This is a genomic window from Pseudomonas sp. D1HM (assembly GCF_019266105.1).
Classification (GTDB): Bacteria; Pseudomonadota; Gammaproteobacteria; order Pseudomonadales; family Pseudomonadaceae; genus Aquipseudomonas; species Aquipseudomonas taetrolens.
The window spans coordinates 286,806-344,476 of sequence record NZ_LRMN01000003.1; the positions used below are offsets into that span (position 1 = coordinate 286,806).

General features: G+C 55.9%; 54 protein-coding genes and 1 tRNA gene (2 of these 55 cut by a window edge). 37 read left to right on the forward strand and 18 right to left on the reverse strand.

Going from position 1 to position 57,671, the window contains the following annotated elements:
- Both AWM69_RS04460 and AWM69_RS04465 read right to left on the reverse strand, forming a co-directional pair.
- Positions 1-324, reverse strand: partial view of a carbohydrate ABC transporter permease gene (locus AWM69_RS04460; RefSeq protein ID WP_048379015.1) — the beginning only. Its footprint begins 585 nt before the window's first position; 324 of the gene's 909 nt are visible here — the first part of the coding sequence; its start codon is at positions 322-324; its stop codon lies beyond the left edge, outside the window.
- Positions 325-438: 114 nt separating this feature from the next.
- Positions 439-1,719: an ABC transporter substrate-binding protein gene (locus AWM69_RS04465; RefSeq protein ID WP_218725857.1), complete on the reverse strand. Its 1,281-nt coding sequence runs from the start codon at positions 1,717-1,719 to the stop codon at positions 439-441.
- 351 nt (positions 1,720-2,070) lie between these two features.
- Here AWM69_RS04465 and AWM69_RS04470 point away from each other — a divergent pair, with 351 nt between their 5' ends.
- On the forward strand, positions 2,071-2,718 hold the full coding sequence (locus AWM69_RS04470) for an AP2 domain-containing protein (protein ID WP_218725858.1): 648 nt from the start codon (positions 2,071-2,073) through the stop codon (positions 2,716-2,718).
- Here AWM69_RS04470 and AWM69_RS04475 read toward each other — a convergent pair.
- The 4 genes from AWM69_RS04475 to edd form a co-directional block, all read right to left on the reverse strand.
- Positions 2,687-4,147, reverse strand: coding sequence for an ATP-binding protein (locus tag AWM69_RS04475; protein ID WP_256930172.1), 1,461 nt, complete (start codon positions 4,145-4,147; stop codon positions 2,687-2,689). The genes AWM69_RS04470 and AWM69_RS04475 overlap by 32 nt on opposite strands.
- Positions 4,137-4,868 (reverse strand): response regulator transcription factor, encoded by a 732-nt coding sequence (locus AWM69_RS04480; protein WP_131652704.1) that lies wholly within the window; start codon positions 4,866-4,868, stop codon positions 4,137-4,139. The genes AWM69_RS04475 and AWM69_RS04480 overlap by 11 nt, the downstream gene beginning before the upstream one ends.
- 100 nt (positions 4,869-4,968) lie before the next feature.
- On the reverse strand, positions 4,969-5,925 hold the full coding sequence (locus AWM69_RS04485) for a glucokinase (RefSeq protein WP_218725859.1): 957 nt from the start codon (positions 5,923-5,925) through the stop codon (positions 4,969-4,971).
- The gene (edd, locus tag AWM69_RS04490; RefSeq protein WP_048379003.1) at positions 5,922-7,748 is read right to left on the reverse strand and encodes a phosphogluconate dehydratase; all 1,827 of its coding nucleotides are present in this window, start codon (positions 7,746-7,748) and stop codon (positions 5,922-5,924) included. The genes AWM69_RS04485 and edd overlap by 4 nt, the downstream gene beginning before the upstream one ends.
- A gap of 209 nt (positions 7,749-7,957) precedes the next feature.
- Here edd and gap point away from each other — a divergent pair, with 209 nt between their 5' ends.
- The 7 genes from gap to AWM69_RS04525 all read left to right on the forward strand — a co-directional run bounded on the left by gap (position 7,958) and on the right by AWM69_RS04525 (position 15,137).
- Entirely contained in the window at positions 7,958-8,959 is a 1,002-nt protein-coding gene (gene gap / locus AWM69_RS04495; protein ID WP_048379001.1) for a type I glyceraldehyde-3-phosphate dehydrogenase, read from the forward strand.
- Positions 8,960-8,963: 4 nt separating this feature from the next.
- Entirely contained in the window at positions 8,964-9,428 is a 465-nt protein-coding gene (locus tag AWM69_RS04500) for a methylglyoxal synthase (protein ID WP_131652702.1), read from the forward strand.
- A gap of 221 nt (positions 9,429-9,649) precedes the next feature.
- Positions 9,650-10,168: a sigma-70 family RNA polymerase sigma factor gene (locus tag AWM69_RS04505; protein ID WP_218725860.1), complete on the forward strand. Its 519-nt coding sequence runs from the start codon at positions 9,650-9,652 to the stop codon at positions 10,166-10,168.
- 156 nt (positions 10,169-10,324) lie between these two features.
- On the forward strand, positions 10,325-11,230 hold the full coding sequence (locus AWM69_RS04510) for a FecR domain-containing protein (RefSeq protein ID WP_218726009.1): 906 nt from the start codon (positions 10,325-10,327) through the stop codon (positions 11,228-11,230).
- 118 nt (positions 11,231-11,348) lie between these two features.
- Complete coding sequence (locus AWM69_RS04515; protein ID WP_218725861.1) at positions 11,349-13,946, forward strand: TonB-dependent receptor; 2,598 nt, start codon at positions 11,349-11,351, stop codon at positions 13,944-13,946.
- A gap of 113 nt (positions 13,947-14,059) precedes the next feature.
- A complete protein-coding gene (locus AWM69_RS04520; RefSeq protein ID WP_131652699.1) occupies positions 14,060-14,668 on the forward strand; it encodes a biliverdin-producing heme oxygenase in 609 nt (202 codons plus the stop codon).
- A 58-nt stretch (positions 14,669-14,726) separates the two neighbouring features.
- Positions 14,727-15,137, forward strand: a complete 411-nt coding sequence (locus AWM69_RS04525) for a YbaN family protein (RefSeq protein WP_218725862.1) — start codon at positions 14,727-14,729, stop codon at positions 15,135-15,137.
- 13 nt (positions 15,138-15,150) lie between these two features.
- Here the strand turns inward: AWM69_RS04525 and arcD (AWM69_RS04530) are convergent, their stop codons facing one another.
- A complete protein-coding gene (arcD, locus tag AWM69_RS04530; protein WP_218725863.1) occupies positions 15,151-16,578 on the reverse strand; it encodes an arginine-ornithine antiporter in 1,428 nt (475 codons plus the stop codon).
- A gap of 447 nt (positions 16,579-17,025) precedes the next feature.
- Here arcD (AWM69_RS04530) and arcD (AWM69_RS04535) point away from each other — a divergent pair, with 447 nt between their 5' ends.
- From arcD (AWM69_RS04535) to AWM69_RS04590, 12 genes are all read left to right on the forward strand, one after another.
- Positions 17,026-18,453, forward strand: a complete 1,428-nt coding sequence (arcD, locus tag AWM69_RS04535) for an arginine-ornithine antiporter (protein WP_131652696.1) — start codon at positions 17,026-17,028, stop codon at positions 18,451-18,453.
- 33 nt (positions 18,454-18,486) lie between these two features.
- Positions 18,487-19,743: an arginine deiminase gene (arcA, locus tag AWM69_RS04540; RefSeq protein ID WP_048378978.1), complete on the forward strand. Its 1,257-nt coding sequence runs from the start codon at positions 18,487-18,489 to the stop codon at positions 19,741-19,743.
- A gap of 77 nt (positions 19,744-19,820) precedes the next feature.
- Entirely contained in the window at positions 19,821-20,831 is a 1,011-nt protein-coding gene (locus AWM69_RS04545) for an ornithine carbamoyltransferase (RefSeq protein WP_218725864.1), read from the forward strand.
- A 134-nt stretch (positions 20,832-20,965) separates the two neighbouring features.
- Positions 20,966-21,895, forward strand: coding sequence for a carbamate kinase (gene arcC, locus AWM69_RS04550; protein ID WP_218725865.1), 930 nt, complete (start codon positions 20,966-20,968; stop codon positions 21,893-21,895).
- Positions 21,896-21,950: 55 nt separating this feature from the next.
- A complete protein-coding gene (locus AWM69_RS04555; protein WP_131652693.1) occupies positions 21,951-22,310 on the forward strand; it encodes a DUF5064 family protein in 360 nt (119 codons plus the stop codon).
- A gap of 230 nt (positions 22,311-22,540) precedes the next feature.
- Positions 22,541-24,049, forward strand: coding sequence for a sigma-54-dependent transcriptional regulator (locus AWM69_RS04560; RefSeq protein WP_131652692.1), 1,509 nt, complete (start codon positions 22,541-22,543; stop codon positions 24,047-24,049).
- A 290-nt stretch (positions 24,050-24,339) separates the two neighbouring features.
- Positions 24,340-24,723 carry a glycine cleavage system protein GcvH gene (gene gcvH, locus AWM69_RS04565; protein ID WP_218725866.1) on the forward strand — a complete coding sequence of 128 codons (384 nt, stop codon included), beginning with the start codon at positions 24,340-24,342 and terminating at the stop codon, positions 24,721-24,723.
- A 10-nt stretch (positions 24,724-24,733) separates the two neighbouring features.
- A complete protein-coding gene (gene gcvP, locus AWM69_RS04570) occupies positions 24,734-27,592 on the forward strand; it encodes an aminomethyl-transferring glycine dehydrogenase (RefSeq protein WP_131652690.1) in 2,859 nt (952 codons plus the stop codon).
- A gap of 157 nt (positions 27,593-27,749) precedes the next feature.
- Complete coding sequence (locus AWM69_RS04575; RefSeq protein WP_218725867.1) at positions 27,750-29,126, forward strand: L-serine ammonia-lyase; 1,377 nt, start codon at positions 27,750-27,752, stop codon at positions 29,124-29,126.
- Positions 29,127-29,143: 17 nt separating this feature from the next.
- On the forward strand, positions 29,144-30,268 hold the full coding sequence (gene gcvT / locus AWM69_RS04580; protein ID WP_218725868.1) for a glycine cleavage system aminomethyltransferase GcvT: 1,125 nt from the start codon (positions 29,144-29,146) through the stop codon (positions 30,266-30,268).
- A gap of 378 nt (positions 30,269-30,646) precedes the next feature.
- Complete coding sequence (locus AWM69_RS04585) at positions 30,647-30,859, forward strand: cold-shock protein (RefSeq protein WP_048378963.1); 213 nt, start codon at positions 30,647-30,649, stop codon at positions 30,857-30,859.
- Positions 30,860-30,956: 97 nt separating this feature from the next.
- A complete protein-coding gene (locus tag AWM69_RS04590) occupies positions 30,957-31,445 on the forward strand; it encodes an RDD family protein (RefSeq protein ID WP_218725869.1) in 489 nt (162 codons plus the stop codon).
- 73 nt (positions 31,446-31,518) lie between these two features.
- Here AWM69_RS04590 and AWM69_RS04595 read toward each other — a convergent pair whose 3' ends face one another.
- From AWM69_RS04595 to rpoE, 4 genes are all read right to left on the reverse strand, one after another.
- The gene (locus AWM69_RS04595; protein WP_218726010.1) at positions 31,519-32,937 is read right to left on the reverse strand and encodes a DegQ family serine endoprotease; all 1,419 of its coding nucleotides are present in this window, start codon (positions 32,935-32,937) and stop codon (positions 31,519-31,521) included.
- Positions 32,938-33,113: 176 nt separating this feature from the next.
- Complete coding sequence (locus AWM69_RS04600; RefSeq protein ID WP_131652686.1) at positions 33,114-34,079, reverse strand: MucB/RseB C-terminal domain-containing protein; 966 nt, start codon at positions 34,077-34,079, stop codon at positions 33,114-33,116.
- 8 nt (positions 34,080-34,087) lie between these two features.
- Positions 34,088-34,678, reverse strand: coding sequence for a sigma-E factor negative regulatory protein (locus tag AWM69_RS04605; protein ID WP_218725870.1), 591 nt, complete (start codon positions 34,676-34,678; stop codon positions 34,088-34,090).
- Positions 34,679-34,709: 31 nt separating this feature from the next.
- Positions 34,710-35,291 (reverse strand): RNA polymerase sigma factor RpoE, encoded by a 582-nt coding sequence (rpoE, locus tag AWM69_RS04610; protein WP_019411405.1) that lies wholly within the window; start codon positions 35,289-35,291, stop codon positions 34,710-34,712.
- A gap of 512 nt (positions 35,292-35,803) precedes the next feature.
- On the opposite strand from rpoE, the gene nadB reads away from it, so the two are divergent.
- Positions 35,804-37,420, forward strand: coding sequence for an L-aspartate oxidase (gene nadB / locus AWM69_RS04615; RefSeq protein WP_131652684.1), 1,617 nt, complete (start codon positions 35,804-35,806; stop codon positions 37,418-37,420).
- Here the strand turns inward: nadB and AWM69_RS04620 are convergent.
- A complete protein-coding gene (locus tag AWM69_RS04620) occupies positions 37,389-37,841 on the reverse strand; it encodes a protein YgfX (RefSeq protein WP_218725871.1) in 453 nt (150 codons plus the stop codon). The genes nadB and AWM69_RS04620 overlap by 32 nt on opposite strands.
- Positions 37,825-38,079 carry a succinate dehydrogenase assembly factor 2 gene (locus AWM69_RS04625; protein WP_048363403.1) on the reverse strand — a complete coding sequence of 85 codons (255 nt, stop codon included), beginning with the start codon at positions 38,077-38,079 and terminating at the stop codon, positions 37,825-37,827. The genes AWM69_RS04620 and AWM69_RS04625 overlap by 17 nt, the downstream gene beginning before the upstream one ends.
- 148 nt (positions 38,080-38,227) lie before the next feature.
- On the opposite strand from AWM69_RS04625, the gene AWM69_RS04630 reads away from it, so the two are divergent.
- Entirely contained in the window at positions 38,228-39,172 is a 945-nt protein-coding gene (locus AWM69_RS04630; protein WP_131652682.1) for a folate-binding protein YgfZ, read from the forward strand.
- A 99-nt stretch (positions 39,173-39,271) separates the two neighbouring features.
- A complete protein-coding gene (locus AWM69_RS04635; RefSeq protein ID WP_131652681.1) occupies positions 39,272-40,093 on the forward strand; it encodes an HDOD domain-containing protein in 822 nt (273 codons plus the stop codon).
- Positions 40,094-40,104: 11 nt separating this feature from the next.
- Here the strand turns inward: AWM69_RS04635 and AWM69_RS04640 are convergent, their stop codons facing one another.
- Positions 40,105-41,511, reverse strand: a complete 1,407-nt coding sequence (locus tag AWM69_RS04640; protein ID WP_218725872.1) for a sensor histidine kinase — start codon at positions 41,509-41,511, stop codon at positions 40,105-40,107.
- Entirely contained in the window at positions 41,504-42,175 is a 672-nt protein-coding gene (locus tag AWM69_RS04645) for a response regulator (protein ID WP_131652679.1), read from the reverse strand. The genes AWM69_RS04640 and AWM69_RS04645 overlap by 8 nt, the downstream gene beginning before the upstream one ends.
- Positions 42,176-42,504: 329 nt before the next feature.
- Between AWM69_RS04645 and AWM69_RS04650 the strand changes: the two genes are divergently transcribed.
- The 4 genes from AWM69_RS04650 to AWM69_RS04665 all read left to right on the forward strand — a co-directional run bounded on the left by AWM69_RS04650 (position 42,505) and on the right by AWM69_RS04665 (position 45,433).
- Positions 42,505-43,485, forward strand: a complete 981-nt coding sequence (locus tag AWM69_RS04650; RefSeq protein ID WP_218725873.1) for a tripartite tricarboxylate transporter substrate binding protein — start codon at positions 42,505-42,507, stop codon at positions 43,483-43,485.
- A 90-nt stretch (positions 43,486-43,575) separates the two neighbouring features.
- The gene (locus AWM69_RS04655) at positions 43,576-44,610 is read left to right on the forward strand and encodes an AbrB family transcriptional regulator (protein ID WP_218725874.1); all 1,035 of its coding nucleotides are present in this window, start codon (positions 43,576-43,578) and stop codon (positions 44,608-44,610) included.
- A gap of 154 nt (positions 44,611-44,764) precedes the next feature.
- Positions 44,765-45,016, forward strand: coding sequence for a response regulator transcription factor (locus AWM69_RS04660; RefSeq protein WP_131652676.1), 252 nt, complete (start codon positions 44,765-44,767; stop codon positions 45,014-45,016).
- 24 nt (positions 45,017-45,040) lie between these two features.
- Complete coding sequence (locus AWM69_RS04665; protein WP_256930174.1) at positions 45,041-45,433, forward strand: putative holin; 393 nt, start codon at positions 45,041-45,043, stop codon at positions 45,431-45,433.
- Position 45,434: 1 nt separating this feature from the next.
- Here the strand turns inward: AWM69_RS04665 and AWM69_RS04670 are convergent, their stop codons facing one another.
- Entirely contained in the window at positions 45,435-45,854 is a 420-nt protein-coding gene (locus AWM69_RS04670; RefSeq protein WP_131652675.1) for a helix-turn-helix domain-containing protein, read from the reverse strand.
- A 340-nt stretch (positions 45,855-46,194) separates the two neighbouring features.
- Between AWM69_RS04670 and AWM69_RS04675 the strand changes: the two genes are divergently transcribed.
- Positions 46,195-46,470, forward strand: coding sequence for an ogr/Delta-like zinc finger family protein (locus AWM69_RS04675; protein WP_131652674.1), 276 nt, complete (start codon positions 46,195-46,197; stop codon positions 46,468-46,470).
- A 311-nt stretch (positions 46,471-46,781) separates the two neighbouring features.
- Here the strand turns inward: AWM69_RS04675 and ung are convergent, their stop codons facing one another.
- Positions 46,782-47,474: a uracil-DNA glycosylase gene (ung, locus tag AWM69_RS04680; RefSeq protein ID WP_131652673.1), complete on the reverse strand. Its 693-nt coding sequence runs from the start codon at positions 47,472-47,474 to the stop codon at positions 46,782-46,784.
- Positions 47,475-48,106: 632 nt separating this feature from the next.
- Between ung and AWM69_RS04685 the strand changes: the two genes are divergently transcribed.
- From AWM69_RS04685 to AWM69_RS04715, 7 genes are all read left to right on the forward strand, one after another.
- On the forward strand, positions 48,107-48,328 hold the full coding sequence (locus tag AWM69_RS04685) for a cysteine-rich CWC family protein (protein WP_218725875.1): 222 nt from the start codon (positions 48,107-48,109) through the stop codon (positions 48,326-48,328).
- A 33-nt stretch (positions 48,329-48,361) separates the two neighbouring features.
- The gene (locus AWM69_RS04690) at positions 48,362-49,054 is read left to right on the forward strand and encodes a pseudouridine synthase (RefSeq protein WP_218725876.1); all 693 of its coding nucleotides are present in this window, start codon (positions 48,362-48,364) and stop codon (positions 49,052-49,054) included.
- A 104-nt stretch (positions 49,055-49,158) separates the two neighbouring features.
- Positions 49,159-50,079 (forward strand): alpha/beta fold hydrolase, encoded by a 921-nt coding sequence (locus AWM69_RS04695; RefSeq protein ID WP_256930176.1) that lies wholly within the window; start codon positions 49,159-49,161, stop codon positions 50,077-50,079.
- A gap of 47 nt (positions 50,080-50,126) precedes the next feature.
- A tRNA-Gly gene (locus AWM69_RS04700) sits at positions 50,127-50,200 on the forward strand.
- A 268-nt stretch (positions 50,201-50,468) separates the two neighbouring features.
- Positions 50,469-52,232 carry a site-specific integrase gene (locus tag AWM69_RS04705; RefSeq protein ID WP_218725877.1) on the forward strand — a complete coding sequence of 588 codons (1,764 nt, stop codon included), beginning with the start codon at positions 50,469-50,471 and terminating at the stop codon, positions 52,230-52,232.
- Positions 52,233-52,390: 158 nt separating this feature from the next.
- Positions 52,391-55,279 (forward strand): DEAD/DEAH box helicase, encoded by a 2,889-nt coding sequence (locus AWM69_RS04710; RefSeq protein ID WP_218725878.1) that lies wholly within the window; start codon positions 52,391-52,393, stop codon positions 55,277-55,279.
- 232 nt (positions 55,280-55,511) lie between these two features.
- Entirely contained in the window at positions 55,512-56,087 is a 576-nt protein-coding gene (locus tag AWM69_RS04715; protein WP_218725879.1) for a recombinase family protein, read from the forward strand.
- Here the strand turns inward: AWM69_RS04715 and AWM69_RS04720 are convergent.
- Positions 56,062-56,694: a hypothetical protein gene (locus AWM69_RS04720; protein WP_218725880.1), complete on the reverse strand. Its 633-nt coding sequence runs from the start codon at positions 56,692-56,694 to the stop codon at positions 56,062-56,064. The two genes, AWM69_RS04715 and AWM69_RS04720, sit on opposite strands and share 26 nt — an antisense overlap.
- Before the next feature lie 88 nt (positions 56,695-56,782).
- Here AWM69_RS04720 and AWM69_RS04725 point away from each other — a divergent pair, with 88 nt between their 5' ends.
- Positions 56,783-57,247: a helix-turn-helix domain-containing protein gene (locus AWM69_RS04725; protein ID WP_218725881.1), complete on the forward strand. Its 465-nt coding sequence runs from the start codon at positions 56,783-56,785 to the stop codon at positions 57,245-57,247.
- Between the two features lie 130 nt (positions 57,248-57,377).
- A protein-coding gene (locus tag AWM69_RS04730) for a DUF2513 domain-containing protein (RefSeq protein ID WP_218725882.1) crosses the window boundary here: on the forward strand, positions 57,378-57,671 show its 5' portion. 75 nt of this gene lie beyond the right edge of the window; only the first 294 of its 369 coding nucleotides appear in the window; its start codon is at positions 57,378-57,380; the stop codon falls past the right edge of the window.

Below are 57,671 nucleotides of genomic sequence, written 5' to 3' on the forward strand. Positions count from 1 at the left end.
GCGAATCCGCTGGTCGAGCAATACCGCCAGAAACACGCCAATCACCAGGCTGATGGCAATAAACATACCGCCAAATACGGCCAGGTTTTTGCTTGCCACCCACCAGCGATCGTTCTCCATCAGGCGCACGTATTGCTGCAGGCCAACCCATTTGTAACTGGGCATAAAACTGGAGTTGGTGAACGAAAGGATAAACGTCCAAAAAATGTAGCCATAAAAACCGACCAATACGATCAGCATGCTGGGTGCCAGGACCAACTTGGGCAGCCAGCGCTGGAGCGCATCAAACGGCGAGGCTTTGCTGAACACAGCGACTGTACTCATCGGAATAATCCAGGTTTGAAGACGTGAAGCCGCAGCAGATGCTGTTCATTCAAGGCCCACTGCAGGAGCGGGCTTGCTCCTGCAGTGAGAACAGCATTGCAGCTATGCCGGGGCTTACTGCGCAGACTTGATCGCGGAGTACAGTTTTTTGCCGGCGCTGGCCGGATCGGCACTCTTGTCGCTCATGAAGTTGCTCACCGTGTCAAAGATGGCACCTTGTACGGCCAGGGAAGTCGCCATGTTGTGCGCCATGCTTGGCAGCTGGCCACCGGTTTTACCGGCCGCATCGAAGTCTTTGGCGGAGGCCTGACCACAGCTGTCGAACTTGCTCATATCCAGGTCATTGCGCACCGGGATCGAACCTTTGTTCTGGTTGAACACGTACTGGAATTCGGGTTCAAGGGCGACTTTGGCCACGTCATTTTGCGCCGCGATATTACCCGGGGTGTCGTTCTTTTTGGCCAGTTTGAACATGGCCAACGAGTCGATGTTGTAGGTAAAGCTGCCTTTGGTGCCCGGGAACGGTACGCACTCATAATCGGTACCGGCCTTCTTGCCTGCAGCGGACCATTCGCTTTTGGCCCAATCCCCCATGATCTGCATGCCGGCCTTGCCGTTGATCACTTTGGCGGCTTCCAGATTCCAGTCCTGGCCCGTGCCATCCGGGTCCATATAGCCCTGGAGTTTTTTCAGCTGGGTGAACACATCAGCCATTTGCGGCCCCGTCAGGGTGCCTTCATCCAGCTCGATCAACGCTTTTTTATAGCCCTGCGGCCCCATGACGCTCAGCACCAGGTTTTCAAAAACCGTGCTGTCCTGCCAAGGTTGTCCGCCATGGGCCAGAGGAATAAAACCCGCGGCCTTGAGCTTGTCGCCAGCGGCATACAGTTCGTCGAGGGTGGTCGGGGCTTTATCGATGCCGGCTTTCTTGAACACTTCGGGGTTGATCCACAACCAGTTCACACGGTGGATATTCACCGGAACCGCCACGTAGTGACCGTCGTATTTCATGGTGTCGGACACGGTTTTGGACAATAAGGTGTCCCACTTGTTTTCCGTGGAAACCTTGTCCAGGTTGCTCAACAACCCCAGCGCGCCCCACTCCTGCAAGTCCGGGCCTTTGATTTGTGCAGCGGATGGCGGGTTGCCCGAGACGGCACGGGTCTTGAGCACGGTCATGGCCGCCGCTCCGCCACCGCCCGCGACTGCGCTGTCCTGCCAGGTGTAACCGTCTTTTTCGATCAGCTTTTTAAGCACATCAACCGCTTTGGCCTCACCCCCTGACGTCCACCAGTGCACAACTTCGACTGTGCCTTTTGAGTCGGCAGCGAAAGCATTCAGAGGGAATATCGAGGCGAGGGAAATAATAGCGGCGAGGCGATTGAATGAGTTCATGGAGAGACCTTTCTTGTTGTTATAGCTGTGCAAGTCTTTTGCTTGCGCTTGCTGTGAGTGTATCCATCACGGCCCGACCTCACGTAACGAAGAGATGCCCAAGTGTCACCAGCTTGTGACATTCCAACCAAAGTGCCGTCCGCGATGCAGATTGTTCAACCAGGACAAACTCAAGGTTCCTGTTAGCTATCCATATTCAGCGACCTATAACATCAAGGTTTTTCCGCTTTACCTGTAGGACACATCCCGAAGTCGTTTTCCCACGTTGTACAAGCCAAAAACTTCAGCGAGTCTGCTAGCCATCGTCGCGATTGAAGAACGGATGCCGACACCTATCAGGAGATGTGTACCATGCCGAAAGCTCGCTCAACGCCCCGCAATCATTGCTTCATCTATGCCTTGAAGCACCAGGACGGCAAGCCCTATGCCTGGAAAATCGATATTCAGCGTGCAGGCAAAGTGCATATGCACATTTTCGATTTTTCCGAGTACGGCGGTGAGGGGCCGGCATTACACGCAGCCGAAATCATGCGTAATCAACTGGTGCTCAGAATGCCCCTGGCCTTTACCTACGAGCATCGTCAACGCCTGATGCCTCACAACACCAGTGGCCACCCGGGGGTCTACCGCGTTCAATCCAATCATGTCGATTACTGGCGTGCGACCACCCGCATCCACGGCTACAACCTGAGCAAAAGCTTCCGCATTGATCGTTATGGCGATGCAGAAGCCAAGCAGTTGGCCCTGCAGGAGCGCGAGCGACAACTGAAGCTGTGCGATGAGCCTTATGAAGTGGCCATGGAAAAGCTGCAGCAGCACTTCAGCCAGACCAGCAGACGTGTCAGGGAAAACCGGATCAAGGCCGCGATGAACAGTACCCGACAGCTCAAACCCGCCGTCGAAGACATCGCCAATACCCATCTTGAACCGGTACTGCCCATCAGTGCCGAGCAGGCAAGCCAGTCAATCAATCGGCATTTCGCGGCAAATACAAAGTAACCCGCAGACCTCCGGCCCGCAGGTTTTGCAAACTGACTTCCCCGCCATGGCTATGGGCAATGCTGCGTGCAATGCCCAGCCCCAGCCCATAGCCCTGCTGCTGTCCCGCCAGACGAAAGTGCGGCTCAAACACTTGTTCCAGCCGCTGCTCAGGAACGCCCGGCCCCTCATCATCAACGGTCAAGACAAAGGCCTGTTCATGATCCTCGATACGCAGGTGAGCGTTTTTCCCGTACTTGAGCGCATTATCGATCAGGTTTCCCATACAGCGACGCAATGCCAGAGGCTTGCCCGGGTATGGCTTGCAGGCTCGTCCCTGCAGCGTCACTCGACCATTACCCAGCGGGTGTAAATAGGGCTCGATCAAACAGTCGAGCAGGTGGTTCAAATCCACCGGGTCGATGTTTTCGTGGATGTCCGTGTCTTTCACGCATTGCAGCGCGCCTTTGACCAACATTTCCAGCTCATCCAGGTCCCGCCCGAACTTGAGCTGCAACTGTTCGTCTTCCAGCAGTTCAACCCGCAGCCGCAAACGGGTAATCGGCGTACGCAAGTCATGGGAAATCGCACTGAACAACTGGCTGCGCTCGGTCAGATAACGGCTGATGCGCGCACGCATGGCGTTGAATGCCCGCCCCACTTCAACCACTTCGCTGCCGCCACCGATTTCGACCGGCTTGACCTCCTCCTCCCCCAGCGACATATCACGGGCTGCCCGCGCCAAACGCTTGAGCGGGCGACTTTGCCAGTGCACCAGCAAGCCGATGGAAAGCAACAGGAAGCCGCTGCTGAGGGCAATAAACCATAGCTGCAGTGCCGGCAAACCCTCTTCTTCCAGGCTGGTGTAAGGCTCCGGCAACAGCGAGGCGATGTACAACCACTCGCCCGGCGCCATCTGGATTTGGGTCACCAGTACCGGCGGGTTGACGGGTTCAAGGGTCAATGCAAAGTGCGCCCATGAACGCGGCAGCTCGTCGAGTTTCAAGCCGGCATTAAAAATACGCAGGTCCTGTGGGCTAACGAATTTCACCGACATATCGACATCAGGGCCCAATGACTGGCGCAACACCTGATCCACGGCTTCCAGGGCCGCCTGCTTGCGCTGAGTAGGCGCCAATACCGGCATGTCCAGCGGCCGGTCATTGAGGCTCACAACAAAACGGGTGCCGCCCATGCTGCGCAGTTGATCAAGCACCAGCGGACGATATGCCAAGGGCAATGAGCGCATGTAGGTGACCGTCGCATTCATTGAATACGCCAGGCTGCGAGCACTGGTTACCAGCCCTTCAAGTTGCGTGGTGCGCAGCTGCGACAACCAGATCGCGCTCGACAATGCCTGTGCCAGCAAAATGGCGAGCAGCGTCAGTAACAACATCCGTCCGAGCAATGAACGGGGCACATGCCATTTGCGCAGAATATTAAAGGCCATGACCGACCGTGACCTGAGCCGCCAATTGATAGCCGCTGCCCCGGACGGTACGAATTAGACGCGGGGGTTTATCCGTGTCACGCAGGCGTTGTCGCAAGCGGCTGACCGCCATATCGACAATTCGATCCAGCGGCATCAACTCTCGACCCCGGGTGGCATTGCCGATGGTGTCGCGATCAAGGATCTGTTGCGGGTTGTCCAGAAACAACTTGAGCAAGGCAAAATCGGCCCCCGACAGGATCACTTCCTCACCGTCGGTATGAAACAGCCGGTGGGTCACGGTATTCAGCCGCCAGTCCTCGAATGCCATGATTTCGTTGCCCGCACTCCCGCTGGCAAAGTGCACCCGGCGCAACAAAGCCTTGATCCGTGCCTGCAGCTCTCGCGGGCTAAAAGGTTTGCCCAGATAATCGTCTGCGCCCAGCTCCAGTCCAATCACACGGTCAGTCTCGTCGGAACTGGCCGTAAGCATGATGATCGGGGTCTGGGCAAAGCGCGGATGTTGTCGCACCCAACGACACAGGCTGAAGCCATCTTCGTCAGGCAGCATCACATCAAGAATCAATAAATCGGCGCATGTGTTTTCGAGGGCCTGACGAAAACCGGCACCATCCCCCACCGTCCTGACCTGAAAACCGGCACGGGTAAGGTATTGATCAAGCAGTTCGCGGATTTCCAGGTCATCGTCGACCAGCAATATGGATTTGCTGAGTGCGCTCACAGTCGTGTTCCTTATTGTTGTTATGAAGCACACCGGCTCCTCATCCCCCGAGGAGCAAGCTTGCCTGTGACAGCATCGATACGTGCCTGCAAGGCTCTATTCAGCCAAAGGCTTGCTGCAGGGCGACTCCCGCCCCCATCAAGCCCGGGTACGGCGCCGTTACCAGCCATACCGGAATACCCTTGAAGTAGTCACTCATGCAGCCTTTATCGGCGAAGCTGCGGGAGAATCCGCTGGCCATGAAGATATCGGCAAAGCGCGGTATCACCCCGCCCACGATATACACCCCGCCCCGACCGCCGAGGGTCAGCACGTTGTTGCCTGCTACGCGCCCCAGCCAGCAACTGAACTGCTCAAGCACTTGCAGTGCCAGAGGATCGCCCGCCAAGGCTGCCGCGGTAATTGCACGGTCGCTGTCCAGCACCGGCATGTGCCCATCCACTGCGCAAATGGCTCTGTACACACGCGGCAAGCCGCTCCCGCTCAAGACGGTTTCGGCACTGACATGCCCGATTTCGTTATAGATATGCTGCCACAGCTGGACTTCACGCGGATTGCTCATGGGCAGGTCGACATGCCCACCCTCCCCCGGCAACGCCATCCATTGCGCGTCTGCGAGATTGAGCAACGTACCGACACCAAGCCCGGTGCCTGGCCCGATCACCACCGCCGGCCGCGCCGGATCGGCAGTGCCCGGGCAGACCTGACGCACATCTTCAGGTTGCAAGCGGGTCATGCCCAGTGCCATGGCGCTGAAGTCATTGATCAGCAGCAGATTGTCGAGCTGCAGCGCATGACAAAAGCCCGACCGGCTCAAACGCCAATGGTTGTTGGTGAAACGAAATTCATCGCCACTCACCGGCCCGGCCACCGACAAACACACCGAGCCTACCGCTCCCAAGGCCAGATCCAGATCGTTGAGGTACAGCCGGATGGCCTCCTGGGGGCAAGCGAAGTCCGCCGTGGCCAGCACGCGGACCGAGTGCAACTGGTCGTTTTCCCACAACGCAAAGCGTGCATTGGTGCCGCCTATATCACCGACCAGAGCGAGCTTCATTTAAGGTTTTCCAGAGATGAGGTAAAGGTGCTCGCGCCCTGCTCGGCCGAACTGAAGGCCTGACGCATGAACGCAAACAACTCACGCCCGGTACCGACGGCATTGTCCAGAGTGCCGACGGCCGGGGTGCGCGCTGCGAATTCTGCCTCATCCACCAACAGTTGCAAGGTGCCTTTAACCCCGTCCACCCGGATCATGTCGCCGTCCTGGACACGCGCCAGTGCGCCTCCGACCGAAGCTTCCGGGCTGACATGAATAGCCGCCGGGATTTTGCCCGACGCCCCGGACATCCGGCCGTCAGTAATCAGCGCCACCTTAAAACCCCGGTCCTGCAGCACACCCAGGAACGGCGTCATTTTGTGCAGCTCAGGCATGCCATTGGAACGCGGCCCCTGAAAACGCATCACGGCGACAAAATCGTGCTCCAGCTCACCGGCCTTGAACGCATCCGCCAGCTCCTGCTGATCCTGGAACACGCGGGCCGGGGCTTCGACAATTTGATGCTCGGGTGCGACCGCCGAGACTTTCATCACGCCACGCCCCAGATTGCCTTCCATCACCCGCAGCCCGCCCTCAGCGGAGAACGCACGGGCAACCGGACGCAGGATGGACTCATCCAGGCTTTCAACCGGGCCATCGCGCCATACCAGATTGCCATCGACGAGGAACGGCTCACGGGTGTAACGGCTCAGGCCAAAGCCGGCCACAGTGTTGACGTTTTCATGCAGCAGCCCGGCTTCCAGCAGCTCACGAATCAGGAACGCCATACCGCCCGCGGCCTGGAAGTGGTTGATATCGGCCTTGCCGTTTGGGTACACGTGGGACAGGGTCGGTACCACCTCGGACAGGTCTGCCATGTCTTGCCAGGTCAGTTGAATCCCGGCCGCCATCGCGATGGCCGGCATGTGCAGGGTGTGGTTGGTCGAACCGCCGGTGGCATGCAGGGCCACGATAGAGTTAACCAGCGAGCGTTCATCAACGATCTCGCCCAACGGCATGAACTCACCACTTTGCTTGGTCAGACGAGTGACCTGATGGGCCGCTTCGCGAGTCAGCGCATCACGCAAGGGGGTGTAAGGATTGACAAAGGAGGCGCCCGGCAAGTGCAGGCCCATGACCTCCATCACCAACTGGTTAGTGTTGGCGGTGCCATAAAACGTGCAGGTGCCAGGGCTGTGGTAGGACTTCATCTCCGATTCCAGCAGCTCTTCGCGGCTGGCCTTGCCTTCCGCGTAGCGCTGACGCACGTCGGCCTTTTCCTTGTTGGAGATGCCTGAAGGCATCGGCCCGCCCGGAACAAAGATCGTCGGCAGATGCCCGAAGCGCAGCGCCCCCATCAGCAGGCCCGGCACGATCTTGTCGCAAATACCCAGCATCAGGGCCGCATCAAACATGTTGTGCGACAACGCCACGGCCGTCGACAACGCAATCACTTCACGGCTCAGCAAGCTGAGCTCCATCCCCGCCTCACCTTGAGTCACGCCATCGCACATGGCTGGAGTGCCGCCTGCGAATTGCCCAACCGAGCCCATTTCACGCAGAGCCTGCTTGATTTGCTCAGGGAAGTGCTCGTAGGGCTGATGCGCCGACAGCATGTCGTTATATGACGAAACAATTGCAACGTTCGCCGCGTTCATCATCCGCAGACTGTTTTTGTCGTCAGTCCCGCATCCCGCCACGCCATGGGCGAAGTTGGCACATTGCAGCTTGCCGCGTTGCGGGCCATCACTGGCCGCGCCGCGAATAAGCGCCAGGTACGCCTCACGTGTAGCTCGGCTGCGGGCAATAAGACGCTCGGTGACTTCAAGAACGCGGGGATGCATGTGTTGAACTCCAGGCTAACGGAAATGGCGACCTGTGCGTGTCCTATGCTGATCGAAGGGCCAGAAACCACGACTTCGATCATTCGGACCCGTTGATTCAGGTCACTCGTTGTAGATAAAACAAAATATTGCCACTTAAATGGCTTGTTTTCTATTTTTATGAGAATAATCTTGTAATTCCAACAACAAATCGATGGCAGGCGCTTTCCATGACTCTACGAATCGCAATCAATGGTTTTGGCCGGATAGGCCGTAACGTCCTGCGAGCACTGTATACCCAAGGCTATCGTCAGGACTTGCAGATCGTCGCCATTAACGATCTGGGCGACAGCGCGATCAACGCGCACCTGCTCAAGTACGACACGGTTCACGGTACGTTCGAGGCCACGGTCGAACATGACCAGGAGAGCCTTACCGTGAACGGCGACCATATCAGCGTGACCGCCATTCGCAATCCGGCCGAACTGCCTTGGGCCGCATTGAAGGTTGACGTGGTATTCGAATGCACCGGTTTGTTCACCGATCGCAGCAAGGCCGAGGCCCACATTGCTGCCGGTGCGCGCAAGGTCATTATCTCTGCTCCGGGTAAAAATGCAGACGCAACAGTGGTCTACGGTGTTAACCACGACATTCTGCGCCAATCTCACCAGATTATTTCCAATGCGTCGTGCACCACTAACTGTCTGGCTCCGGTCGCCCAAATCCTGAACCGCGAATTCGGCATTGAAAACGGCTTGATGACGACCATCCACGCCTACACCAACGACCAGAATCTGACCGACGTTTACCACTCGGATCCGTACCGTGCGCGCTCCGCTACCCAGAACATGATCCCGAGCAAAACCGGCGCAGCCGAAGCCGTGGGCCTGGTATTGCCTGAGCTGGCCGGAAAGCTGACCGGCATGGCCGTACGGGTTCCGGTGATCAACGTTTCTCTGGTCGACCTGACCATCGAACTCAAGCGTGAAACCACCGCAGCTGAAGTCAACGCGCTGTTCAAAGAAGCCAGCCAGCACTCCAAGGTACTGGGTTACAACACCCTGCCGCTGGTCTCGAGCGATTTCAACCACAACCCGCTGTCATCCATTTTCGACGCCAACCACACTAAAGTCAGCGGCAAACTGCTGAAAGTACTGGCCTGGTATGACAACGAGTGGGGCTTCTCCAACCGCATGCTCGATAACTGCCTGGCGCTGTGCAACGCGGAGTGACGCGATGATCGGTATCAGTTTCACCACCGCCACCCTGGCGGCGCGCAAGCGCATCGCCCTGGTGGCCCACGATCACTGCAAGGCGTTTTTGCTGGATTGGGCCGAGCGCCACAAGGCAACGCTCAGCCAGCATGATCTTTGTGCCACCGGCACCACCGGCTTACTGTTGAGCCAGCGCCTCGGTTTACCGATCGAAAGCATGATCAGTGGCCCTCTTGGGGGAGACCAGCAGGTCGGCGCCCAAATTGCCGAGCAACGGATCGATATGCTGGTGTTTTTCTGGGACCCGTTCGAACCGCAGCCGCATGACCCGGATATCAAGGCATTGCTGCGGGTCGCTGCCGTATGGAATATCCCGGTGGCGTGCAACGAGTGCAGTGCAGATTACATGCTCACCAGCCCGCTGATGAGCCAGCCCCATGGACACCGTATTCCGGACTACAGCGCGTATCTGAAAGGCCGGGTCTGACCCGGCGCTGCGCAAGATACAAAGCTCTGTAGCCGCTGCCGCAGGTTGCAACAAGGGCCGTAAGCCTTCAAAGAAGGTTCGCTGCGCACCCTTGTCGCAGCGGCCACGGTTCAAACCGAATCACTCGCCTGGCGTGATCATCCTGCGTTTATGAAACAGCGCTTGACCAACAGCATGGATGATAAGCATTATCATTTGCTCGAAAACGGTCGGATAGCACGGTGAGTCAGTCCCACTTCAATCAAGTCTTCCTTGCTCAGCGGGTTACGTTACTGCGCACGCTCGAACGGATGGTCAATAACCACAGCACTGCAGAGGACCTGCTGCAGGAGACTTACCTGCGCGTAACCCGGGCCTTGAGCGAACGTACCGTCGCACACCTCGAACCCTTTGTGTTTCAGACCGCACGCAATCTGGCACTGGACCACTTGCGCTCCCGGCGCATCCAGTCACGCACGGTGCTCGAAGATGTACCCATGGAGGTCATCGAAGGGGTGCCCTCCTCGATCAGCACCCCGGACGAAGCCCATCAAGCCGCACAATTACTGGAGCGTTTGAGTGTGAGCCTGAGTCAGCTAAGCGCACGTCAGCAGCGCATTTTCATCCTCAGCCGTCTTCATGGCTGCAGTTATCAAGAAATCGCGGATGAGCTGAATGTCTCATTGAGCACGGTGCAAAAGGAACTCAAATTGATCATGGCAATCTGCATCGGGGTAGCCGACAGGATTAATCAGCCTTAATCTTGATCGTTAATTCCTGTAAGAATGCTCTGAATTACTTGGCGGGACTCACGCCAGGAATCGTGTCATTTTGAACAAAACCGTGCCCGAGACAGCCAAGGAACACACGTGACGGACCCTCATCACTCTGCTCAAGATGTGCTGCAAGACAGCGCCATGAACCAGGCGCTGGGCTGGCTGATCACGCTTGAGTGCGCGAGCGACGATCAAAAAGCAGCCTTTGATGACTGGCTCAATGCCGACCCGGCCCATGCTCAAGCCTTTGCCAAAGCCAGCGCCGTATGGAACGGGCAATCGGTTCTGGCTGCTGCGCAGTCACTGCAGGCCCGCCGCCAACCCGGCCTGTTGCACCGTATGAGTCGCCACTGGAAGCACATGGCCGCGGCGGCCGTGTTACTGCTGACTGTCGGCGGTTACAGCAATGTGCCTTTGCGCCTGCAAGCCGATCACCTGACCGTGGTCGGTGAGCGCCAGCGCCTCGAACTTGAAGACGGCTCCAAAGTACTGCTCAACACCAACTCGGCCTTTTCCAGCGACATGACCCGTGTCCGGAGCAGCGCCCGGCTGCTGCAGGGTGAGGCTTTTTTTGAGATCCCGGCCAACCTGGAACTGCCGTTGGTAGTCGATGCCGGACCGGTCAGCGTCAGTGTGCGCGATACCGCTTTTGCCGTGAGCTACTTCAATGGTGAGGCCCTCGTGCGGGTACAGCGCGGTGATGTGAATTTGCGGGTCAACCGTGCAGGTACGCAAATGCGCTTGTCCGCCGGCAACAGCGTGAGTATCGGCCCCAATGGATTCGGCCAGCCCGTCAAGCTGAACCCTCAGACCGACCTGGCCTGGGTGCAGGGACGCCTGGTGTTTGAAAACTGTCCGATGGGCAAGGTGCTGGATGAAGTGCGTCGCTATTACCCGGGCTGGATCGTCAACAACAACGACAAACTGGCCAACGTGTCGGTAACCGGCAACTACCGGCTGGATCAGCCGCTGGACATCCTGCGTTCCCTCGCCCATATCACGTCCTCGAGCCTCTCCGAATACCCGGCGCTGGTCATCCTCAATTAATTGAAAGTATTTTTACTCGATAGCCCGATGTCGTTCGTCTCGTTGTAGTCAATGCAACTGATTCTTATTTTGAATCAGCTTCGCAACTATAAGATTCGTTCACCACGGAGCGCTATCAATGCCCACTCGTTTCAACAGCCGGTCCTCTTCCAGCGTCCGCACACGCGGTTTGCACCAGTGCACGTTGTCGTTGTTGACCGTCGCCATGCTGGCGGCCGGCGTACAGGCCATGCCGGCCCTGGCCGCGACCGGGGCTGAGCCAGCCAGCCGCACAGTGGGCAACTACACGTTTTCAATCTCCCAGCAGCCACTCGTGTCTGCGTTGAACGACTTTAGTGCGGTGACAGGCTGGCAGGTCGGCTTGCCGGCAGAGCTTGGCCAGCATGTATCGTCTCCCGGTGTCAGGGGGTCACTGTCCGCGGAAAAAGCCCTGGATCGCCTGCTCATCGGTACCAACCTGGGTTATCGAAAACTCAGCAACAACAATATCGTGCTCGAAAAGCGCAGCAGTGCCAGTGGCGCCCTCGCCCTGCAGCAAGTGACCATCAGTGCCACGCGCCAGGAGCAGGACGTGAACTCGGTGCCCAGCACCGTCACTGTGCATGACCGTGAAGAACTCGATCGGCAGAACGTCAACACCCTCAAGGATCTGGTGCGCTATGAGCCTGGGGTTTCGGTCGGTGGCGCGGGTCAGCGCGGTGGCATCAGCGGCTATAACATTCGCGGCATCGATGGTGACCGGATCCTGACCCAGGTTGACGGGGTTGAAATCCCGGAATCGTTCTTCAACGGTCCTTATGCCAAGACCCAGCGCAACTATGTCGACCCCGAAATCGTCAAGCGCGTCGAGATCCTCCGCGGTCCGGCTTCCGTGCTCTATGGCAGCAACGCCATTGGCGGTGCCGTCAGCTATTTCACCCTCGACCCGGATGACATCATCAAACCCGGCAAGGATGTCGGCGCCAGGCTTAAAGCCGGCTACAGCTCTGCCGATCGCAGCTGGCTGAAATCCGGCACCGTCGCCGGGCGCACTGGCGATTTCGACGGGTTGCTGCACGTGAGCCGTCGCGATGGCCATGAAACCGAGTCCTACGGTGATCATGGTGGTACGGGACTGAGCCGCACCGCGGCCAACCCCGAAGAGGCAAGAACCACCAACGTGCTGGCCAAGGCAGGCTGGAACTACAATGACGATGATCGTCTGGCTTTCACGTACGAAAAGTACAAAGGCCGCATTGATGTCAATGAGAAAAGTGCCGTCGGCGGTCCGTTCAATGCAGGCCAGCCAATGGGCATGTACCGCTCACGAACGGGTACAGACATCATCAGCCGTGAACGTTTTGGCCTCGAAAACAGCATTGTCCTCGACAGCCTGCTGGCCGATCACGTCAAGTGGAACCTCAACTACCAGACCGCCAAGACCGATCAAAGCACCCTTGAAGACTATTTCCCCTTCTCCCGGCATGTGATGCGCTCACGCACCACCACGTACGAAGAGAAACAATGGAAACTGGATGTCCAGGCGGACAAGGCCTTTCACATTGCCGACACCGATCACCTGCTGACCTATGGCGCCACCCTCAAGCACCAGAAAGTAACCGGTTCACGCAGCGGCTCGGCCACCTGCCTGGCAGCAGGTTCAGGTTGCACGGCGGCAGGCGCCGACAGCCCGAAGGACTACCTGGTCAAGTCCAGCGACTTCCCGGACCCCACCATCAATACCTACAGCCTCTTCGCCCAGGATCAGATCAGCTGGAACAACTGGACCTTCATGCCGGGTCTGCGTTACGACTACACCAAGCTCACGCCACACATTACCCAAGCATTCATGAATACCGTGTCGGCAGCCGATAAACAAACGGTCAGCAACAAAGAAAAGGTATGGCATCGCCTGTCGCCAAAATTTGGTTTGACCTACGCCCTGAGCGATCAATACACCTGGTACGGCCAATACGCTGAAGGTTTCCGCACGCCAAGCGCCAAAGCGCTGTATGGCCGTTTTGAAAATCTGTCCGAAGGTTATTCCGTAGAGCCGAACCCTGATCTTGAGCCGGAAAAAAGCAAAAGCTTCGAAACCGGCCTGCGCGGTAACTTCGATGCGGGCTCATTCGATGTAGCGGTGTTCTACAACAAATACCGCGATTTCATCAATGAAGACGCCATCACGCCCGGCTACGACAAACTCTCCTTCCAGACCAACAACATCAAGCACGCCACCATCAAAGGGGCAGAAGTCAAAGGTCGCCTGAATCTCGACGTCTTCGGTGCTCCGCAGGGGCTCTACACCCGGGGATCTGTCGCTTACGCCCATGGTGAAAACAACGACACCGGCGAACCGATCAACAGCGTCAATCCGCTGACTGCCGTGCTGGGCCTGGGTTACGAGCAGGACACCTACGGTGGCCTGGTCAGCTGGACGCTGGTGAAACGCAAAACGCAGGTCGACGACAGCAATTTCTTCTCGCCTGATGGCACCAGCACCCAATTCAAGTCTTCGGGCTACGGCGTCCTCGACCTGACCGGTTTCTACAAAGTCACCAAGGACGTCACCCTCAATGCTGGCCTGTACAACCTGACCGACAAGAAATACTGGAACTGGGATGACGTGCGCGGCTACGACAGCGTTGGCGAGGCCGGTGTGATCAACCCGGCCAACATGGAGCGTCTGACCGCTCCGGGGCGTAACTTCTCGGTCAATCTGGTGTGGGATATCTGATCCGACGGTTCCACTGCACTGCTATTTGAAGCGGTGCAGTGAGGATTTTTTACTGTGACCCGTCTTCTGATTCGTCTAGTTACAAAGCGCATCTCATTCTCAAGGACATTTGCATGACCACTCCAGATACCGCACCGCGCCCCTCCGAACGTTCCAAGCGCCTGACCTTGGCCACCCGCGAGACTCACGACACGCTGGGCGTAAAAGTAATGGGCCGCGATCCATTCGGTTCCCTGGTCAACTACACCCATTTCGCCATGGCTCAGTACCTGTTTCTGACTGAGCTGGCAGCGTTGCACACCGATGAACGCCTGACCCGACACATCCCCAACTTGCCCGAGCGTTGCCGCGCCGACATGATCAAGGCCGACCTGATCGATCTGGGCGTTGAGTTGCCCGCCCCCGTACCCGGCGCCGTCAAAAACCCGAGCAAGGCCCAGGCCTTGGGCTGGGTGTTTGTTTCCGAAGGCTCCAAGCTGGGAGCAGGCGTATTGATCAAGCAGGCTCGCCTGCTCGGTTTGAGCGAAACCCACGGAGCCCGTCACATGGGTGAACCCGCTGAAGGGCGCGGGCGGAACTGGAAAAGCTTTATCGAAATGCTCGACGCCGTCGAACTCACCCCCGAGGAAGACACCGAGCTGGAACAAGCCGCCAATGACGCCTTCAGCCGCTTTACCTTCCTGCTTGAACAGACATACGTGAAACAGCCGGAACTGGCTTAAGCTTGACCTGCCCGACCGGCGACTGCTGGTCGGGCGTCCTTTTATGTGTCCCGAGCTTATGACCCGTCAAACCCGACCGTCGTCAAAAATCGCACGAGCCCTGTTCGGCCTGCTGGCCTACGTAAGCCTGGGTATCGGGTTAATCGCCATCGTGATTCCCGGCCTGCCGACCACCGAGTTCATTTTGCTTGCCGCCTGGGCTGCGACCAAAAGCTCTCCGCGCCTGAGTGCCTGGCTCGAAAATCACCGCCTGTTTGGTCCGATCCTCATCAACTGGCGCAACGGTAAAATCATCGTTCGCAGGGCCAAAATCAGCGCCACAGTCAGCATGCTTTTCTGTGCAGGATTGATGCTGTATGTCCTGGATCACGAATGGCCAGTGTTCCTCGCCATTGCCGGCATGTGCCTGGGCAATCTGTGGATCTGGTCGCGACCGGAGCGCTTGCCGCTCGCTGTCAGCCACGATTGATCCCGCATTGTTCTTACAAGGTCAGCGTACCGCTATAAAGCCCATAGGCCGCTGAAATCGCCGCGATCACCACCGCTGCGAAGATCACTTTCTCCAATGGTTTGAACAACGGCTGATTCTCCTCACGCTTGGCCTTGGCAAAAAGGAAAACACCCGGCGCATAGAGCAGTGCCGACAACAGCAGGTACTTGGGCCCAGCGGCATACAGCAACCACATTGCGTAGATCAGCGCGATGGCTGCGATCAGCAGATCCTTGAGTCGTTGGCGACGGGCGTGCGTGTAAGTCTCGCCCCTCAGGCACAACAGCAACGCGTAGGCCGCAGACCACAGGTAAGGCACCAGAATCATCGACGAGGCCAGGTAGATCAGGCTGGTGTAAGTGCCTGCAGAAAACAGGGTGATCATCAGGAAAATCTGGATCATGACGTTGGTCAGCCATAGGGCATTGACCGGTACATGATTGGCGTTTTCCTTTTTGAGGAACGCCGGCATGGTTTTGTCCCTGGCCGTGGCAAACAGAATTTCGGCGCACAACAAAGCCCATGACAGCAATGCGCCCAACAATGAAATCGCCAGACCGATACTGATCAGGATAGCCCCCCACTCTCCTACCACGTGCTTGAGCACCCCGGCCATGGACGGGTTCTGCAATTTCGCAAGCTCCGGCTGACTCATGATCCCCAAGGACAGCACGTTGACCAGCACCAACAAGGCCAGCACCCCCAGAAAACCGATGACCGTGGCCTTGCCCACATCCGAGCGCTTTTCAGCTCTCCCCGAATACACGCTGGCACCTTCAATCCCGATAAATACAAACACCGTGACCAGCATCATGTTGCGCACCTGATCCAGCACGCTGCCCAGATCCGGGGTGGCCATGCCCCATAGATCACGGGTAAAAATATCGGCCTTGAACGCCACGGCGGCCAGCACGATAAACATCACGATGGGGATGATTTTGGCGACGGTGGTCACCAGATTGATAAAGGCGGCTTCCTTGATCCCGCGCAGTACCAGGAAGTGCACCGACCACAGCAATAACGAGGCGCAGCCGATGGCGATCGGTGTATTGCCTTGCCCAAACACTGGAATGAAATAGCCCAGGGTGCTGAACAGCAGCACAAAGTAGCCGACGTTCCCCAGCCAGGCACTGATCCAGTAGCCCCAGGCAGAAGAGAAGCCCATGTAATCGCCAAAGCCGGCTTTCGCATAAGCATAAACACCTGAATCCAGCGCCGGTTTGCGATTGGCCAGGGTCTGGAACACAAAGGCCAGTGCAAGCATCCCCACGGCCGTGATCGCCCAACCAATCAATACGGCGCCACCCGCCGCGTGCTCAGCAATATTTTGCGGCAACGAAAAAATCCCGCCACCAATCATGGAGCCGACCACTAGGGCGATCAGGGCGCTAAGCCTAAGTTTTTGTGCCTGCTGAGCCATCGCCACCTCTTGGTTTATTAATTACTCATCGTTATCAGATGACCGGTGTTCAAAGCGCTAAATAAATAAACAGGTCATTCGTTTATACCCTCGCCGCAATAAGGCATGCCATTTTAATAGCCATCTTTTCTATTGAAACCTAAAAAACAATACACATGTAGATGTCAGTTTTATTTATTCGACAGGCCGCTGAAATACGAAAATGATATTTGCATATCTGCGAATACTGGCTAGCGTCATCCCTCACGACATTGCAGTTCACACCGCGGTATTACTTGAAAGTGCTGATGGAGCAAGCTTTTCAAGACGCGTCAAAATAATGCGCGATCGCGACCTTCCGCTCTTCTGACAATGGAATGTAGTAATACCCTGACTTATGTCAACTGGTTAAAAACATTAACGGACTAATCTTTAGACCTTACTTCTCCTGGGTTGGAGTCACTACAAATGTCTGATACTCCTGGAAAACTACGACTGGGTGCATTGGTTGCTCTGGTAGTCGGCTCAATGATTGGCGGCGGGATTTTTTCACTGCCTCAAAACATGGCCGCCAGCGCCGATGTGGGTGCTGTCCTGATTGGCTGGGCAATTACAGCGGTCGGCATGCTGACCCTGGCCTTTGTGTTCCAGACCCTGGCCAATCGCAAGCCTGATCTGGATGGCGGTGTATACGCTTATGCCAAGGCCGGCTTTGGCGATTACATGGGCTTCTCATCTGCCTGGGGCTACTGGATCAGCGCCTGGTTGGGGAACGTCGGCTACTTTGTGCTGCTGTTTAGCACCCTGGGCTATTTCTTCCCGATCTTCGGCGAAGGCAACACCCCGGCCGCGATCATTGGTGCTTCGATATTGCTTTGGGCCGTGCATTTCCTGGTACTGCGCGGGATCAAGGAAGCCGCCTTTATCAACCTGGTGACCACCATTGCCAAAGTGGTGCCGCTGATTCTGTTCATTCTGATCGCCTTCTTCGCCTTCAGGCTGGACATCTTCACCAGCGACATCTGGGGCCTGAAAAACCCTGATCTGGGCAGTGTGATGGACCAGGTGCGCAACATGATGCTGGTGACCGTCTGGGTGTTTATCGGTATCGAAGGTGCGAGCATTTTCTCCTCCCGTGCCGAAAAACGCTCCGACGTCGGCAAGGCCACCGTCATCGGCTTTATCACCGTGCTGCTGTTGCTGGTCCTGGTGAACGTACTGTCGCTGGGCATCATGACTCAGCCTGAACTGGCCAAACTGCAGAACCCTTCGATGGCCGCCGTGCTTGAACATGTGGTGGGGCACTGGGGGGCGGTGTTGATCAGCGTCGGCTTGATCATCTCTCTGCTGGGCGCCCTGTTGTCGTGGGTGCTGCTGTGCGCCGAGATCATGTTCTCGGCCGCTAAAGACCACACCATGCCGGCCTTTCTGAAAAAGGAAAACGCCAACCATGTACCGGTCAACGCCCTGTGGCTGACCAATGCCATGGTCCAGTTGTTCCTGATCATCACCCTGTTCTCGGCCAGCACGTACCTGTCGCTGATCTACCTGGCAACCTCGATGATCCTGGTGCCTTACCTCTGGTCAGCGGCCTATGGCTTCCTGTTGGCGGTACGCGGTGAGACTTACGAAAACGCCCTGGCAGAACGCAAGAAAGACCTGATCATCGGCTCCATTGCCCTGATCTACGCCATCTGGCTGATCTATGCCGGTGGCCTGAAGTACCTGCTGCTCTCAGCACTGTTGTATGCCCCTGGCGCCATTCTGTTCGCCAAGGCCAAGCGCGAAAGCGGCCAGCAAGTGTTTACCAGCATTGAAAAAGTGATCTTTGCTGCTGTAGTGATCGGCGCCCTGGTAGCGGCCTATGGCCTCTACGACGGCTTCCTGACTCTGTAACAACCTGTTTATGTACTTTGGAGGATGACTGTAATGACCACGGAAAAAGTGAAGTTCGGCGTGCATTCCGAAGCCGGCAAGCTGCACAAGGTTATGGTGTGCTCTCCAGGTCTGGCGCACCAGCGCCTGACCCCGAACAACTGTGATGAGTTGTTGTTTGATGACGTGTTGTGGGTCAATCAGGCCAAGCGCGACCATTTCGATTTCGTCACCAAGATGCGCGATCGCGGCATCGATGTCCTGGAAATGCACAATCTGCTGACCGACATCGTGGCGATACCCGAAGCCCTGGACTGGATTCTGGAGCACAAAGTCACTCCGAATCAGGTGGGTGTGGGGCTGGTAAATGAAGTCAAGTCCTGGATCAAAAGCCTAGAGCCACGTCAGGCGGCCGAATACCTGATCGGCGGTGTGTCCGCGGATGACCTGCCCGACAGCTTCGGTGGCAAGACCATCCAGATGTTCCGTGACTTCCTCGGCCACACCAGCTTTATCCTGCCACCGCTGCCCAACACTCAGTTCACCCGTGACACCACGTGCTGGATCTACGGTGGCGTGACGCTGAACCCTATGTACTGGCCAGCGCGTCGTCAGGAAACCTTGCTGACCACTGCGATCTACAAGTTCCACCCGCAGTTCACCAACGCGGACTTCCAGATCTGGTACGGCGACCCGACCCTCGAACACGGCAACGCCAGCCTTGAAGGCGGCGACGTCATGCCCATCGGCAAAGGCGTGGTTCTGATCGGTATGGGCGAGCGCACATCACGTCAGGCCATCGGCCAATTGGCACAGAACCTGTTCAAGAACAAAGCGGTTGAACGCGTCATCGTTGCCGGTATGCCCAAGTCCCGTGCCGCTATGCACCTGGACACCGTATTCAGCTTCTGCGACCGCGATCTGGTAACGATTTTCCCTGAGGTTGTGCAGCAGATCGTCGCGTTTTCGTTGTACCCGGACGAAAGCAAGGCCGGCGGCATTGATGTGCGCCGTGAAGAAGGCAGCTTCCTTGAAGTCGTGGCCGGGGCTCTGGGCCTCAAAGCCCTGCGCGTCGTCGAAACCGGCGGTAACGCTTTCGCCGCCGAACGCGAGCAATGGGACGACGGCAACAACGTGGTAGCGCTGGAGCCAGGCGTCGTCATCGGTTACGACCGCAACACGTACACCAACACTCTGCTGCGCAAGGCAGGCGTTGAAGTTATCACCATCAGCGCCTCTGAGCTGGGGCGCGGCCGTGGCGGCGGTCACTGCATGACCTGCCCGATCATCCGCGACCCGATCGACTATTAATTCTTACATTTGATTGCTTGCGCTGGCCCCCACGAAGGGCCAACGCAGGCCGGTTAACAGAAACCAAGGAGATCACCATGGCGTTTAATCTGCACAACCGTCACTTGCTCAGCCTGATGCACCACACTCCACGTGAGCTGCACTACCTTCTGGATTTGTCTCGCGACCTCAAACGCGCCAAGTACACCGGCACCGAGCGTCCACACCTGCAAGGTAAAAACATTGCGCTGATCTTCGAAAAAACCTCGACCCGCACCCGTTGCGCATTCGAAGTGGCGGCCCACGACCAGGGCGCACATGTGACGTACATTGATCCGGTCTCTTCGCAAATCGGCCACAAGGAAAGCATGAAGGACACCGCCCGGGTTCTGGGGCGCATGTTCGATGCCATCGAATACCGTGGCTTTGCTCAGGAAATCGTGGAAGAGCTGGCCAAGTACGCTGGGGTGCCCGTCTTTAACGGCCTCACCGCCGAGTTCCACCCGACCCAAATGATCGCCGACGTGCTGACCATGCGCGAACACAGCGACAAGCCCCTGCATAACATCAGCTACGCGTACCTGGGCGATGCCCGCAACAACATGGGCAACTCGTTGCTGATGATCGGCGCCAAACTGGGTATGGATGTGCGTATCGGGGCACCGAAAAGCCTCTGGCCTGAAGAGTCGTTTGTTAAACAGTGCCAGGAATTCGCCAAGGAAAGCGGCGCCAAAATCACCCTGACCGAAGACCCGAAAGCGGCGGTCAAAGGCGTGGATTTCATCCACACCGACGTCTGGGTTTCGATGGGTGAACCGGTAGAAGCCTGGAACGAGCGCATCAAACTGCTGCTGCCTTATCAGGTCAACACCGACATGATGAAAGCGGCCGAAAACCCTCGTGTGAAATTCATGCACTGCCTGCCCGCGTTCCATAACTGTGAAACCAAAGTCGGCAAAGATGTGGCGGAGCACCACACCAACCTGAAAAACGGTATTGAAGTGACTGAAGAGGTGTTCGAGTCTCCTGCCAACATCGCCTTCGAGCAGGCTGAAAACCGCATGCACACCATCAAGGCAATCCTGGTGTCGGCACTGGCTGATATCTAAAGCCCTTTGAAGGGCGAGCTTGTTTGCGATGCAAGCGATGCGGCTTGTTGCTCAAAGCGCGTTGCCGGCATGGCGAGCAAGCTCACCTCTTACAGGATTTGAGTCGCTCGCCACCCCCTATAAGGACATTTTCTATGCGTATCGTCGTTGCACTGGGCGGTAACGCCCTCTTGCGTCGCGGTCAACCCATGACCGCAGAGAATCAGCGCGAAAACATCCGCACCGCCACCGCACAAATTGCTCGAATTGCCCCGGGCAATGAGCTGGTAGTTGCCCACGGCAATGGGCCCCAGGTTGGCCTGCTCTCCTTGCAAGCCGCGGCCTACACCGATGTCAGCCCCTACCCGCTGGATGTGCTCGGCGCCGAAACCGAAGGCATGATCGGCTACATGATCGAGCAAGAACTGGGCAACCTGCTGCCTCAGGAAGCACCTTTCGCCACCTTGCTGACCCAGGTTGAGGTCGACCCGAAAGACCCGGCCTTCCAGAACCCGACCAAGCCGATTGGTCCGGTCTACAGTGAAGCGGAAGCCAAACGCCTGGCGGCGGAAAAAGGCTGGAGCATTGCACCCGATGGCGACAAGTTCCGCCGCGTGGTCGCCAGCCCGAAACCGAAGCGCATCTTTGAAATCCGCCCGATCAAATGGCTGCTGGAAAAAGGCACCATCGTGATCTGCGCGGGCGGCGGCGGCATTCCGACCATGTACGGTGAAGATGGCAAACTGCAGGGCATCGAAGCGGTCATCGACAAGGATCTGGCCTCCTCCCTGTTGGCTCAGCAACTGGGAAGCGACCTGCTGGTCATCGCCACAGACGTCAACGCCGCGTTTATCGACTGGGGCAAGCCAACGCAAAAAGGCATCGCCCAGGCCCACCCGGATGAACTGGAAAAACTCGGGTTCGCCTCGGGTTCAATGGGCCCAAAGGTCGAGGCGGCCTGCGAGTTTGCCCGCAAGACCGGCAAGACCGCCGTGATCGGCGCACTGTCGGATATTGAAGCGATTGTTCAGGGCACCGCAGGAACCCGTGTCAGCACTGAAAAATCCGGAATCACCTACTATTGAACCCTGGGGCAGACCTGGCGGTCTGCCCTTTATCCCCAGCTCAAGGAGTACCCCTATGGCCTCGTTCGAACCCGGGCACTTGCATATCCACCGAGAACCCCTGCAGCCGGGTGACTTTGGGTATGACATCAAAATCGATTACCAGGTCGTTCAAGATCCCAAGGAAGGCAAGTCGATGCAATTCGACATGCACGGCAAGATCAACAACACGGACTTCAAGGAGTCCTTTACCTTGCCCAAGGATATGGCCTACAACTTTGCCCATGATGCATTCCAGATTGCCGTGAAGTACGGCATCCCCAAAACCGCTGACATCCGCGCGATGCATGGCTATTACGACAAAATGTTCAGCGACGTTCTGGCCCAGCTCAACCACAAGCCCGGCGACCCGATAAAGCCCGAACATCTCGAATAGGATCGCTGCGCGCGGCTCCAGCGCATGTAGCCGCTGCCACAGGCTGCAAAAAGGACCGAAGAGCCTTCAATGTTTTTGGGCCGCGGCCTCAGGATGTCCGTCGCAGTTGTCGAGTGGAACGAGGCGATGTCCGCCCCCTCTTGGGGAGGCCACGGGGACTTGCGCATTTCACCATTCCCCAAGGCCAAGGCATACTGGCCACCTCCAGTCCTGAAGTGTTCGTTTTTACCATGCGTATCCATGTCAGCTTTATCGACCGAGTCGGCATCACCCAGGAAGTCCTGGCATTGCTTGGCGGGCGTAATCTCAACCTGGATGCGGTGGAAATGGTGCCACCCAACGTTTACATCGATGCCCCGACGCTGAGCCCGCAAGTGCTCGACGAACTGCGCGAAGCGCTGTTCAGGGTCAAGGGCGTACAGTCGGTCATGGTGGTCGACATCCTTCCCGGCCAGCGTCGCCATCTGCAACTTGATGCGCTGCTCGCTGCCATGACGGACCCCGTACTGGCGCTGGACAGCGACGGGCATGTACTGCTGGCCAACCCGGCACTTGTGGCGTTATATGGCCGCGAACCGACAGGCAAGAGCATCGGCGAGCTGTTTGCCGATCCAGGCTTGCTTGATGTGTTGCTCGAGAACGGTTTTCGCCTGCCATTGCGCGAAGTCACGCTCAACGGGCATCCGTTGATGCTCGACGCGACGCCCATCACCGACGCGGGGGCCCTGCTCACCCTGTATCAACCGAGCCGCATCGGCGAACGACTGGCGGCGCTGCACCACGATCACGCTGAAGGCTTTGATGCCCTGCTGGGCGACTCGCCTGCCATTCGCACGCTCAAGGCCCGGGCACAGCGCGTCGCGACCCTTGACGCTCCGCTGCTGATCCAGGGCGAAACCGGTACCGGTAAAGAACTTGTGGCCCGCGCCTGCCATGCCATCAGTGAGCGTTTCGGTGCGCCTTTTCTGGCCCTGAACTGCGCGGCACTCCCCGAAAACCTGGCTGAAAGCGAGCTGTTCGGATACGCCCCCGGTGCTTTTACCGGTGCTCAACGCGGCGGCAAACCGGGATTGATGGAACTGGCCAACAACGGGACGGTTTTCCTCGACGAAATCGCTGAAATGTCACCTTATCTGCAAGCCAAGCTGCTGCGTTTTTTAAACGATGGCAGCTTCCGCAGAGTCGGGGGCGAACGCGAGGTCAAGGTCAATGTCCGGATCCTCAGCGCGACCCACCGCAACCTCGAAAAAATGGTCAATGAAGGCACCTTTCGCGAAGACCTGTTCTATCGCCTGAACGTGCTCAATATCGAAGTGCCCCCTCTGCGAGAACGGGGCCAGGACATTTTGCTGCTGGCGCGCACCTTCATGCAGCAGGCTTGCACCCAGATCCAGCGCCCCGTGTGCCGTCTGGCCCCCGGAACCTACCCGGCCCTGCTGGGCAACCGGTGGCCGGGTAACGTGCGCCAATTGCAGAACGTGATTTTTCGTGCGGCGGCCATTTGCGAAAGCTCGCTGGTCGATATTGGCGACCTGGACATTGCCGGGACCTCGGTGGCACGGCAAAGCGACAGTGAAGTCGAGACCCTGGAGCACGCCGTCGAGACCTTTGAAAAAGCGCTGCTCGAAAAGCTTTACGTCAACTACCCCTCTACCCGGCAATTGGCTAGCCGTTTGCAAACCTCTCACACTGCAATTGCGCATCGGCTGCGCAAATACGGTATCCCCGGCAAAGCCTGACGTCTTTGGCTGGCGTGTACTAAAATCATTCCACTGGAATGATTTCGATACAAGGCCGCCATACCTCCACTGCGCAAGGCTTTGATCCTCATCGTTTTTTTTACAGCCTCACAGCTGTAGCGATTTCGCTACAGCGCTGAGGTTTTGTCGCGCCCGGATATTCACTAACCACCTGAAAACATTAGCTTTTCACAAACTGGCAGTCATCTTGCAGTAAATATCTCAAAGAGCTCGGCCCTGCACGAGCATTCAACTGTGACCACCAGACATGTCTGGCCTGAGGATTTTCCATGAGCGAATTGCGTTTTACTGAAGACCACGAATGGCTGCGCGCCGAAGCTGATGGCAGCGTCACTGTGGGTATCACGGCGTTTGCGCAAAACGCTCTGGGTGATGTGGTATTCGTTCAACTGCCTGAACTGCAGTCCTACGCCAAAGGTGCAGAAGCGGCCACAGTTGAATCGGTAAAGGCCGCCAGCGGTGTGTACATGCCACTGGACGGCGAGGTGCTCGAAGTGAACCCGGCACTCGACAGTTCCCCGGAACTGGTCAACGAAGATCCACTGGGTGAAGGCTGGTTCTTCCGCTTCAAGCCCGCCGATGCCGATGCGGTCGGTCAATTGCTGGATCAAGACGCGTACGATCGCTTGATCAAAGCCCAAGATGACGTGTGAGGAACTTGCCATGACCGTCAATCTCAGCACTGCCAATGAATTTATCGCGCGCCACATTGGTCCGCGTCAGGCCGATGAACAGGCCATGCTCGCCACCCTGGGCTTTGATTCCCTTGAGGGCCTGAGCGCCAGCGTGATCCCGGAAAGCATCAAGGGCACCAGCGTCCTCGACTTGCCGGCCGGCCAAAGCGAAGCCGACGCACTGGCCTCGATCAAGGCCATCGCGGCCAAGAACCAGCTGTGCAAAACCTGGATCGGCCAAGGCTATTACAACTGCCACACGCCTTCGCCAATCTTGCGCAACCTGCTTGAAAATCCGGCCTGGTACACGGCTTACACGCCGTATCAGCCAGAAATTTCGCAAGGCCGCCTCGAAGCCTTGCTCAACTTCCAGACCTTGATCAGTGACCTCAGCGGCCTGCCGATCGCCAATGCCTCCCTGCTCGATGAAGCCACCGCAGCGGCCGAGGCCATGACGTTTTGCAAACGTTTGAGCAAAAACAAAACCAGCCACGCCTTTTTTGCCTCAAGCCACTGTCATCCGCAAACCCTCGACGTGCTGCGCACCCGTGCCGAGCCACTGGGTATCGAAGTAGTGGTGGCGGATGAACGCGAGCTGACCGACGTCTCGGCCTTCTTCGGTGCCCTGCTGCAATACCCGGCGAGCAACGGTGATGTGTTCGATTACCGTGAACTGGCTGAGCGCTTCCACGCCGCCAACGCACTGGTTGCCGTGGCAGCCGACTTGCTGGCCCTGACCTTGCTGACCCCGCCGGGCGAGTTTGGCGCTGACGTGGCCATCGGCAGTGCCCAGCGCTTTGGTGTGCCATTGGGCTTCGGTGGTCCGCACGCGGCCTATTTCGCCACGCGTGACGCGTTCAAGCGCGACATGCCAGGACGTCTGGTTGGGGTTTCGGTTGACCGTCACGGCAAACCTGCACTGCGCCTGGCGATGCAAACCCGCGAACAACACATTCGCCGCGAAAAGGCCACGAGCAACATCTGTACCGCGCAAGTGCTGCTGGCCAACATCGCCAGCATGTATGCGGTGTATCACGGTCCTCAAGGCCTGACAAACATCGCCCGCCGCGTTCATCAACTCACTGCGATTCTGGCCAAAGGCCTGAGCACGCTGGGGCTGAAGGTCGAGCAAAGCCACTTTTTCGACACCCTGACCCTGAACACCGGCAGCGCAACGCCAGCCCTGCACGACAAGGCACACGCCCGGCGCATCAATCTGCGCGTGGTGGACGACACTCGCCTGGGGCTGTCGCTGGACGAAACCAGCACCCCCGCCGATGTGATCGCACTCTGGACCCTGTTCGCGGCTGACGGCCAGGCCCTGCCTGACTTCGACGATCTGGCAAATACCGTCACCGGCACCCTGCCGGCGGCGCTGTTGCGTCAGTCACCGATTCTCAGCCATCCGGTCTTCAACCGTTACCACTCCGAAACCGAACTGATGCGTTACCTGCGTCGTCTGGCGGACAAGGACCTGGCGCTGGACCGCACCATGATCCCCCTGGGCTCGTGCACCATGAAGCTGAACGCTGCCAGCGAAATGATCCCGATCACTTGGGCCGAGTTCGGCAACTTGCACCCGTTTGCCCCCGCCGAGCAAAGCCTGGGCTATCAGCAACTGACCACCGAGCTGGAAGCCATGCTCTGTGCCGCCACCGGGTATGACGCCATCTCCCTGCAGCCGAACGCAGGTTCTCAAGGTGAGTATGCCGGTCTGCTGGCCATTCGTGCCTACCACCAGAGCCGTGGCGAAGAACGTCGCGACATTTGCCTGATCCCGTCCTCGGCCCACGGCACCAACCCGGCCACCGCCAATATGGCCGGGATGCGCGTCGTGGTGACCGCATGCGATGCCCGCGGAAACGTCGACATCGAAGACCTGCGCGCCAAAGCCATCGAGCACCGCGATCACCTCGCGGCACTGATGATCACCTACCCGTCGACCCACGGTGTGTTTGAAGAAGGCATCCGCGAGATCTGCGGCATCATTCATGACAACGGCGGCCAGGTGTATATCGACGGCGCCAACATGAACGCCATGGTCGGCCTGTGTGCTCCTGGCAAGTTCGGGGGCGACGTGTCGCACCTCAACTTGCACAAGACGTTCTGCATTCCCCACGGTGGCGGAGGCCCGGGCGTCGGCCCGATCGGCGTCAAATCACATCTCACGCCATTCCTGCCGGGTCATGGCACGATGGCGCGCAAAGAAGGCGCCGTGTGTGCTGCACCTTTTGGCAGCGCGAGCATTCTGCCGATTACCTGGATGTACATCCGCATGATGGGCGGCGAAGGCCTGACACGGGCTTCACAGCTGGCAATTCTGAATGCCAACTACATTGCCCGCCGCCTCGAAGAGCACTACCCGGTGCTGTACTCGGGCAGCAACGGCCTGGTTGCACACGAATGCATCCTCGACCTGCGCCCGCTCAAGGACAGCAGCGGCATCAGCGTGGATGACGTGGCCAAGCGCCTGATCGACTTCGGCTTCCATGCACCGACCATGTCGTTCCCGGTAGCTGGCACGTTGATGATCGAACCGACCGAAAGTGAATCCCGGGAAGAGCTGGATCGCTTCTGCGAGGCCATGATCCAGATCCGCGAAGAGATTCGCCAAGTCGAAAACGGCAGCCTGGACAAAGAAGACAACCCGCTGAAAAACGCCCCGCACACCGCTGCAGAAATCGCCGGTGAATGGACCCATCCGTACAGCCGCGAACAAGCCGTGTACCCGGTTGCCTCCCTGATCGAAGGCAAATACTGGCCACCGGTAGGTCGCGTCGACAACGTATTCGGTGACCGAAACCTGGTCTGCGCCTGCCCGTCCATCGAAAGCTACCAGGAGGCATAACCCTGCCCGTAGCCGCTGCCAAAGGCTGCGTCCGATTGCGAAGCGATCGTGATACCTGAACTCAGGTTTTACGACAGCTGCCGGACGCAGCCTGCGGCAGGGCTACAGGATCGCGATCCTTCTCAGCCAATAAATCTATAAGAAACCGGAGAACCCTATGTCGTTAAGCGTGTTCGACCTGTTCAAGATTGGCATCGGCCCTTCCAGCTCACATACCGTCGGCCCCATGCGTGCCGCTGCGCGCTTCGCTGAAGGCTTGCGTCGCGATGGCTTGCTGCAGGCCACTGCCAGTATAAAAGTGGAGCTCTACGGCTCCCTCGGCGCCACCGGTAAAGGTCACGGCAGCGACAAGGCTGTGCTGCTTGGGCTTGAAGGTGAACACCCGGATACCGTGAATACCGAAACCGTGGCCGACCGTTTGGCCGCGATTCGTGCCAGCGGGCGTTTGAATCTGCTGGGCGAGCACCCCATTGATTTCAACGAAAAACTGCACCTGGCGATGATTCGCAAGCCTCTGCCCTTTCACCCCAACGGCATGATTTTTCGTGCGCTGGATGCCGCCGGCATTCAGATCCGCAGCCGCGAGTATTACTCGGTTGGTGGTGGCTTTGTCGTGGACGAAGGCGCTGCAGGTGCAGACCGTATCGTTGAAGACAGCACCGAACTGAAGTACCCGTTCAAGACCGCCAAAGATTTGCTGCGCCATTGTGTGACCCACAACCTGTCGATCAGCCAGGTCATGCTGGCCAACGAGAGCGCCTGGCGCCCCGAATCAGAAACCCGCCAGGGTTTGCTGCAGATCTGGCAAGTCATGCAGGACTGTGTCAGCGCAGGCTGTCGCAACGAAGGCATTTTGCCTGGCGGTTTGAAGGTCAAGCGACGCGCCCCTGCCCTGTACCGTCAACTGTGCTCAAACCCGGAAGCCTCTTTGCGCGATGCGCTGTCAGTGCTCGACTGGGTCAACCTGTATGCGCTGGCGGTCAATGAAGAAAACGCCAATGGCGGGCGCGTGGTCACGGCCCCCACCAATGGGGCTGCCGGCATTATCCCCGCCGTGTTGCATTACTACATGCGCTTTATCGGCGGGGCCAACGAAGACGGCGTGGTGCGGTTTCTGCTGACCGCGGCAGCCATCGGCATCTTGTACAAAGAGAACGCCTCTATCTCAGGGGCAGAAGTCGGTTGTCAGGGCGAGGTCGGTGTCGCCTGCTCCATGGCGGCAGGCGCGTTGTGCGAGGTGCTGGGTGGCAGTGTGCAGCAAGTGGAAAACGCCGCTGAAATTGGCATGGAGCACAACCTCGGCCTGACCTGCGACCCGATCGGCGGGCTGGTACAAGTGCCGTGCATCGAACGCAATGCCATGGGCTCGGTCAAGGCGATCAACGCTGTACGCATGGCACTGCGCGGCGACGGCCAGCATTTTGTCTCGCTCGATAAAGTGATCCGCACCATGCGTCAAACCGGCGCCGACATGAAAAGCAAATACAAAGAGACCGCCCGCGGTGGTCTGGCCGTCAATATTATTGAGTGCTGATTTTTAAGGAGTCACGAATGTCCACCGAGCAACTGCTTAAAACCCCGCTGCACGCCCTGCACCTTGAACTCGGTGCCCGAATGGTACCGTTCGCCGGTTATGACATGCCTGTCCAGTACCCGCTGGGCGTGATGAAAGAACACCAGCACACCCGTGAACAGGCCGGTCTGTTTGACGTGTCGCACATGGGCCAGATTCGCCTGAGCGGCGCAGATGCCGCCAGAGCACTGGAAACCCTGGTGCCGGTCGACATCATCGACCTGCCTGTGGGCATGCAGCGCTATGCCATGTTTACCAACGAGCACGCTGGCATTCTTGACGATCTGATGGTCGCCAACCTGGGCAATGATGAGCTGTTTCTGGTGGTGAACGCCGCTTGCAAGGATCAGGACCTGGCTCATTTGCGCAAGCACCTGAGTGCACATTGCGAAATCCAGCCCCTGTTTGAAGAGCGCGCCCTGCTCGCCCTGCAAGGCCCGGCAGCCGTTGAGGTGCTGAAACGCCTGGCCCCGGAAGTGGCGAACATGACCTTCATGCAATTTGCCCCGGTCAAACTGCTGGGCGCGGACTGCTATGTCAGCCGCTCGGGCTACACCGGTGAAGACGGCTTTGAGATTTCAGTCCCCGCAGAGCAGGCTGAGGCACTGGCACGCCATCTGCTCGCAGACCCGCAAGTACAAGCTATCGGCCTGGGCGCACGGGACTCGCTGCGCCTGGAAGCCGGCCTGTGCCTGTATGGGCATGACATGAACGCCAGCACCACACCGATTGAGGCCAGCCTGCTCTGGGCCGTCTCCAAGGCACGTCGTGCAGACGGCCCACGGGCAGGTGGCTTCCCGGGTGCCGAAACCCTGTTTGCCCAGCAGCAAAACGGCGTTTCCCGCAAACGCGCAGGCTTGCTGCCGCAGGAGCGCACCCCGGTTCGGGAAGGCGCTGAAATCGTCGATGCCAACGGCACGGTGATTGGCTCCGTGTGCAGCGGCGGATTTGGCCCCACATTGGGCGCACCGTTGGCAATGGGCTATCTGGATATTGCATTCACCGCGATTGATTCAGAAGTGTGGGCCATCGTGCGCGGTAAACGGGTTCCGATGAAAGTCTCGAAGATGCCATTTATTACACCCCGTTATTACAGAGGCTAAGGTTCAAACTTAACGTTGGCAGTTACCTGTTTACGCTACTTGCGTAGACGGTAACTGCCCTGTTTAGACGGCAATCTTTCGATAGCGAAAATACAGCCTGAACTTGAACATAATTGAACCGCTTCATGTCATTTCCTGAAACTCCAAACACCCTTTATTACCTGGTATCGGAGGGCTATTGCCGGGGCTTGTTTTTTCAACTCCGGTTTCGTAGAGTTTGTTTACTGTGTTTGCATGGGTCGCTGGAATCGTGACCTGGGCAGTAGCTCTACGTTTGCTACAACCCGTTCGGCGTCTCTTACTTTCCTGCAACCCAGCACCAGTCCTCTTTCCCGTGAAAGTGGCTGTCATTCATTGTTAGCGTCAAGGAATTAAGAAATGTCCCAACGTCAGAGCGGTACCGTTAAGTGGTTTAACGACGAAAAAGGCTTCGGCTTCATCACTCCAGAAAGCGGTGCAGACTTGTTCGTGCACTTTCGTGCCATTCAAGGCAACGGCTTCAAAAGCCTCAAAGAAGGCCAAAAAGTGACCTTCATCGCAGTTCAGGGTCAAAAAGGCATGCAGGCTGACGAAGTTCAAGCCGAAGCCTAAGCTTCTCGCACAGAAAAGCCTCTGATGGTGCCATCAGAGGCTTTTTTATGAGCGCAATTCCGTAAGATGGCTTTTTTCCTGCGAGAGACCCCCTGCCATGTCGAAACTTCCTCTAAGCCCTCAAGGCGATTTCCCCGCCGTTGGTCTGGGGCGCCGCCTGGCAGCCATCTTCTATGACTTCCTTCTCTGCACGGCCTTGCTGATTGTCACCACCTTCATCTACAAACTGATCATGATGAGCTTCATCGGCGAAGCCAAGCTCAGGGCTTTATCGGAGTCAGGCGCACTGGATGGTGACCCTTTGCTTTCAACTCTTTTATTCTTCGTCCTGTTTGCCTTCTTTGCGAAGTTCTGGACCCACTCGGGCCAAACCTTGGGTATGCAGGTCTGGGGCGTTCGCGTGCAAAATGCTGATGGCAGCGCCATTACGCTGTGGCAGGCTCTGCTGCGCTTTATTGTTTCCATTGCCTCCTGGTTATGCTTCGGACTGGGCTTTATCTGGTCAATCTTCGATAAACAAAAGCGCACCTGGCACGACATGTACTCCAACAGCCAGTTGGTAAGAATTCCCAAGCAAAAGAAATAACCCAAACGAAAAAGCCCGTATCTCGCGATACGGGCTTTTTTTGCAACCCCGTCAGAGACGAGTCGAGTACGCCTTACTCGGCCAGTTTGAAGGTGATGAAGCTCGCACGGCCTTGACGCAGAACCCGCATCGACACCGAGCGGTTTTTCGGCAAGGCCTTGGCAATTTCAGCAAACTGCTTGGCATCGCTGATTGCCTGGTTGTTCAAGTGCGTAATCACATCGCCAGGCTGCAAGCCAATCAAGGCTGCCGGACCATCCTGCACATTCTTGATGACCACGCCGCCTTTGATGTCGTTGGCCCTCTTCTGCTCTTCGCTCAAGTTGGCCACCGCCACACCCAGGCGATTACTGCTCTGATCGGCACCCGCAGGCGAGCCAAACTCTTTCCCTTCATCAGGGATGGCACCAACGGTCAGATCCAGGGTTTTGCGTTTGCCTTCGCGAACCACTTCAAGAGATGCCTTGCCACCCGCCTTTAGCGCGCCCACAAGATGTGGCAAATCAGCTGACATGATAATCGGCTGACCATTCATGCTCAGGATCACATCACCTACTTGCAAGCCGCCTTTGGCGGCCGGGCCATCATCCAGCACCTGAGCGACCAGCGCGCCAGCCGGTTTCTCAAGCCCGAACGACTCGGCCAGATCCTTGTTGACCTCTTGAATCACGACGCCCAACCAGCCACGGCTGACCTTGCCGCCACTTTTGAGCTGATTGGATACATCCATCGCCACATCGATAGGAATGGCGAAGGACACGCCCATGAAACCACCGGAGCGAGTATAGATTTGCGAGTTGATACCGACGACTTCACCCGCCAGGTTGAACAGCGGACCACCGGAGTTGCCAGGATTGATTGGCACGTCGGTCTGGATAAACGGTACGTAGCTTTCATTCGGCAAGCTGCGACCGATGGCGCTGATGATGCCTTGGGTTACGGTGTGGTCAAAGCCGAACGGCGAACCGATTGCAACCACCCACTGACCGGCCTTGAGGTCCTGGGATTTGCCCAGCTTCAAGACTGGCAGGTTCTTGCCCTCGATTTTCAGCAATGCGACATCGGAGCGTGGATCGGTACCGATCAGCTTGGCTTTCATTTCGCTGCGGTCAGACAGTCGCACGATGATCTCATCAGCATCCGCCACCACGTGATTGTTGGTGAGGATGTAACCGTCCGGTGAAATGATAAAGCCCGAGCCCAGGGATTGGGCTTCGCGCTGACGCCCGCCCTGGCTTGGCGGAATGCTGCGCTCAAAAAAGTCACGCAAGCCTGGTGGCAAACCTTCCAGGTCGGGCATAGGCCCCATATTGGAGACTTTACGATCCGGGAGTTTTTGCGTGGTACTGATGTTCACCACCGCTGGCGAAGCTTGCTCGACCAGTTGTGTGAAATCAGGTAACTGAGCTTCGGCCAATGCCGGCACGGCCTGCCCAAGCATCAGTACGGCCGCGAAAATGGGTAAGTAAGATTTCAATCGAGGCATTGATATACAGCTCCCGTTGATAGCAAGCAGAATTAAACGGCAGGTCCAAAAATCAACGCTAGCATAGACCGCTTTTCGGACCCCTGAATGCAAACAAGGCCAGAGCCTTGATGGCTCTGACCTCTATATAAGGAATAAAAAACGTAAGGCAAGTCGTAATTCCTACCAGCTGTTTCAGCGCATTACTTGGACTTTACCTCTGGGGCATCCTTGCCGGCGCGCACCGAGAGAGCAATGCGCTCAGCAGTCCCCATCGGAATTTCGCCGACCACCGTCGCCATCATGTCCCCCTCAGGCGTAGTGAGATGCCGGGAAACTGCAACGGTAGGGCCCAACTGAACCCGGGCGTCAGGTACGGCTGAACCTTTCAAAGGCTCCAGAAACACCGAAAAACGCGTCATGCCATCATCATACAAAAGGCTGGTGACTTCAGATTTTGTACGTGGATCACGGCGTACAACGCTGCTGATCTGTTCAAAACCGGGCGGCAACCAGTCGGAATGCCAGGCATGGGTATTATCGGTGGCGGCAGGTGGCGTCTGCGCAGTGACAATCGGTCGACATTGAGCTGTCGGCTTGAGTTCATTGTCATTCGGAGGCGTCGTATCAAGGCTTGTAAACTGGAAGCGCTCAAGCAACTGCCCTTTGTCATTGAGCAACAATGACTTGAGCGGCAACCCGGTCTCACGGTCCAGATACAGTTCAAACCCGTAGCGGTGCTGGTCGCGGGGAGAGAGCGCAATTACGGCGACAGGCCGCCCCGCCACCCTTGAGTCACCGGTTTTCTCTACCGAGTACCAGTCGTTCAGGCGCGAGGTATCCAGCTGCCGGCTGGAGGGCGCAGAGATATCTCCGGGGGTGGGAATAACCTTGCCTGTGACACATTCGGTGCGCCCACCGGCACGAACGACTTCTTGCGCAGGGCCATCCAGTCGCATCAATCGTTCACGAACGTCCCCATCCTGCACACGGTGCCAGATGCTGTGGGTAGAAAAACTACCGTTGCGCTCGTAAACAAAAGTGCCTTTGTAGCTTTGCTGTTGATCAGCCTGCCCAAAGCGTTTAAGCCAGTTCTGGGCTTCATCTGCCTGGGCTGGTACGACAAACCAGCCGCTGAGCAGAAGAGGTAATAAGGGTAGGACGCGCATGTTTGTCCTTAACGGTCATCCTGGCTGGCAGCACGGGCATACGGCAGAGGGCTATCAGTCCCTTTTGACGCAGCCTGCTGGGCATGCTGGCGCAGGTAACCCGGCAAACGCTGATCATGCCAGCCAGGTTGGCCTTGCAAGACACCATTGGCCATCGGCCCTGTGCCTTGATCAGAGCTCTCGCTGTAGTTGGCCAGTACCGCAGGACCTTTAGCCGTTGGAGCACTCAGGCTTTGCTGGCTGTCTTGCTGAGCCAGCTGGGCACCTGCGATATCATCCTGGTTGTACAGTCTTACGCCTGCCAATACTGCAACAGTCACCGAAGCAGCGACAGCCAGACGGCCAATAGTACGCCACGGGCCACGTGTAACTTTGGCCGGGGTCTGCTCTTCGGCCAATGCCGCCGACACGGCAGATGCGATGTCCAGGCGTGGAATCAGCAGGTCCTTGTGCATCACAGCACGGGCCACTTGGTAGCGAGACCAGGTGTCACGCGTTTGTGCATCGTCGAAGGCATTCAATACCCGACGTAGTTCCAGTTCGTCCGCTTCGTTATCCATCACCGCGGACAGCGATTCCTGCAGGGCTTCACGACTCATGGCGGTTCCTCTCTTGGCTGTCGCCGCTGTCTCAGTTTTCCTGCAACAACGGCTGCAGGGCTTTATCGATGGCTTCCCGAGCGCGGAAAATCCGGGAGCGCACGGTACCCACCGGACATTGCATGACGCTCGCAATGTCCTCGTAACTCAGACCATCAAACTCACGTAAAGTTAACGCCGTTCGTAAGTCTTCTGGCAGTAACTGAATCGTGCGATGAACCGTACCCTCGATCTCATCCCGGAGCAAAGCGCGCTCCGGCGATTCGAGATCCTTAAGACCATGATCACCATCGTAAAATTCAGCGTCTTCAGAACTGACATCACTGTCTGGTGGACGCCGACCGCGTGATACCAGATAGTTTTTCGCCGTGTTAATGGCGATGCGATACAGCCACGTGTAAAAGGCACTGTCACCGCGAAAATTGCCAAGAGCCCGGTAAGCCTTGATGAAGGCCTCTTGAGCCACGTCTTGGGCTTCATGGGTGTCGTGCACAAAACGCACGATCAACCCGAGAATTTTGTGCTGGTATTTCAGCACCAGCAGATCGAATGCACGCTTGTCGCCACGCTGTACGCGCTCGACCAGCTGCTGATCCTCTTCCTGGGTTAGCATGAACACTCCTCATGGGACCAAGAGGAAGGTTGCTTTGCTAATTGAGCAGGCTTGCAAACATAGACTCGGGCTTTACGCAAAAGTTCTCTCCCCCTGGCAAGTTTCCTGCGCACTCGGATTTGGCACGCACGAAAACGCAGCTCGGGCATAGCCGGCTGCGTCGATAATCTTGTCGTTAAATTCTGCTGCCGAAGTCGAAGCTCAAACCCCGCATCGCATTCAACGCTGTTCTCCTGCATTCAGGGCAACCCTCTATGGAACCCCTGGACGTACGAAAAGTTCAAAATAATCGTACGAAGTCTTACCCTAGGATGCCATGAGAATGCGGCAGGGCACGAGCCCTGTTAAGCCCTGAAGGCCTTACAGTTAAATTGTGAAAACGACATGCAGACGCTTCAAGTCTGAGGCACACTTCGTGCCCGCTGTAGTTTCACATGCCACAAAGGCCCGGCTATTGTGCCGATCCCCCCCTCTATATACTAGTGGGCGCTTTTTTTGCGGACGTCAGAAGAATGAGCCAACATTTTCAACATGATGTGCTGGTGATTGGCAGCGGCGCTGCCGGTTTGAGCCTCGCGCTCACCTTGCCCGGCCATATGCGTATTGCAGTCCTCAGTAAGGGCGACCTGGCCAATGGCTCGACGTTCTGGGCACAAGGTGGCGTAGCCGCTGTACTGGACGACACCGACACGGTGCAATCCCACGTTGAAGACACCCTGAATGCCGGTGGAGGCCTGTGTCATGAAGACGCTGTGCGTTTTACCGTCGAACACAGCCGCGAAGCCATCCAGTGGCTGATCGACCAGGGCGTCCCCTTCACCCGTGATGAACCTGCCGATCCAGAACAACCGGGTTTTGAATTTCACCTGACCCGCGAGGGCGGTCACAGCCATCGGCGTATCATCCATGCCGCCGACGCGACGGGTGCAGCCATCTTCAAGACGCTGCTCGAGCAGGCACGGCAACGGCCGAATATCGAGCTGCTTGAACAACGCGTCGCGGTCGACCTGATCACCGAACGGCGCCTGGGCCTGGAGGGTGATCGCTGCCTGGGAGCCTACGTACTCAATCGCGCCACCGGCGAAGTCGACACCTACGGTTCGCGCTTCACCATCCTGGCTTCGGGGGGGGCCGCCAAAGTGTATCTGTACACCAGCAATCCGGACGGCGCCTGCGGCGATGGCATCGCCATGGCCTGGCGTTCGGGTTGCCGGGTGGCGAATCTGGAATTCAATCAATTCCATCCCACCTGCCTGTATCACCCTCAGGCCAAAAGCTTTCTGATCACTGAAGCCCTGCGGGGTGAAGGCGCCCATCTCAAGCTACCCAATGGCGAGCGCTTCATGCACCGCTTTGACCCTCGCGGCGAACTGGCCCCGCGGGACATCGTGGCACGGGCCATCGACCATGAAATGAAGCGCCTGGGCATCGATTGCGTTTATCTGGACATCAGCCATGAGTCCGAAACGTTCATCAAGACCCACTTCCCTACGGTGTACGAGCGCTGCCTTGCGTTCTCCATCGACATCACCAAACAAGCGATCCCGGTGGTGCCCGCCGCACATTACACCTGCGGCGGAGTGATGGTCGACGGCCATGGTCGCACCGATGTACCCGGCCTGTATGCCATCGGAGAAACCAGCTTTACCGGACTGCACGGTGCCAACCGAATGGCCAGCAATTCGCTGCTGGAGTGCTTCGTTTATGCCCGCTCCGCCGCCGCGGACATCCTCAACCAGTTACCGGAAATTTCAATTCCGGTTGCCCTGCCGAGCTGGGATGCGAGTCAGGTTACCGACTCGGATGAAGACGTGATCATTGCCCACAACTGGGATGAACTGCGGCGCTTCATGTGGGACTACGTGGGCATCGTGCGCACCAACAAACGCCTGCAACGTGCGCAACACCGCGTTCGCTTGCTGCTGGATGAGATTGATGAGTTCTACAGCAACTATAAAGTGAGCCGCGACCTGATCGAGTTGCGCAACCTAGCTCAGGTGGCTGAACTGATGATTCGCAGTGCAATGGCCAGGAAAGAATCTCGCGGGCTGCATTACACCCTCGACTACCCGAACATGTTGCCCGAAGCGCTGGACACTATTCTGGTGCCAGCCACCTACGCCGACTGAACTTCAGTCGCACGCGCAAGCGCCGGTGCTGATCCGGCGCCAGCGCGTCGCGGGGAATGCACACGGCCCGCACCCTCCACTCGTCACGCAAGCGAAAACGTACGATCACGGCCCCGGGCAACGCCAGGCTGTCGCGGCGCAATTGTACCGGCTGCCAGCCATCGGCCCGGCTGTACAACTGCCAACCATCGGCATCATGGCGCAAACCGGTAAAGGCGCTGCCATGGGTCAACCGAATGTGCCGTGGAAGGGTCCAGGCCCCATGCTGCAGGCACAACAAAACCCCGAGCACATGTGCCCAGAAAGGAACCGCCAGAAGGTAAATGGAGATCAGCGCCAGTGCCTGGGCTGCAAGATAGGCCGCCAGCAATTGCCCCGAGGCATGCCAGCGGCACTCGAAACACTTACTTGGGCTGGACACGATCCAGAATCATCCGGACCATGCGCTGCAGCTCAGGGTCTTCGGACTCGGAACGTTCCATGAACCAGCCGAACATGTCCTGATCTTCGCACTCGAGCAGTTTGCGATAGCATTCACGGTCCACGTCATTCAAGGTGGCGTACACCTCCTTGACGAAAGGTACCAGCAACACGTCCAGCTCAAGCATGCCGCGACGGCTGTGCCAATAGAGACGATTGAGTTCTACATCTTCGACCATGGAGCGCTCCTCAAATAGAGCGCAAGTATACAGGCCGATCAATCTTAGAACAGTCGGCTTTGGTCGGCCCCATCGATCCGTTGCGAACTACCCATTTGCAGGGCGCACCTCTATGATGTATCCCAGACTTTATTACCTGCGATGACTCATGGCCGACTCTGCTTTTTTCTGCACCCTGAACCACGAAGGTGTTCTTGCTGTTCGCGGCAACGACGCCAGCAAGTTTTTGCAGGGGCAGCTGACCTGCAACCTCAACTACCTGAGCGAAACTCGCTCCAGTCTTGGTGCTCGCTGTACGCAAAAAGGCCGCATGCAATCCAGCTTTCGGATTGTGCTTGAAGCCGATGGCTGCTTGCTGGCGATGGCGCGAGAGCTGGTTGAGCCACAGTTGGCTGACCTCAAGAAGTACGCAGTTTTCTCCAAGTCCAAACTGACGGACGACAGCGATAACTGGGTGCGCTTTGGCCTCAGCCAGGCCGACACGACCCTGGAAAGCCTGGGCATCCAGCTACCCGCTGAAACCGACAGCGTCGCACGGGCCAACGGCCTGATCGCGGTTCGCGCCTCAGCCGGGCGAGCGGAATTGTGGGGGCCGATTGAGCAGGCCGAAAGCCTGCTCCAGCACTTGAAAACACAACTGCCTGAAGCAGACCTCAATCAATGGCTGCTCGGTCAGGTGCGTGCCGGGGTCGGCCAGGTCATGGGCCAGACCCGTGAGCTGTTCATCCCGCAGATGCTAAACCTGCAGGCCGTGGGCGGTGTCAGCTTCAAAAAAGGCTGTTATACCGGTCAGGAAATCGTCGCGCGCATGCAGTATCTGGGCAAGCTCAAACGTCACCTCTACCGTTTGTCGCTCAACGCGGACAGCCCCCTTCCCGCACCGGGAACCCCGCTGTTCATACCCACTCACAGCAGTGCCATAGGCGAAGTGGTGATTGCCGCTCACGCTGAACAGGGCATCGAATTGCTGGCCGTCCTGACCACCGATGCCGCAGAAGCGGGCGACATCCACGTGGGAGACGTGCAAGGCCCTGAGCTATCGCTGCTTGATCTGCCGTATCAACTGGACCGCGATCGCGAAATCCAGCGCTGACAGTCACGCCTTGAAGGCAACACCCAAGGGTCTCATGGCGTTTCATCGCAAGCTGCATTGCGGCCACGATGAAACGTCAACAGAGCCTGGAGAGCAAAAATGAACACGCTGGCGCATAAAGTCCAGATGGACTTGATCAAGGCCATCAACAACGACGATCTGGTTTTACCCACGCTACCTGAAGTGGCGTTGAATATTCGCAAGGCTGCAGAAAACCCCGAAGTGAATGTCAGCCACCTGAGCAAAGTCATCGGCCGGGACACCGCCCTGACTGCGCGCCTGATCAAGGTGGTCAACAGCCCGCTGCTACGCGCCATCAACGAAGTCACCAATCTGCATACCGCCATCACCCGCCTGGGCGTCAACTACAGCAGCAATCTGGCGATTGGCCTGGTCATGGAGCAAATATTCCATGCCCGTTCGGAAGCAGTAGAAAAGAAAATGCGCGACGTGTGGCGTCAAAGCCTGGAAGTCGCCGGTATTTGTTACACGCTGTGCCGCCGCCATACCTCACTCAAGCCTGATCAGGCGGCACTCGGCGGGTTGGTGCATCAAATCGGCGTCCTGCCCATCCTGACCTACGCCGAAGAGCACAATGAACTGCTCTCTGACCCGGTTTCATTGAATCACGTGATCGAGAGCATTCATCCACTGATCGGCGACAAGCTCCTCGCGGTCTGGGAGTTCCCGGAAATGCTGCTGACAATTCCTGGCCAGTACCTGGACTTTACCCGTCAATCCAAAACCATTGACTACATCGATCTGGTGCAAATCGCGACGGTATTCATTGATCAGACCCGCCAGGTACCTTGCACCGGCGTCGAGCTCAGCACCCTGCCAGCCTTCAGAAAGCTGGGCGTCGAGGCCGAATGCCAACGCTTTCAGGAGGAACTGAACTCAGCACGCGGCATGTTTATTTAGCCTCGACACAGTCAACCCGGCTGGCGTACCCCATTCGCCGGCACGAAACTTACCCGCACTTTCAGCCCTCCTTTCGCGCCATCGTGCAGGCTGATTTGCGCCAGATGCGCACGGCAAATTTCCCCGACGATCGCCAATCCCAGCCCCGCGCCCGTCACCTGTTGATGACCCCGGTAAAAACGCTCGAATACTCGCTCGCGGTCTTCAAAAGGAATGCCTGGCCCATCATCTTCGACTTCCAGAATCGCGGGCAGGCTGACTCGCAAAATCACATTGCCCCCGGCCGGCGTGTGAGCCAGGGCGTTGTCCACCAGGTTGCTCAGCAACTCATGTAGCAAGATAGGCTCGCCGTGCAGCCAGACAGCCTGGTCGGCCTCGAGTGCCAATGCAACGCCCCGCGCATGGGCCAGCGGTGCCATGGCCATGCCCAGTTCACGGGCCAATTGACTGAGGTCGAGTAACTGCGCGCGCCCTTCAGCGATGGCTCGCGCGCCATTCTCGATACGGGCCAGCGACAGCAATTGATTCGCCAACTGAGTCAAACGATCGGTGTCTTGCACCGCCTGTTCGAGGGTGTTGCGCCAAGTCTGCGGTTCATATGCGCGCAAGCCAAGTTCGAGCCTAGCCTTGAGTACCGCCAACGGAGTACGCAGTTCATGCGCGGCATCGGCAATAAACTGCGCCTGGCGCTCAAATTGCCCGCGCAAACGTTCGGTAAAGTGATTGATCGCCCGCACCAGCGGTCGCAGCTCCCGCTGTACCGATACCGCAGGCAAGGCACGCAAGTCATCGGGTTCACGCTCTTCAACGGCCGTACGCAAACGCTCCAGTGGACGTAACGCAGCACTCACGGCAAACCACACCACCAACAGCGCTCCAAAGCCCAGCATACCCAGGCGCAACAGGGTGTCGGCCATTAAGCTTCGCGCCATCGCCACGCGAGCTTCGTCGGTTTCGGCGACGCGGATTTCTGCCATGCCATTCATCTCGGGCTCGGTAACGGCCTTCAGCAGACTCACGACGCGCACGTTTTGCCCTTGGTACTGGCCATCATAAAAACGTGCCAGTGCCGGATAGTCATCGGTACGCAGCGTACCGGGCGGCGGCGCAGGCAAGTTCTCGTAGCCCGATATCAGTCGCTGGTGAATATCATTGACCTGATAGTAAATCCGCCCGGCGCTATCGTAGGCAAAGGTATCGAGCGCAACGTAGGGAACGTCCGCACTCAAACTGCCGTCGCGTTGCGACAAACCGGCAGCGATGGTTCGTGCGGACGCCAGCAACGTTCTGTCATAGGCCGTATCGGCCGCTTCACGCCCATTGAAATAGGCACTCAGCCCGCTGGCCAGCATCAATACCACCATCAACAGCGTCAGGTTCCAGAGCAACCCCCAACGCAAACTGTCGAGTTTATGCATCGCGGCCTTCCAGCAAATACCCCAAGCCCCGGAAGGTCACGATCGCAACGGCCTGACCATCGAGTTTTTTGCGTAATCGATGAACATAGATCTCGATGGCATCAGCACTCGCCTCTTCGTCCAGACCAAACACTTGAGCCGCCAGTTGCTCCTTGCTCATCACCCTGCCCGGCCGGGCGATCAATGCCTCCAGCACGGCCTGCTCTCGCGAAGTCAGGGTCAATAGATCATCACCCAGAGAGAAACGTCGAGTACCAAGATCGTATACCAGCGCCCCGCAGCGCTGCTGCCGTTCGCCCCCCAGTACAGTGCGACGCAACAGGGCTTTGACCCGGGCCTCCAGCTCTGTCAGTTCAAACGGCTTGGCCAGGTAATCATCGGCACCGAGATTGAGCCCGTGAACCCTGTCCTTGACGTCACTGCGGGCAGTCAGCATCAACACCGGCAGGGTTTTGCCACGAGCACGCAAACGGGCCAGCACCTCAAAACCATCCATGCGCGGCAACCCCACATCCAGGATTGCCAGCGCATATTCTTCGCTGCTCAAGGCCAGATCCGCAGCGACCCCATCGTGCAGCACATCCACGGTCAAGCCGGTCCCTTTCAAGGCTTGGGCAATACTGTCGGCCAACTGCGGCTGGTCTTCGACCAAAAGAACACGCATGGGATTCACCTCATCTTTTCTTGTGTGGGCCAGGCCCTTCTATGCGCGGAGTGTACAGACGGCAGACAGGCTGTGAAGCCTGAAAACAGGGAAAGACAACTGAAAGGTTAGTGAAAGGTTGGCCGACTAGGATCCCGCAAAAGACAGTTACAATCACGGCAGCTACGTCCCTGTAGCGGTCCGAAAAACGCCTCGATGCGTTTTCGCCAATAAGAACAATAACGGAGCACACCCCGCATGCTGATTATTCAGCCCACAAGCCGCCCTTCTGTTCTGCGCGCATCCATTCGACAAGTACGCCCACATTTTTCTGCCCCGGCGAACACGATATGAGTGCATCCGTGCGCATCCTGGTCATCACCGCCTGTTGCTTGTTCAGCGGTTATTCAATGGCCGAGCCCACACACCCCGAGTGCATTGCTCCGGCGTCACCCGGCGGCAGTTTTGACCTGACCTGTACGCTGGTGAAAAACGCACTGAGCCATGAGAAGCTGCTCAGCACCCCCATGCGCATTACGTACATGCCCGGTGGTGTAGGGGCCGTTGCGTACAATGCCGTGGTTGCACAGCGCCCGGCTGAAGGCGGTACATTGGTGACTTGGTCCAGCGGATCGCTGCTTAATCTGGCGCAGGGCAAGTTCGGGCGCTTCGATGAAAACGCCGTACGCTGGCTCGCGGCGGTCGTCACCAGTTACGGTGCAATCGCAGTAAAAAACGATTCGCCCTACCAAAACCTCGATGATCTGGTTCAAGCGCTCAAAAAAGACCCCAGCAAAGTGGCGATCGGCTCCAGCGGTACAGTCGGCGGCCAGGACTGGATGCAAGCAGCCCTGATCGCCAAGGCGGCAGGCATCAGCCCCCGCGACTTGCGATACGTTGCGCTCGAAGGCGGCGGTGAAATTGCCACGGCATTGCTGGGCGGTCATATCCAGGTGGGCAGCACCGATATTTCCGATTCAATGCCGCACATCCAGAGTGGCGAGATGCGCCTGCTGGCCGTGTTCGCCAATGAGCGTCTCAGCGACCCCGAGATGAAAGATATTCCGACAGCCAAAGAGCAAGGCTACGACATCGTCTGGCCCGTGGTTCGCGGTTTCTATATGGGGCCCAAAGTCAGCGACGAAGACTACGCCTGGTGGAAAACTGCTTTCGACCGGTTACTGGCTTCCCGGTCATTCGCAGAGATGCGCTCCCAGAGTGAGTTTTTCCCGTTCGCAATGACCGGTCCCGAACTGGACACCTACGTGAAACAACAGGTGGCCGACTATAAAACCCTGGCCGTTGAATTTGGCCTGATCAACCATCGCTGATCATTGCCCAGCGCGGCAAAGCTTGTCTCAGGAGTACCCCATGCTGTTGCGCTGCAAGGTTGTCGCCCGACAACCGATCGACCCTGCGCCATGAATAAAACTGCACTGAAACACTGGTGGGGAACCCCTCTGGTCGGCCTCGCAGGTGGCTATCTGGCCAGCCAGATCGGCTGGCCATTGCCGTGGATGGTAGGCTCGCTGCTCGCGATCATCCTGGTACGTTGCCTGAGCCCCTGGCAACTGGCCGAGATCCCCGGCGGACGTAAATGCGGGCAATGGGTGGTCGGTATCGGCATCGGTTTGCACTTCACGCCAGTGGTAATGGAACAAGTACTGACCCATTTTTGGCTGATCTTTTTCGGTGCTTTGCTCACCAGCGTGTCCAGTGTGATCGGGGTATGGCTGATGCGCCGTAGTGGCGAGGATCGTGCCACTGCGTTTTTTTCCAGCATGCCCGGCGGCTCGGGTGAAATGGTCAACCTGGGCGCCCGCAATGGTGCCGTGCTAAGCCGCGTCGCCGCAGGCCAGAGCATCAGGGTACTGACCGTCGTGCTCTGTGTTCCAGCGGCCTTCAAGTTCCTGCTGGGCGAAGGCACTCCCACCTTGCAGCCGGCCACTGTAAATATTTATTGGATGATGTTGCTGTTACCCGCTGGCGCACTTGCGGGCTGGATCTGGCAACGCTTGCGCCAGCCAAATCCCTGGTTGTTCGGGCCGCTGCTGGTCAGCGCCAGTATCAGCCTCATATGGAACCTGCACATTGGCCTGCCCGAGGGCAGCAGCCAAATTGGCCAGTGGCTGATTGGCAGCGGGCTGGGCTGTCACTTCAATCGCGAGTTTTTCCGTCGGGCGCCATCGTTCATCGGCCGCACTCTACTGGGCACAGCCCTGACCATGCTGATTGCCGGGGCCTGTGCGCTGGGCTTGAGCGTATTGACTCACCTCGACCTGCGCTCAATGACACTGGGAATGATGCCGGGCGGCATTGCCGAGATGAGCCTCACCGCACAAACTCTGCAACTGTCAGTGCCGCTGGTAACGGCCATGCAAGTGATGCGCTTGCTGTTCGTGCTGTTCCTGGCAGAGCCCTTGTTTCGATACTGGAACAGACACCACGGCGACTAATGTAAAACATACTCTTGCGCGTAGGATTATTCGCTCAATGTAAGAGCCGCTCCTACAAACTGACTGCGTTGTTGATGCAATACGAGTGCGATTATTTTTAACACGTCAAAACAATCGCACCCGTCCTCTTCAACACACCCAGCAAGAGTTCACCATGACCCATTTCCGTTGCCAATCACAAACACCTGCCAGCCCGCATGACATCCCACACCTGACCCCCAAGGAGCATGAAATACTGGATTGGTGCTCTCGGGGAAAAACATCCGCAGAAATTGCAATCATCCTGAACAAATCAGAAACAACCATCAACTTCCACATGGCCAACTTGCGCGCAAAATTCAATGTCACTTCACGCCACGCGGCTGTACTCAAAGCCATAAAACTGGGTATGGCAACATTGCCCTGAGCGGTATTGCACAGAGATAAAACCATGCCTCTATTCACTGCGATGACTGCCTTAACCCATGACATGAACAATGAACTCATGCATTTCGTCCAGAACGGCGTTCCTGATTCCGGTCTGCTTGTCCTGCTCGCCATGATTGATCCGGATGCCGCCCTTGGCGCAGTGCTGGGTGGCTGGGTCGTGACGCGTTCGCGCCGGACTTTAAAACGCTGGCAACACATAGCATCTTTGGCACTGAGTGCCTGTGTCGGGTATTTATTTACACCGGCCGTCGCCCCTCACTTACCCGGTTTGCCCGTGAGTGTTACGGCATTCATTTGTGCGCTGCTCGCCCTCCCCATCAGTATTAAAGTCATGACATGGGTAAACACAGCAGACATTGCCGATATCCTGCGTCGATTAAGGTGGCCGAAATGATTCACAAGCGCTTTATTATTGTTTCAAGCCGGGTAGCCAGCGTTTCAATACGATTATTCATGACCTGCAGACGGTTCTTTTCTTCCACCCACTTATAAATTATTTTCTGGTCCGTCTCATCCAGCTCCCGAAATACCTGCAGCATCTTTTGTTCTTGAGTGTTCAGCCTGTCTACCGCCTCACACAAACACGAGCAGGTGGATAAGCGCATGGAACCGTGGCCACCAAACAACCAGTCAAGGGAAATACCCTGTTCCCTGGCTATGTCTATGCATATTGAGTACGGAATACTGTCTCGCCCTTTCCAGCTACTCAGTGTCTGCGGACTGACACCCAGTACTTCGGAAAGACCGGAATCTGTTTTAACCTGAGTGACATGCTTCAATCGCTCGAGTATTTCAATTGATTTTTTGTTACTCACTTTGAATAACCCTCAATTTGACTTTGTTGTGTTTTTTGGCAAAATTTACTCTTATTGAGTACTTTTTAGAGCCAAGATATGCAACCTGATAAGTCAAAAGCACTTGCCATTAATAAAGAGCCCCAAGAAAAATCGCAACACTTAACAAAAGCTATCAGAAATATCACATATCAAACGCCATAAATCTTACAAGAAAATGTAATAAAACAATTTATAGATTACGACCTTTACTACCACCGCCAACAACATACCGTCATGCAGGATCAAAGGATGGGTCTTTATTTGAAATTAACGTGCTTTTTAAATCCGGCACTCAACGCTAGTTCAACTGGAGTCAATCATGAGCACCTACAAAATGGTTTGTCCGCATTGCTTGAGCAGGATGCGCATCCGTACCAGCGAAGGTCGGCATATTTTCTTGCGGGTAGCTTACTTGCAATGCACCACTGAAGCCTGCGGATGGTCTGTCAGGGCAGAGTTTGAAATGACCCACGAGCTATCTCCCAGCGGCATGCCCAACCCTGATGTCCACCTGCCCGGCGTCAATCAGGAACTGCGTCAGGCCGCCCTGCCTTGCGACAAGTCGGTCCAACAGACTGCCGGGGCGGGACAATGAGTATTGATCTGGCACAGGTACATGCAGCACCGGGGTTCCTGTCGCGTCTTCGACATGCCTGTATGGGCGATGCCCACTTACTGCCTGGCAGAGCCGACCGACGTGGACGGGCGGGAATGCCCCGGACAGTGCTGGTAAGGCTGGCTCTACTCTGGGGGATGGGGGCGTCCGGGAAGCATCGATTACACCCGGCCTGAGATGGCTCGGTCAATTCTGCAAGCCAGCACACCAGGCGGCCCTACCTGGTGTGTCAAAACAGCCGGACTCGCCGCGCCAACAGGCTTCAAAACCTGAGCATCTGCTTGGGTTATCTAAACCGCCGGAAGTTTCCAGTCGATGGGTGCCAGCCCGTTTTGCTCAAGAAACTTATTGGTTCTGCTGAAGTGACCATTACCAATAAACCCCCGATAGGCAGAGAGCGGTGAAGGATGCACCGAGGTCAGCACCAAATGCTTGGTCGCATCAATCAACTTCTGTTTGCTTTGCGCATGGGCGCCCCATAGCAAAAAGACCAGTTTGGGCTGCTGTTCACTCACCACCTGAATGATCCGGTCGGTGAAATGCTCCCAGCCTTTTTTGGCATGGGAAGCTGCGTTCGCGCGCTCCACGGTCATTGTCGTGTTAAGCAGCAAAACGCCCTGTTCGGCCCAATGCAGCAAGCAGCCATGGTTGGCAATATCGATATTCAGATCGCGCTTGAGCTCTTTATAAATATTGACCAGAGAAGGCGGTACCGATATGCCCGGCGGCACCGAAAAACACAGCCCATGCGCCTGGCCAGGGCCGTGGTAAGGGTCCTGGCCCAGGATCACCACTTTGATCTTGTCCAGAGGCGTCAGGTTCAGCGCGTTGAAAATAAGGGGTCCCGGAGGATAGATTTCTTTACCGGCCACATGCTCCTGGCGCAGAAACTCGCGCAGGTCGGCCATGTAAGGTTTATCGAACTCCTCGCGCAAGGCCTGCTTCCAGACGGGTTCAAGTTTTATACGATCATCCGACGTCATGACTACATCCTGAGAAACAATGGGGCGGACACTAGAAAAGCCCGCCCCCCTTGTCAACGTCCCTGTCTGTTCCGGCCTTGCCAATGACCACCGCGATCACCGCGATTATCACTGCGCTCGTGCCTGCGCTCATGCCTTTGTTCATGCCTTCGTTCATAACGGTGGCCCCGGTCGTAGCCCTGCCGGTAACCACCGCGATAATAGGGCGCCGGACGATAACGGGGCGACGCTTGATAATAGCGGGGGGACGGCGTGTAGTAGCCTCGCTGATAAACAGGGTAGGAGCGGTAACCGCCATACGGATAAGGCGCTGGCGAAGAGTAAACTTCTGAACGGTAGCCTCCATGCCCCGAGTAATAGGGCACACACGCTGACAATGCCAGACCAATCAGAACAATAGAAAGTAGGCGACGATACATGGCGGCCTCCTGGACCGCGAGAGAGCACACACAGCGGCGCTGGGTGGCGACAAATGGCAATGCCATCCGACGCTTGTTATGACCACGAAAACAGCACTTGGTGCCGCCTGTTAAATCCAGCTGCCGAGCGGTATTCAGAAATCCCACACACCGCGCAGTTTGCTATTTAAGATGCGACACCTCTCGACCCCGACCTGACACCGGACAACCGACATGACTACACCCAACCTCTGCCCGGTATGCGGAGCCCGCAATGATTGCTCAATGGCCAGTACCGACACCGAGCACCTGCCCTGCTGGTGCTACGGCGTCAGTATCGACCCGCAAATCATCCGGGCCCTGCCACTTGAACAGCGCGACCAGAGCTGTCTTTGCCCCCGTTGCGCCAACGTCGAACAGCAATTGCCAACAGCGAAATCAGAACCCATCACGTAAGATGCGCGCCTGTATTCCTCATGATTGTTGACCATGCGCATAGACCGCTTTCTGAGCAACCTCCCCCAGTTCAGCCGCCAGCACGTTCGGCTGTTACTGATCGAAAAGCGCATCCGGGTCGATGGTCAGGTCATTTGCGATCCCCATCATGAAATCCGTACATTCAGTCGCATCGAACTCGATGATGGCGTCCTGCAAGACGGTAAGCCGGCGCGCTATTTCATGCTGCATAAGCCGCAGGGGTGCGTCAGTGCCACCCGGGATCCGGAGCACCCCACAGTGCTGGACCTGCTGGATGAACCTGACAAACACGAGCTGCATATCGCCGGCCGACTGGACTTCAATACCAGCGGGTTGATGCTGATTACCAATGACGGGCAATGGTCGCGACGCCTCACCCAGCCGCAAACCAAACTGCCCAAAGTGTATTACGTCGAGACGGAACACATCATCGGCCCCGAGTACATTGACCAGTTCAGGCAAGGCATCTATTTCGCCTACGAAAACCTGACAACCCTGCCCGCCGAACTGGAATTGCTCGGACCTTGCAGCGCCCGCTTGAGCATCGTTGAGGGCCGCTATCACCAGGTCAAACGCATGTTTGGTTATTTCGACAACAAAGTCATACGCCTGCACCGCGAAAGCATCGGCTCATTGGCGCTCGACAGCCTGCTGGCACCCGGAGCCTGGCGCCCGCTCAGCGATCAGGAAATCCAGCTGTTTTGAGAAGGAGCATTCGCTAAAAGCTGAAGCCTGTGCCCACACTTGCCTGTCACAATCCCGGCGCATCATTTGTCTGACCGACGCTCGATTCGCTGGAGTCTGACGCCATGATCAAACCTGAAACGGCTGTGCTCGATGTTCAAGGGCAATTCCGGATTCACACCGAGTTCTACCGCTCGGAGACCGCAGAACACACCATTATTCTGGTCAACGGCTCTCTGGCCACCACCGCGTCATTTTCCCAGACACTAAAAAGCCTGCATCCGCACCTCAACGTCGTGCTTTACGATCAGCCCTATGCAGGCCAATCAAAAGCACACAACCGACATCAGACAATGCTGACAAAAGAACTTGAAGCACAGGTGCTCCTGGAGCTGATCGAGCATTTTGAAGCGAATTACCTGTTGTCATTTTCATGGGGTGGCACCGCAGCACTGACCGCGCTGACAAGCGCCCCCCGACGGATCAAAAAAGCCGTCATCAGCTCGTTCTCGCCGCTCATCAACTCTGCCATGCGCGACTATCTGGAACGAGGCAGCCGCTGCCTGGCCGCTTGCAATCGCACACAGGTCGGGCAACTGGTCAACGATACGCTGGGCAAGCACTTGCCCTCACTGTTCAAGCGCTTCAACTTTCGACACGTCAGCACCCTCGCCGAACACGAGTACGCGCAAATGCATTTCCACATAGACCAGGTACTGACCAGCGACCGCCTGTGCTACCTGAACGCAACCCAAGGCATCGACATACCGGTGTTATTCATCAACGGCGCACTGGATGAGTACACCGCCGCCAGCGACGCACACCACTTTGCCCGTCCCATTCAGAACAGCCAGTTCATTTGTCTGGAAAATACCGGTCACTTTCTGGATATGGAACACAAAGACGCACGTCATATCAGCAAGATTGCCCTGCTGAATTTTTTAACGCCGACCCGTCAGCCGAGTCCGTGCGCGTCATCCCTGAAAGTGACTCAAAACACGCCCAAGGGATTGAACAACCTTGTAAATTTCGCATTACACGAATAAAAACTTCTCATCCAGGCCGACTTCTGGTACAAAGTCAGCCGCTCTACGCGGGTATAGTTTAGTGGCAAAACGAAAGCTTCCCAAGCTTTAGTTGAGGGTTCGATTCCCTCTACCCGCTCCACATCTCTTCTAACTCATTGATTTCACTGGAATCCACTGAGCTGATAGCGAGACAGTCACGTAGTCCTCCTACAAAGGACTCTTACAACGTGACGCAACGCAACAACCTCTACCGCCGTTCGAGCGGAATCTACGTCCTTCGCATCACTGTTCCGGCTCGCTATCGAGTCCAGTTTGGGCAAAGAGAAATCCACGCAACGACTCACTCAAGAGATCTATACAGCGCGAAAGCTGTAGCATGCCGACTATTGGATTTCTGGAACTCACATTTGAGCGAGTTGAAAATGGGTGAGAGAGGGCTACCTGAAGCAAACGTCTTGATGGCTAGAAAGGCAGTTGTAAGCATTAGTGAGCTCAGCGCTGCTAGTGGGCTACCCGCAGAGCATGTGCTCCGAGAGGTGCTCAACAGCAACATCCCTGTAGTCTACGAAGCGCATTCACTACCCGGCTTTCTGGTGGACGACTTTAGAGAGGTCGACTCTGAAAGCGAAATGGGTGGATTCGTCGTCAACAGCGCCATGGACATTGGAGTTCATCACGCCTTCAGCCGCTTCCTGAAGCCCTTCCATCTTCGTGACACTCTACTCAACATCATCGAAACCGGGTTCTCGGAGGAAATTGTATTTCGCATACCCAACCAGAAATGGCAGGCGGCTTTCTTTGACCTACCGGGCGTTCGTGTTACCGCACACACAGCTTTGATCTTGAGGATTCACGCAGACCAGTTTTTCAACCCGACATCATCTCCAACTCCATCTTCAGCATTCGCAAAAGCATATGAATCTCAGCCTCTTCTCAATCCCGAGTTGTCCTATGCGTGCTGTAGACCGGATCGCGCCAAGGAACTCGTTTCATCTTTGATGGATCAGTTTCTGACACGAAAACAAATTAAGTGGAAGCCCGATCAGCAGAAGCGAATGGCTACTCAATGTGGCGCATTTGTTGAGCTAATGAATGATCCTCCACTGGGAGCTCTAAACCGACAACTGATTTGGGACTATGAGATCAAGCTTCGGAAAATGCCTGAAAATAGGTATAGCGCTGCCCGTCGCCATAACACTCAAGACGCCAACCAACTACTCGCATTGGCAGAGGAGCACGGAGAGACTCGCCTTTCATCTGCGAGTGTTGAACGTTACATGGACTCTCTGTCGAGTATGCTTTCATGGGCGGTCGACAATATGATCCTCACTCTAAATCCGGCAAAAAGAGCAATTGAAAAATCGAAAAAAACCACCCGAAACCAAGATGATCGCTTCTTATTTGAAAAGGTATACCTAGACAAGATTTTTTCTGCACCTTGGTTTTCAACAGGAACAGGGGAAAGAAACAAACAAGGAAGATTCTATCAATTCCGTCCTCACTTCTACTGGCTACCATTGCTCGGACTCTACACAGGCGGCAGAGTAAATGAGCTCTGCCAACTTTATATTGACGACATAAAGCTCTCCGAATCCGGAGTATATTATCTTGACTTCAATCTCGACACCCCCGACAAAATAGATGCGGACGTGCGCGATGGCGTAGTGATTAATGGATCAGATAAATCCTTAAAGACTGTCAACTCCAAACGAATCATGCCCCTTCACCCTCACGTGATAGAGTTAGGATTCCCGGCCTATGTCAAATCGTTATCTATGGCGGGCCATAATCGCCTGTTCCCAGAGCTCAAACGTGATGCCATCAAAGGTTACGGCAAACCAGCAGGGAGTTGGTTCAACGAGCGTTTCCTTGGCAAACAGTTACTCGTTCCCCGTGACGGCAAGCGAACCTTCCACTCTTTCAGGCATAACTTTATTACTGCTTTGAACCAGCAAGGGGTTCCATCTGACATCATTGCTCAGCTGGCAGGACATATCAGAGGTTCAACAGAGACTGCAGGTCGTTATAGGAAGGATGCCGAAGCGGACCGATTGTTAACTTACATAAAGCTACTTAATTATAAACTTCCGCAAATAAAGCCTTTTATTATTTCAGATGGACTGGATGCAATCAGTGATGCCTTGCGCCGGAAGGTTCATACATCTCAATAGCAAGAGACTATTGGTCATCCAACCTTGATAGCTAGGCTCCGTGGCACCCCATAACCGAGACATTTCGCCGGCAAGATGATGGCGAAATGCCTTGACATGTGGTATCTCGTATTCATAACCAATCCGATCTACACCGGAACAATGCCAAGGACGCACAGATGAAATATGAGTTTCCTGATAATCACTGCCTTACACAGAACGTTATAACCAAATTATCGTTGTTTGACGGTGAAGTATCTTTTACGGATGCTCAGTTTGGTGCCCTAGATTTCGGCGTAGGAAGAGGAGAGAGCCTACTCGTAGTCTCACCGACTTCGACTGGCAAGACTCTGATTGGGCTCTGGGGCATCGCGCAGAATCTTGAACGAGGTGCTAACGCGGTTTATCTGGTAACACATCGCGCATTAGCACAGCAAAAAATGTCCGACTTCCGTAGTCAGCTACTCAACGACTTCCTAGGTGGAGATCATTCCTCATTGGTGCTCGCTACAGGAGACTCTGTCAAAGACGCGGCCGGTGAAAATTGTGCAGATCCTTTGGGAGCCCGCGTTTTAGTTGCTACGTATGAAAAATATCTAGCTCTGCTATCGGCTTCCGGCATCCCATCTGATATGCGTAATACTGTAGTCGTATGCGATGAAATTCAAATTATTGCAGATGAGAGCCGTGGTCAAAGCGTTGAAGTTTTGCTTTCTTTACTTAGGCGAGTTGGATGGCTGCAGTTTATTGGTCTCTCGGCAGTTCTCGACACTAAAGATGCTAGGGAGTTGAGCGACTGGCTAGGAGTTAAATTACTACTAAGCCCTGCTCGCGAAAAACATATCGAATATAGCTGCCATACCCCAAGCGGGCTGATTAAAGCAAATACAGGCCAGCCAGATCTTCTTGTAGGACCAATACAACAGTCTCCAAACATACTAGACGCTATAGCTCTAGTTAAACATGTAGTAAAGCACGAGTCCGGCAGTCTCCCCCTAATAGTATTTTGCATGACAGTGAAGGATACTTACACTCTAGCAGAGTTACTTTTGGGCCCTATCCCCCCCGGACAGGGCAGCCTAGACTTTGACGGTTTACCGGCCACATTTGCAAATGAATTTCTATCTAGATCCATGGGTAAAAGAATCGCCATTCACAACGCTGATCTAACAGACGATGAGCGTGGCGTTGTTGAAGCAAAGCTTTTGAGTAAAGAGTTAGATGTTGTATTCGCCACTACTACTCTGGCAGCAGGCGTTAACTTCCCACTAGCATCTGCAGTTTTTTCAAAGTTCTCAAGATATAATTTCCCCCGAAAAACACACATCCCGATTGACTCTGCTGAGTTTCACAACATGGCAGGCAGGGTTGGCAGGATGGGATATGATGGAGTAAGTGGGAAAATATTTTATTTTGCAAAATCTCAATCCGAAGCCATAGATGCGCGAAAATATCTTAACTTTGGCTCTATGCCGTTGATCAAAGCTAGAATAAGCCCCGATAGATTTAATCTACTCGCACTACAGCTAGTTTCGTCTGGACTGTGTATGACCGAGGGGCAGGTAGCAGAGCTTATATTAGGAACATTTAGCGCAATCAGAGAATTAGATAAGAACCCCGTAGCATATCAACGTTGGCCGGATCGGATATCTCAAGCTGTAGGGGAACTTGTAACGCAAGGCTATCTGCTGCTGTCAGATTCAAAACAGCTGTCGGCGACCCTTGTAGGAAAAGCTGTTGGCCTGAGCGGCCTGACACCTGAAACTTCCACGTTTTTACTTAAATACATTTGTGAAAAGCAAGACTCGTTAATATCCTGCCTGCCGAAGACTGACAATCTTGGCGATATGGACAAGTTAATTTTTCTTCTCTTTTCCGCTGCATTAAACAGCCCGGAATTCGTGCCTATGAACGGTAAAGGGGTAACTCGAAACCTACCGTGGGCGCTGGAAAAACACTCTCTGTTCAATGCGGATATTTACAAGGAAAGCTTAGCTGAAACCGTGTGGAGAGCAAACCTCAAACCTGTTAACGCCGCTCATATTTGCTCGATGTGGGCAAAGGGAGCTCAGTTGAAGGATCTAGAAGGACTAACACCTGAGCTCAGAGCTGGTGCGATTAGAAGCGTAATTCGTGATCTCAGCTGGGTGCTTCAAGGGCTAGCTTCTATTTTGACCGCTGTTGTTGACCGAAGAACACCTACTGAACTACTTCCATCGGTTATCACAAACACTATGCCCGACCTTAGAAAGCTGGCGAGGCTTCCACGAGTAATCAGGCGGGTAATTATGCGCCTCACATTTGGCTTACCAGACAATGTGCTCTGGCTTATGGAGCTAAATGCCGATTCTGAGAGGCATAAGCTCCAGCGTGAAGAAATACTTGCCTTTGGTGCTGCTGGCTATTCAAGCCCTCAGAAGCTAATGCTTGGATCGCAGGAAGCTGACGATTGCCGCAAGGAAGTTTTTATAAAAGCGAAGCCCTCTCCTGTAGCAAAGGCAAATTGGCTTAGAGATTCCGTGCGCGATTGGAAAACGGAGTCCCGCAAAAAATCCTCAAAATATCATATCAAACGCGCAATAAACTTAGATAGCGTTGTTTATTTTAAAGACTATTACGAATCACTCGGAAACTTCTTCGAGCTTGCATTTGAGCGACTACTTGATCATGTGGGCATAAACTATACAAAGTTAGATTGCAACAAAACCACTGGCGCACCAGACTACTTGATAAGTCTTGAAGGTTCGCCAGCCCTTATTTTCGAGCTAAAATCAAAACAAGGAGATAAACTCGTCGACTACAATGGCGCGACTGAGGTTCTTTCAGCGTCTGAAATACATGGCTATAAGGATACTTCCTGCGTGACCTTATGCCACCCCGGCGTTGATCCAAGCGTGCCGTTAGCAATCAACTCATGCACAAGATTAAGCGTAGTCGAAAGTCATGATTTAGCGGAGGCGTTGCTGCGTTTACGGCAAGGTTATTTGACTCAAATGCAGCTTTGGCAATGGCTGACTACGCCCGGGCAAGCAGTATCTGATGATCTCCCTTTTGTTGAATATGACTGATACTCGTTGATACCTGCTCACTAGCCCCCACGGAGATCATGTGCCGTGCGTTTATAACTTGGGGAGGTAACCCCTCTCCAGTTGTAATTCATAAGTCCTGTCACCATGCCAACAAACGACCGTTTTCTGGCATCCCAAAAAACGCCCTACTCTACTGTCAGAAAAATAGCCTTGGCTTTTCTGACAGGCCATCCTATTTTCGACAGGGTATTCCTACAGGAGAAAATAGCAAATGGCCACCTTCGCTTACGGACGCGTATCAACATCACTTCAGGACACAGACAACCAGCGCTTGGAACTAACGAATGCTGGCTGGGCAATCGACTACTGGTTCGCAGATACAATCAGCGGCAAATCAGCTTCTAGTCAGCGGCCAGCTTTCAGGGAGCTTCTGACAAAGATCCGGGACGGTGAAACCTTGCTAGTTTCAAAACTCGATAGGTTGGGAAGAGATGCCATTGACGTTCTTCAGACTGTCCGAGACCTTGGGGCCAGGAACATAAAAGTGGTTGTGCATCAGCTTGGGTCTACAGACTTGACTTCACCGGCGGGGAAACTTTTGCTCTCAATGCTGGCAGCAGTTGCTGAGATGGAGAGGGATCTGCTGATCGAGCGAACTCAAGCCGGGTTGACAAGGGCTAGAGCTGAAGGCAAAAAGCTTGGCCGCCCCTCTAAGATCGCGCCTGAGCAACGATCTGATATTTTGATGTCTCTGTCACAGGGCGCCAGCATCAGCGCCCTAGCTCGAAGGTATGCGGTTTCAAGAGCTACAATAGCCGGGGTCAAGGTCGATCAGATACATCCATGAGCCCTCCGATTCGCAATATGGAGTCGTTGGCTTTTGAGATATGTTCTGCAAAGGGGCTTACAGGTCTGAATGAAGTGTCGTTGACCCCACGAAACCAGACAGCAGTCCAACCCGCCAAATCTGAATATTTGTTCGAAGCCCTGATCCTACTGACATAGATCCCTACCATGCAGCCAGCTGATCCAGTGTCTGCCCAAGGTTGATCTTGGCAAGTGACATCAACATTTTGATTAACGTGTAGACGATACTTTTTGAAGACTCCGGCAACGCCGTCTCTATATCCCCGGGCAGGAATTATCTTAAGGGCCGAGCTGTCATGATTACCCAACGCGTTTTCGAGATCGCAAGCATGGATTTCGTCGATAAGAGATCGCAGCTTGGGAGATACCCCGGTGTAGCACTTATCGCTCTCATCAGCTGATACATCCATTTCGTCACTTTCTTGGTCGTTAAAAGCATCTGTATTGTCGAGTTCATCAATCGAAGGCGCTGGTGTAGCTTTGGTAACTGCTGATGCAGACTCGCTGCTCTCCGAACACTTAGATAGACCATTTGCAATGGCTATCACCACCACTACACAACCCACCAGCTTCATCAAAAATTGCATAACTTGTAGACCTCATCTGCTCTAATTGGTTTGAAATGTCACGATCAGTGCGTGGCCGATTAGTCTACATTGCTGTGACATTCCGGGAATGAAAATTCCCTTAAAACAGCGCTTTGGTTTACGAGTCAAAGAATTGAGGCTTGCGTCTGGGCTAAGCCAAGAAGCTTTTGCAGACCATGCTTCTATTGCCCGCAGCTACATGAGTCGTATCGAACGAGGTATGGCTAATCCCTCTCTAGAGGCTATAGAGGGGCTTGCAGATGCGCTTGACGTAGATCCGAGCGAACTCTTTGCGTGCGTCGAGCCAGCACGGTTATACGAAGCTGTAGAGGTGCCTTTTGCGGCCGATGGGTCGTGCTTTAACCCTCAGCTCGCGAGTCCACGGGATGGCACATTTCGGGTTGGCGAAAAGTCCGCAGAGCTTCGACTCGGTTCGTTCGAGGAAGCGTTGGCGTATCTCAGGACGATGCCTACAGCACGATGGCGAAGACCCAACAAAAGCGGCAACTGGGGTTTAGTGTCAGCAGTGAGGTGGGGGCGGCTATCAAAGTAAACACTCACGACCAGCCAATCCGGTTGTTTTACGTTCTACTTACGTTGCGTTTCTGACATATCCTCCAGCTACTCCGAGGTATGGTCAGCGGTTCCGGGACTATCCCTCAATTCAGGCTCGTGGAGGAAATATGAAACGTGATTGGGATTTAATCCGGGAAGTATTGGTTGAGGTAGAAGCTCTCAGCTTTTTGGAGCGAGATCAATTCGGCTACGAACTTAGTTATGTAGAGCAAAGTGAGGATTCAAAGAAAGCGGAGCATGCTTTGCTGCTATGGGAGGGTGGCTTCATTGCAGGGATTGACGCGGGCTCAATGGACGGCCCCGCACTCTTGAGCCCTAAGCTGACATGGGAAGGACACGAGCTACTAGAGACCATCCGGAGCCAAGCGGTGTGGGAGCGTATCAAGACGACTGCGAAATCT

Coding starts and splice junctions, on each gene's coding strand:
- AWM69_RS04605 (WP_218725870.1), bottom strand. CDS start 34,678: ATGAGTCGTGAAGCCCTGCAGGAATCGCTGTCCGCGGTGATGGATAAC.
- arcD (WP_131652696.1), top strand. CDS start 17,026: ATGTCTGATACTCCTGGAAAACTACGACTGGGTGCATTGGTTGCTCTG.
- AWM69_RS04555 (WP_131652693.1), top strand. CDS start 21,951: ATGGCCTCGTTCGAACCCGGGCACTTGCATATCCACCGAGAACCCCTG.
- AWM69_RS04650 (WP_218725873.1), top strand. CDS start 42,505: ATGAGTGCATCCGTGCGCATCCTGGTCATCACCGCCTGTTGCTTGTTC.
- AWM69_RS04725 (WP_218725881.1), top strand. CDS start 56,783: ATGAAAATTCCCTTAAAACAGCGCTTTGGTTTACGAGTCAAAGAATTG.
- AWM69_RS04545 (WP_218725864.1), top strand. CDS start 19,821: ATGGCGTTTAATCTGCACAACCGTCACTTGCTCAGCCTGATGCACCAC.
- AWM69_RS04720 (WP_218725880.1), bottom strand. CDS start 56,694: ATGCAATTTTTGATGAAGCTGGTGGGTTGTGTAGTGGTGGTGATAGCC.
- AWM69_RS04690 (WP_218725876.1), top strand. CDS start 48,362: ATGCGCATAGACCGCTTTCTGAGCAACCTCCCCCAGTTCAGCCGCCAG.
- AWM69_RS04510 (WP_218726009.1), top strand. CDS start 10,325: ATGAACCAGGCGCTGGGCTGGCTGATCACGCTTGAGTGCGCGAGCGAC.
- AWM69_RS04665 (WP_256930174.1), top strand. CDS start 45,041: ATGCCTCTATTCACTGCGATGACTGCCTTAACCCATGACATGAACAAT.
- gcvH (WP_218725866.1), top strand. CDS start 24,340: ATGAGCGAATTGCGTTTTACTGAAGACCACGAATGGCTGCGCGCCGAA.
- nadB (WP_131652684.1), top strand. CDS start 35,804: ATGAGCCAACATTTTCAACATGATGTGCTGGTGATTGGCAGCGGCGCT.
- AWM69_RS04475 (WP_256930172.1), bottom strand. CDS start 4,147: ATGGCCTTTAATATTCTGCGCAAATGGCATGTGCCCCGTTCATTGCTC.
- edd (WP_048379003.1), bottom strand. CDS start 7,748: ATGCATCCCCGCGTTCTTGAAGTCACCGAGCGTCTTATTGCCCGCAGC.
- ung (WP_131652673.1), bottom strand. CDS start 47,474: ATGACGTCGGATGATCGTATAAAACTTGAACCCGTCTGGAAGCAGGCC.
- AWM69_RS04575 (WP_218725867.1), top strand. CDS start 27,750: ATGTCGTTAAGCGTGTTCGACCTGTTCAAGATTGGCATCGGCCCTTCC.
- AWM69_RS04470 (WP_218725858.1), top strand. CDS start 2,071: ATGCCGAAAGCTCGCTCAACGCCCCGCAATCATTGCTTCATCTATGCC.
- AWM69_RS04635 (WP_131652681.1), top strand. CDS start 39,272: ATGAACACGCTGGCGCATAAAGTCCAGATGGACTTGATCAAGGCCATC.
- arcA (WP_048378978.1), top strand. CDS start 18,487: ATGACCACGGAAAAAGTGAAGTTCGGCGTGCATTCCGAAGCCGGCAAG.
- arcC (WP_218725865.1), top strand. CDS start 20,966: ATGCGTATCGTCGTTGCACTGGGCGGTAACGCCCTCTTGCGTCGCGGT.
- rpoE (WP_019411405.1), bottom strand. CDS start 35,291: ATGCTAACCCAGGAAGAGGATCAGCAGCTGGTCGAGCGCGTACAGCGT.
- gap (WP_048379001.1), top strand. CDS start 7,958: ATGACTCTACGAATCGCAATCAATGGTTTTGGCCGGATAGGCCGTAAC.
- AWM69_RS04630 (WP_131652682.1), top strand. CDS start 38,228: ATGGCCGACTCTGCTTTTTTCTGCACCCTGAACCACGAAGGTGTTCTT.
- gcvT (WP_218725868.1), top strand. CDS start 29,144: ATGTCCACCGAGCAACTGCTTAAAACCCCGCTGCACGCCCTGCACCTT.
- AWM69_RS04465 (WP_218725857.1), bottom strand. CDS start 1,719: ATGAACTCATTCAATCGCCTCGCCGCTATTATTTCCCTCGCCTCGATA.
- AWM69_RS04525 (WP_218725862.1), top strand. CDS start 14,727: ATGACCCGTCAAACCCGACCGTCGTCAAAAATCGCACGAGCCCTGTTC.
- gcvP (WP_131652690.1), top strand. CDS start 24,734: ATGACCGTCAATCTCAGCACTGCCAATGAATTTATCGCGCGCCACATT.
- AWM69_RS04515 (WP_218725861.1), top strand. CDS start 11,349: ATGCCCACTCGTTTCAACAGCCGGTCCTCTTCCAGCGTCCGCACACGC.
- AWM69_RS04695 (WP_256930176.1), top strand. CDS start 49,159: ATGATCAAACCTGAAACGGCTGTGCTCGATGTTCAAGGGCAATTCCGG.
- AWM69_RS04560 (WP_131652692.1), top strand. CDS start 22,541: ATGCGTATCCATGTCAGCTTTATCGACCGAGTCGGCATCACCCAGGAA.
- AWM69_RS04685 (WP_218725875.1), top strand. CDS start 48,107: ATGACTACACCCAACCTCTGCCCGGTATGCGGAGCCCGCAATGATTGC.
- AWM69_RS04600 (WP_131652686.1), bottom strand. CDS start 34,079: ATGCGCGTCCTACCCTTATTACCTCTTCTGCTCAGCGGCTGGTTTGTC.
- AWM69_RS04655 (WP_218725874.1), top strand. CDS start 43,576: ATGAATAAAACTGCACTGAAACACTGGTGGGGAACCCCTCTGGTCGGC.
- AWM69_RS04715 (WP_218725879.1), top strand. CDS start 55,512: ATGGCCACCTTCGCTTACGGACGCGTATCAACATCACTTCAGGACACA.
- AWM69_RS04660 (WP_131652676.1), top strand. CDS start 44,765: ATGACCCATTTCCGTTGCCAATCACAAACACCTGCCAGCCCGCATGAC.
- AWM69_RS04590 (WP_218725869.1), top strand. CDS start 30,957: ATGTCGAAACTTCCTCTAAGCCCTCAAGGCGATTTCCCCGCCGTTGGT.
- AWM69_RS04710 (WP_218725878.1), top strand. CDS start 52,391: ATGAAATATGAGTTTCCTGATAATCACTGCCTTACACAGAACGTTATA.
- AWM69_RS04645 (WP_131652679.1), bottom strand. CDS start 42,175: ATGCGTGTTCTTTTGGTCGAAGACCAGCCGCAGTTGGCCGACAGTATT.
- AWM69_RS04500 (WP_131652702.1), top strand. CDS start 8,964: ATGATCGGTATCAGTTTCACCACCGCCACCCTGGCGGCGCGCAAGCGC.
- AWM69_RS04585 (WP_048378963.1), top strand. CDS start 30,647: ATGTCCCAACGTCAGAGCGGTACCGTTAAGTGGTTTAACGACGAAAAA.
- AWM69_RS04675 (WP_131652674.1), top strand. CDS start 46,195: ATGAGCACCTACAAAATGGTTTGTCCGCATTGCTTGAGCAGGATGCGC.
- arcD (WP_218725863.1), bottom strand. CDS start 16,578: ATGGCTCAGCAGGCACAAAAACTTAGGCTTAGCGCCCTGATCGCCCTA.
- AWM69_RS04625 (WP_048363403.1), bottom strand. CDS start 38,079: ATGGTCGAAGATGTAGAACTCAATCGTCTCTATTGGCACAGCCGTCGC.
- AWM69_RS04640 (WP_218725872.1), bottom strand. CDS start 41,511: ATGCATAAACTCGACAGTTTGCGTTGGGGGTTGCTCTGGAACCTGACG.
- AWM69_RS04485 (WP_218725859.1), bottom strand. CDS start 5,925: ATGAAGCTCGCTCTGGTCGGTGATATAGGCGGCACCAATGCACGCTTT.
- AWM69_RS04520 (WP_131652699.1), top strand. CDS start 14,060: ATGACCACTCCAGATACCGCACCGCGCCCCTCCGAACGTTCCAAGCGC.